We start from the raw sequence: 56,396 nt of genomic DNA, 5'->3' as shown, positions 1-56,396 counted from the left end.
ACCGACCACACGCACGATGCCCGCGGACTGCCGGCGCGATCGTCGGTCGTTCTCGGAGATGGCCGAGGAAGCGGCGATCTCGCGGCTGTACGGCGGCATCCACTACCGCGCCGCCATCGAGCTGGGGCCTCGAACACGGGCGCTGCATCGGCCGGTAAGGTGAACGGGCCAGTTCCGCGCGCCGTCGGCCTGAGCTGACAACCCTGCGGTATGCTAGAGGAGTCGCGCGACAGCAGCAGGACGCAGACCCATGACCACCGGAAGGCGCAGAGCTTCTACTTTTTTCGACTTTGACGACAACGTCATGTATCCGGATACGTCGATCCTCGTTCAGAACACGATGACCGGCGCAATCGAGAGCGTGAGCACCGGCCAATACGCCCAGATCGCGGCGCGGTTGGGCGTGCCGGGCGAGTGGCAGGACTTCGCCGTCTTCGAGGGGTCGTATCAGCACTTCCGCGATATCCCGGACGAGCAGCTCGAGTCGCCCGATCAACAACACTTCGTCGCGGACATCCGGCATGTGATCGAGACCAAATCGCCGGACGAGTGGCAGGCGCCGTCGTGGGAATTCTTCGAGCACGCCTGCGCCAAGGGCCGGCCGCTGTCGATCATCACCGCGGGCCACCACCCGAACGTGATCCGGGGGATCTGGGTGTTGAAGAGGCCGGGTTCATCGCCGCGGAGCCGAACTACCTGACCATCTATCCGGTGAGCCATATCCCGGCGCGGCTCGAACTGGGCGACGAGAACCTGCACTACACCATCCCGGCGCTCAAGAAGCTGGCGATCATCCGGTCGGTGGAGGTCGGGCTGGGGACGCACGGCCCGAGCCTGCCGCACCAGTTCGGCATGAGCGACGACGACCCGAAGAACCTGCAGCTCATCATTGAGGCGATGAACGAGTGCAAGCGCCTGCACCCGGACAAGCGCTTCTTCGTGTTCCACATGTTCGCCGACAAGAGCGTGAAGCTGGAAGTGCTTCCGCTCGACCCGCCGTGAGGGCCTCTGCGGGGTGCGCGGTTCGTGCCGTGCCGTCAGGTCGCCCGTGGGTTAGTAAAACTGACTATAAGGAGCCTTAAACCGAGGGCGTCAAATCGCGTATTGCCGTCTTGAGTTCAAGAACCTCTATTGGACTATCTTCACCCCAATCGTCAAACCAACAGACTATCAGATCGCACTTGGAAGGATCGTGTCCATGTGATAGGAAGTTCTTGCTTCTGAACTCAAATTCTATGCTTATTCGCTCCCAGCGGTCTCTAGCTATTCGTCGTTTAGCCTCACAATCGGGATATCCTGAGGCAACGCTTTCAACTACAAAGCCAAGCTCAAAAGCAACGATTCCAAATAGGAATACCACACCTTGCTCATTTATGGGAGCGTGTTGGAGACCCCGGAAGTTGAGAAATTGCCCGTACTGACGGTTCTGACTTCCTGTCCAGAATCTGGATTGCGCTGAGTCTGAATTGGCAGCAGCGACATCATCTGTTGAGGCTAGACCCGAATGGAAAACGGGAAGCGCCGCCGAGTACGGAAAGGTCAGTCCCTCTTTATCAATCCAGTCTCGAAAATGTGATAGCACATTGTCCCACCGTCCCCATCTCTTGGTGTAGACGTAATCACTATACTCACATAGTTTCCTGAATTTTGTGCGAGTCGGAATGCCTTGGTACTTCATGAATACATCGTACATTGAACGGAACAGTTCATCGTCATCGATTCGGGTAACGACAGTCGGTTTTAGACCGGCACTCTCTACTAGATCGTTCCATGACTCGAAATGCTGAGGATATGCCACTCCGAAATACCGCTTTCTCGCAAAAACTCTGAACGCGAGACTCTGTCGTGTTGTAGGCGTCGAGCTACATCCTGAACCTGATCGATCAAGTCTTGCCGTGAGAATTGAGCATCAGCCATAACGACTTCTCCCGAAAAGACCTCAAATTCGTACGTATATTGTAACAGCAGGAGGTTTCTACGTCCGACACTAGGAACGAAATCTCGCAACCATTATAGAGCATGACTACGCTCCCGCCTCCCACATCACATTGCGTCCGCGAGCCGCGCAGCGTTCGGCCATCTTCATCGCCGGCAGGTGGGTGGTGCCGGCGGGGATGTTCGGCGTCTCTACGCCCCGGTCTCTTCGATCACGAACACCGGCACGACCGACCCGGTGCCGGCGGTGACGTTGAGCAGGGCGCTGCCGGACAGGCGCGTCAGACAGCCTTCGATGCGCTCGCCGTAGTAGGCGTACGGGTCGGCGTCCACGTACCGCTTGCTGATGTCGAGCCGGCCGTCGATCATCGCCGCGTAGTCGCGCTCGATGGTCTGCACGCGCTCCTGCACCACGTGCGGGGTGGTCATGGCGTGCCCGATCGCCGCGTTCCAGCGGTCGCTGTCGACCTCCCAGCCGATGATGACTCCGCTGCCGCCGTACTCGTCGTTGGGCTTGATCACCAGCTTGTGCCGGTTGTCGGCCACCCACTCCAGCAGGTCGATCTCCTGCCCCTCGTAGGTCGTTTTGCGATCCTGCACGCGGCGCGTCCACGGGATATGCGCGGCGACCGCCTCCAGCTCGCGCGGGGAGAACAGGTGCGCGTTGGTCTCGTCGCTCAACACCGCCAGCGACGCCTTCTTCGCCAGCAGCTTGGCGCTGAACGAGTTGGTGATGAACACCGCGCCGTCGCGCACCGCGCGCACCACGTCGTGCTGCATGCCGAGCTGGTGGATCAACTCGGTGCACAGCACGCGCTTGTAGATGATGTCGACCTTGAAGTCACCCTGATACAGCCCGCCGTCGCGGTATTCGAGCGCCTCCGGCTCGGTCACGATCGACGTATAGCCGTGCGACTCGAAGTACTCGGCGCTCATGTAGTGCTCGTTGCGGGTCGGCACGTTGGCCCAATCCAGCACGGCGATCTGCGGACGGTCATGGCCGCCCCACTCGCGGTAACCGCGCAGGATGCACTCTAGCAGGTGGCTCATGCCGCGCGTCGGCTGAACGCGGTAGCGCTGCTGGAAGCGGTGGAACACCGGCAGGTCTTCGAACACGCCGGTCAGCGTGTCGCCGTAGCCGATGCCGGCCGGAGTCTCGGCGTTGTACTCGACGAATTTGAGGTAGCCGGTCTCGGGCCGGAAGAACGAGTCGAGCCGCGAGGACGTCCACGGCGTGTCGATGCGCGCTTCCTTATCGAAGTGCAGCATCTCCTCCTCGTACGGCTCGAGGTCGAGCTGTTCGCGCAGCTTGGCGTCGTTCATGGCGGCGTCGTGCGCCTTGCGGAAGGCGCTCAGCACCAGCGCCGTGCGCTCGCGCAGGTACTCCCACGCCTCGACGTTGTAGAAGTGCGGGCGCAGCACGCGGCAGACCGGCACGGCGCCAAAATACAGGCGGCGCTCGCGCTGCCACTCCATGAGCTGTTGGTGCGTCTCTTCAGCAAGGCCGCCGACGAGCAGATCGTGGTAGTGCTGGATGGCCTGCTGAATCATGGCTATTTGCTCCGGGCGTTATTCGCCTTTTCGTACCACACGTAGCGCGATCCGGTCGACGCGTCCGACTTGGCCAGCCGAATGCACATATCGGCCATGTGCGTCACCATCCACTCGAAGTGCTTCTTGCCGAGCGAGTTGATGTCCATGTCCGGCGCCGGGTTCATGAAGTCAATGGCGTAAGGGATGCCGTCGCGAATGGCGAACTCGACCGTGTTCATGTCGTAGCCGAGCGCCTCGACCAGCGCGATGCTGTCGCGCACGATGCGGTCGTACAGCTCGCGCGAGAAGTCGTGCTCTTCGAAGTAGCGGCCCGCGCCGTGGCGGCCGGGCTTGTACTTCATCACGTAGATGTCATTTTGGCCGAGGCACATCACGCGCGCGTAGTTGTCCCACGTGATGTACTCCTGCAAGACCATCGTCAGCAGGCCGGACTGGTTGTAGTAGTGCCACAGCTCTTCCATGCTGTGCGCCACGTACACGTCCTGCCAGCCGCCGCCGTGGGCATCCTTGAGGATCACCGGGAAGCCGCCGACGTACTCGACCAGCGTATACCAGTCGAGCGGGTAGGTCAGGTTGCGCAGGCTCTCGTTGGGCACGATGCCGGGGACGTAGCTGTGGTTGGGCAGCACGACCGTCTTCGGATGCGCCACGCCCAACTGGTCGGCGAGGCTGGCGTCGAAGAACTTGTCGTCGGACGACCACATGAATGGGTCGTTGACGACCTTCACCCCTTGCAGCGCCGCGTTCTTGAGGAACGACCGGTAATACGGCACTTCGTGGCTGATGCGGTCGATGATGACGCGGTACGGCACCGCTTCGTTCATGCGCGTCCCGCCGATGTTCATGAACTCGGCGACCACGCCCTCGTTCCGCTTGTTGACCTCTTCGATGAACGCGGGCGGAAACGACCACTCGCGCCCGACAAACAATCCAATCTTCAACGGTTCTGCCATAGTTCACGCTCCCGGCTCGATGCGAGCCTTCTCTTCGTTTAGCAAGGCCGCTCACACAGCGTGCGGCAGCCCGGGTTGCGTCTAGTCGTGTCCGCCGATGTACGCGCGGATCATCTGCTCCCAGTAGCCCCAGTCGTGATTCCAGCCGTTCCACTCGCGCAGGGCGTTGCCGATGCCCTTCGACCACAGCACGCGGCTCATCGTCCGGGAACGATCGAGCAGCGGGTCGTCGCTGCCGGCTACCATGATGATGTCGAGCTGCTGCAGCATGGCGATCCGGCGCGGGTCGTTCTCGCCGGGGATGTACCACGTCGGGTTGTTGAGGTAGACGTGCTCGCCATTCCAGCCGTCCGTCCAGTAGCTGATGTCGTAAATCCCGCTCAGGCCGAGGATACGCCCGACCGCGTCCGGGTGCTTGAGGCCGAAGTTCATCGCGTGGTACGCGCCGAAGCTCGCCCCCAGCGTGATCATGAACGGATTCGGGTTCTTGCTGCGCGACAGCGGCACGACCTCGTTATACAGGTAGTTGTCATACTGCGTCTGCCGCCACGCGCGCTGGCCCGGATGCGCATGACGGTTGTACCAACTTTCGCCGTCGACGCTGTCGACGCAGTAGAACTGCAAGTGTCCATTGTCGATGAACCACGACAGCTTGTTCCACATGCCGCGGTCTTCCCACTCGTAATACTTGCCGCGGCTGGTGGGAAATACGAGTACCCGCGCGCCGGCATGTCCGAAAATGAGCAGTTCCATGTCCCGCTGAAGCGACGGACTGTACCAGCGGTGGTATTCGCGATTCATAGTGATCGTTTCCCCTAGAAGCCGCCAGCGCGCACCATGCGCACTGCAGCGGCGGCATCGAGCACCCCGGCCCCCTGCCGGGTTGACGGCGCGTCCTCCAGCACCTGAGCTGTCCGCTTGAGCACGGCTTTGACCTGCGCCGGCGTCAGTTCCGCATTGACTTCGAGCATCTGCGCGATCACCGACGTCACAATCGGCGTGGCGACCGATGTGCCGTCGACGTGCTGGTGGTACGCGTCGATGAGTTTATGTTCGTAAGCGCGCGCCTGCAACGTGCTCAGCAAGTTGGGGCTGTATGGTTGGCCGAACAGCTTGGTCAGGCCCCTGTCGGCGCTTCCAGACTCCATGAGCTGGCGGATCGGATGTTTCGCTGAATTCTCCAGCAGCGGACCAATCCAGAACGCCTCCCACGCGACCGGCGTGCTTGGCATGATCGGCGATGCGATCCAACGCGCCGGCGCGACCAGATCCGGCTTGTCCGAGCCGTCGTAGGCCAGCCCGCTGTTGTGCCCGTAGAGGCGCCATTCGCTGCGGTCGTCGGTGTTGTTGTCGTCCAGCCCGCCTACGGTAATGGCTTCGGCCGACGAGGCGGGCGGCAGCAGGTGATTCACCGGGCGGTTGCCGGCGGCCGCGACCACGATCACGCCTTCTTGCGTCAGCGTGCGGATCACCAGATGCAGCGGATGTTGGCCGTCGTAGCTGACGAAGTCGCCGCCGACCGACAGGTTCACGACCCGGATGTGGTAGCGGCGGTGATTGGCCAGCACCCACTCCAGCCCGCGCTGTATGTCGACCTCTTTGACCTCGTTCTTGGGACTGCTGATCTTGACCAGCACAAGCTCGGCGCCGCTGGCGATGCCGCGGTACTTCCCGCCGCTGCGCCATCCGTCCCCGGCGCAAATCACGCTGGTCATCATGCCGTGCCAGCTATATGCCGGCGACTTGGACACACTCTGCGACTCGACGATGTCGTCGGTCGTGGCGTCGACGTGGACGCGGATGCGCCCGCGCAGGTCGGGATGCGCATAGAAGCCGCTGTCGATCACCGCGATGGTTACGCCCGTGCCGGTAAAGTCGCTCAGTGCGCCGACCCGCTCCGGCGTCGGTCGCAGCGAGGGCGTGCCGGGTTGGGCGGCGGGATAGTTCGACGTCAGGACAGGCATTAGCGGGGGCTGTCCGGCAGGCAGCGCGTGATCCACGGGCGGGCGTTCGAATCAGGTCGGCAATACACAGGCATGCTAGGCGTCGAGATGGCTTTCGCGCGCCGGTGCGACGGCGAGGAAATCCCGAACGAAACGCTCGCCGTACTCGGCGCGCAGGGCGTCGATCGTGTCGCGTTCTTCACCGGCGATGATCAACCCCGCGTGGTGCGACTTGTGGATGCGCCAGACCACTTCCGGCGCGTTATAGGTGTTGAGGTCCGGCCATTCCTGCTTGGCGAGGCAAACCAAAAGCGTGCCGTGCAGGTTCTTGAGCGGGGGAAGGCTGTACGGTTCGCCGCGCGCGGTGGCGATTTCCAGCTTGGCCCACTCTGCCCACAGGTTTACGCCGGTCGTCGCGGCGACGAGGTCGGCAATGTGCGCGCCGCCGACACGGGCGGCGATCTCCAAGAAATAGAACTCGCCGTCGGCGTGACCCTTGATGAACTCGGCATGGGTCGGGCCATGGCTATGCCCTAACGCCTCGATCACCTGACGATTCATGCGGATGATGGCTTCGGCGTCCGGGTCGCTGGCCGGCAGCGTGTAGGTCGTGAATACGCCGCCGTCATGGCTGACGTTGAGCGGCGGCCTGCCGTAGCGCGACACGTTGACGAAGATCGTTTCGCCGTTCACCGTGAGCGCGTCGGCGTGATACACGTCGCCCGGGACGTACTGCTCCAGCACGCGGAACGAGGCTTGATCGCCCAATTCGTTGATGAACCACCACAGTTCGTCCTTGTTCGCCACGCGCTTGATGCCCATCGCGCCGGCTTCCAGCCGCGGCTTGAGCACCCACGGCGGCGAGACATGGTCGGTATACGCGTGGATGTCCTCGTGGTTGATGACGCCGACGAAGGCCGGCACGCGCAGCCCGGCGCGCGACGTGACTTCTCGCATCGCCAGCTTGTCGCGAAAGTTCTTGGTCTGGGTCATGCCCATGCCGCGCAAACGTAGATGTTCGCGCAGGATCGCCGCCATTTCGACGTCGTACTCGTCCAGCGGGATGATTGCGTCGATCTTCTGAGTCCGCGCCAGATACGATACCGCGTAGAGAACGTCCGGGAGCTTGCTGAGATTGGGCATCTGGAACATCTCGTCGACAGCGTCCCGCGGCCACTCGTCCTTGAGCTTCTCCTCGGTCAAGAGCAGCGTACGCGCCCCTTGTCGTTTGGATTCGTACAAGAGGTCCTCGCCCTTGAGATAACTCGAGATGGCCAAGATAGTTGTCATGGCGTGAGCTTTCGTTCCTACCCCCGAATGGGCGGAATTTTAGCGTGACGTTGTCAACACTTCAACAAGGCGTTAAGGCAAGTCCGCTTCAACGGTTGTCAGTCGGCCAGCGCCGTCCGCAAGTCGTCGATCAGGTCGTCGACGTTCTCGATGCCGACGCTCAGGCGCACCAACTGCGGGGGCACGGCGATGTCGCTGTCGGCGGTGCTGGCGTGAGTCATGCTGTACGGGTGCTCGATCAAGCTCTCCACGCCGCCCAGCGACTCGGCGAGTGCGAACAGCTTCGTCCGCGTGACGAGGCGATGCGCCTGTTCGGCGGTGTCGAGGATCACCGAGATCATGCCGCCGGGGAGGCGCATTTGGCGCTGTGCCAGTGCGTACTGGGGGTGGCTGTCGAGGCCGGGGTAGATGACCTGCCGGACGGCAGGGTGGTCTTCGAGCATGCGCGCGACGGCGGTGGCGTTGCTGCTGTGCCGTTCGATGCGCACGCCGAGGGTCTTGATGCCGCGCAGGGTGAGGAAGCAGTCCAGCGGCCCCGGCACCGCGCCGATGGCGTTCTGCAGAAACTTCAGTTGGGCGTAAATCTCCGGGTCGTTGAGCGCGATCACGCCGCCAACCACGTCGGAGTGGCCCCCAAGATACTTCGTGCTGCTGTGCATCACGATGTCCGCACCCAGCAGCAGGGGCTGTTGGATAGCGGGGCTGCAAAACGTGTTGTCGACGGCCACCAGCACGCGCTCGGGGGCAAGCGCGGCCAGCGCGGCGATATCGGCAAGGCGCAGCATCGGATTGGTCGGCGTCTCCAGCCACAGCAGGCGGGTCGCCGGGGTAAACGCCGCTTTCACCGCATCCAGATCGGTCAGGTCGACCCAGCTGAACGTCAGGCCGTAACGCGCGAGGACTCTCTCGAACAAGCGAAACGTGCCGCCGTACACGTCATCCCCGACGATGATGTGATCGCCGGGGTTGAACAGGCGCATGATCGTGTCGATGGCGGCCAGCCCGCTGGCGAACGCCAGCCCGAACTTACCGCCCTCGATGGCCGCGACGCACTCTTGCAGTGCCGAGCGGGTCGGGTTGTCGGTGCGGCTGTATTCGTAGCCTTTGTGCTCGGCCGGTGCGGCCTGCACGTAGGTCGATGTCTGATAGATCGGCGTCATAATCGCGCCGGTCGTCGGATCGGGCTCCTGACCGGCGTGAATCGCCAGCGTATCGAGATGGTAGGGCATCAGTCCTCTGCGTTAGCTGTCGGCCGTGCCGTTCGTCGGGGTCGGGGTGGGAGCGGTGCGCTGCACTGACTGCCACGTCCCGTTGATCTCGTTGAACCGGAACCACTGACCGTACTGGTTTTGCAGGTAATGATAGCCCGGGCCCTGTTGGAATACACCATCCACCACGTCGCCACCCGGTTCATACTCGTAGTTGGTGACGAAGCCGACCTCGATATCGGCACCCCAGCCCAACCCTTCGCGCACTTCTTCGTTGCCGCGCCAGATCAACCCGAAGCCGCGCACGGGCTGCAGCAAACCTTCGGGCGCGGTCAGCGTCGGGTCGAATTCCATATCGCCTTCTTGGAACAGGTCTTCGTAGACCTGCCACAGGCCGACACCCGGCTCGGTCTCGATCATCACCCAGATCTGGCCGGTCGGCTCAAGCCAGAACATGCGCCCGCGCTCGAACGGCTGCTCGGCAACGTAGATCTGGCGTACGGTGTTGGTCGGCGCAGCTTCGACGCGTGGTTGTGAGTTCGGCTCGTCGGCCGTCGCGGTGGTCATCTCGCTGGGCGAGGTCGTGGCAACCGCCACCGTCGGGGCTTGAGTCGGTTCGGCGGATACGCTCGGAGTCGCGCCTTCGGGTGTCGCCGTCACCACGATGTAGACGATCATCGGCGATTGCGCACACGCCGCGGCCACCATGCTCACGGTGACGATCAGCGCGGCGATCAGAATTAACTTCTTGGCCATGCAGGTACTCCCTTGTGCTCAACGCGATTGTAGCAGAGCCGGCCCGGCGCACAAGCGGCCAGCGGGGAACTGCGGCGTTGGCGTAGTCCAATCGCCTGAAAGCCGCGGTTGTCACCGGCATGGCGCGGTGCTAATCTGCTCGCGTGCGGTTTCCGCACGGAGGAATGTACTGTATGTTCGAAGAACCCCCGGTCCGGCCGGACGATACCCGTCCAACCACCACCGTACCGATGTTGAATGCGCCGCCGCCCCGCCGCCGTGGGCCCGGTTTGTTCGGGCTGATCAGCCTCGGCGGAACGCTCTTGTTCGTCATTGGCGCGCTGATCGTGCTGCTGGTCGACCCGCAGACCGGGCCGCCGAGCGAGCAGGTCATGATTGCCAACACGGATTCACCCGCTGCGACCGCTACCTTGCCACAGCCGACCTCAGCCCCACAGGACGCGGCGACTGCGACCACAGCCCCCGAAGTTGTCGTGCCGGAGGCGCTGCCGACGGTCGATGGCGGGTTGATCGCGCAGCTTTTGGAACGACCGGTGCAGGCGGTCGGCGGTCCTAACCCGTTCGTGATTTCGCGTGACGGCCTCGACCCGTTCACGATCATCCCGGATCGGCCGCGCAACACCGTCATCGAGTACGTCATCCAGCGCGGCGACACAGTGTCGGACATCGCGCAGCGCTTCGGCCTCGAGCAGAACAGCATCGCGTGGAGCAACGACCGCCGCCAGCTCTGGACGCTGATCCCCGGCGACATCCTGTACATTCCGCCGGTCGACGGTGTGGCGCATATCGCCGTGGGCGATGCGACCATCCGCGACATCTCCGAGTACTATAAGGTTGACGATCCGTACGTGGTCATCGACAGCGAGTACAACCAGCTCAAGGGGTACACGCCGGATATGGTCCCGCCGGTCGGAATGCGTGTGTTCATCCCCGGCGGCACGGGCGAAAATATCAACTGGTCGCCGCCGATCGTGCAGGGCACGTCGAGCGGGAGCGGAACCGGATCGTCCGCGCCGCCCAACACCGTGTCGTTCAATGCCGGGCCGGGAAGCTGCGGCGCGCAAGAGATCGGCCCATCAGTCGGCTGGCAGCGCCCGTTAAACGGCTATACGATCACTCGCGGATACGCGGAATGGCATCCGGGGATCGACCTCGCCGCGAGTGTCGGCGCGCCGGTCATGGCGGCCAACAGCGGGCGAGTGATCTTTGCCGGGTGGAGCGACTGGGGCTACGGCTATGCCGTCGTGCTGTCGTCAGGGCCGTTCCAAACGCTCTACGGCCACATGAGCGCGGTCAACGTGCGCTGCGGGCAGGTCGTCAGCATCGGCCAAGTGATCGGTGCGGTCGGATCGACCGGCAACTCGTCCGGTCCGCACCTGCACTTCGAGCTGATGTATAACGGCATACGAGGCAACCCGGCGGCGACGATCCCGTTCTGAGGCTCCACATCACGTGCCGATGTGATCAGCGCGGCACAACGCCCCGGTTTTTGCCGGGGCGTTTGATTCTTTGCGACGACGGTCAGACGGCCGGCCCGGTGCCGATCGCGCGGACGACCACGCCGGCCAGCAGCACGAACGCCCAGATGTAGCTACCCATCGCCGGACGTTTCTTTGCGGTCGTCTCGACGAAGATGAAGAACGGCAGGCAAGCCGCGGTCGCGATTCCGTACACGATGTGTTCGGGTTGGCCGGGCTGCACACCGAACACCAGCAGCAGCACGAAGCCGAGGATCGCTTGCAGCAGCATGGACCCGAACACGACGTACGCCCCACGCCGGAACCACGGCGTTACGTCGTCTTTTCGCACGACGCCGAGTACGAACGCCACAATGCCCATGACCGCCGCTGCGATCAGTCCGTATCGGCTGAGCTGGTAATGCACCGCGCGGGTGACCAGATACGCGTTCAGCTCGCCGAAGCGCGAGACAGCGTCGATGATGGCGACGACGATGAACGCCACTGTGGCAGCCAGCAGCAAACCATCGAACAGCGTGACGCGCAGCTCGAACGGTTTTTCGGGCACACCCTGAACATAGACCCGCTTCTTGCGCTCCGATTGAGGGGCTGTTTCCGCCATGCCAGTTAGTCCCCGACCGCCTGCGCGGGCCGCTGCTTGCGCGCCTCGGCCGCGTCGCGCACGTCGTCGACGGCACGCGATGCCAGCATGAAGCCGATGAAGATCAGGATCGCGCCGGCCATTTCGCCGAAGTATTTGTAGGACGGGTCGCCAAGCCGGATCAGTGCGCCGGCGAATGCCGGGAACAGCCCGCCTGCCGCGATCAGCAAGTTGCCGATCATCCGGTCGCGCATGATCTGCTTGCGGCGGAACAGGAACGCCGAGTAGATCGCGCCGCCGACCAGCGCGATCGTCCCCCATACGTTCATGATCGGGCTGAAGAAGCGCACCGTCCCGCGCGACTCGGCCGGGAAGATACCGGCGCGCACGACATTGCCTTGGGCGTCGGTCACGTCGCGGTAGACCTCGGTCATGTCTTCGCCAGCTTCCCAGTTTTCGGCACGGTACTGCGTCATGAAGGTCATCGGCAGGGTCATCAGGCTGACGAGGATCAGCACCATCATCAGGTTGCGGGCGAGATTGCCTTTGCGCGCCAATAGGTACACCGTGCCCTGCCCGAGCCACGCGGCGACCATCAGCGCACCCGACCAGTACCACAAGCTGAAGAAGAACGGCGACCACGCGAAATATAGTACGACCTGCGACAGGACGCCGAGGAAGTACATCAACAGGCCGATGCTCCACGCTAGAAGGTGCGGCGCAGGACGTCCCTCGCGGCGCTTGGCGAGCCAACGCCGGAACACAAGTGCGGTGAACACACCGGTCACAAAGGTACCGATAACGGAGACGATGAGGCCGAGCGTGACGTCGCCCATGAGAAGCCCTCCCTAACCCCAAACCTGCAAAAATCTACGAAATTGTACTCTTGTTTCGCGTACACGCGACAGCGAGTTTGGCGCAGCTACACACCCAGACCCCGCACATGTGTTGCGCAATATGGCGATTCGTAATTCAATTCATGTAGTTGCAGGGAATGCCCCTGCATCATTGCAGAACCGGAGTGGGCTATGAAGCGTCTTCTATCTCTCATCGTCGCTGTCGTCATCATCATGTCCGTTGCGGTGGCGGAGCCTGCCGCCGCGCAGGACGAACGCGCGACCGGAAGCCAAATGACTATTCTGGGGGTGAATTTTACCAGCAGCTGCAATCAGCTCGTCCCTCTAATCTACGGGCGAACGTCTGAGCCTATGTATCTCGCTGCAACGGCCATCTACGAGGGCCAGATTGTCGCTGATGCCTTCGTTTCGGCCAATTATCCGACTGGCATAGTGGGGACTGCCACACTGGGTTACAACAACCACCGAGGCCGGGCGCCCGTCAACGTCTGGCCACTCACGCCCGGTAAGAAGGTCGAGTATTTCCTGACGCTGTTCACACTCGATCTTCAGCCCGTCTATGAGGCGCGGGCAGTGTTCGCCAGCTGCGACGCGACGACCTTAAAGTCGTCTACTCATGGTCCAGCACACAACCTGCTGGAGAATCACAGCTTCGAGGCGTTAGGCGTTTCCGCAGGGGCGCTCGATCCGAATCTGGCCGCGTTCTGGCAGGGCAGCAATACGTTCAACGATACGCGTGTCTGTGATCCACCGCGTGCGGGGTCGTCCACCTACGAAGGCGACTGTGGCTTCCTGTTCATCGCCGAGCCGAGCGCCAAGTCCAAGATCAAGCAGACATATACCGGCAACATCGGGCAGAAGAAGGACATCGCTTACCTTCACGGGTTCGCGCAGTCGTTCATCGGTTACAGCGGCGGGGCGAAGGTGAAGGCTAAGCTGTTGTTCGCCGACGGCACGTCGAACACACTGGCCGTCACCTTGCCATCCGGGGAAGACCTGTACGGCACGTACCCGAATGGAACGCCGTTCGAGGCGTTCATGAAGCTTCAGAAGCCGATCGTCTCGGCGACGGTGATCATTCAGCAGAAGTTCGGGTCAGGCAACATCGCGTTCGATGCCGTGACGCTGTCAGTGTTTACCAACTCGAACACGTCGGTGCGCGCGCTGCCGGTGCCGGAGGCTGGCGCGACGCCGGTCGATCTGCTCGGCGGCTAGTCGCTCCCGGAACCGACATACCGAAGAGTCATCAGCGCCCCGGCCAATCGGTCGGGGCGCTCTACTACTAGTAGACTCAACGCTCCATCCACAAAGCCTTACGGAAAACCAACGTTCGCATTGAGGCCCGCCGTGTCAAGTGTTGAGGCCGGTTGCCGCGCGCCCCGTAAAGATTTTCAATGGGAACGGGGACAATACGGTCCTAGATCAACTATCGAGAACTCAAGGAGGTTCGAGATGAAACATCTCTCGCGCTTCGGTCTCGTAGCGATCTGCGTAGTGCTTGCGCTAGTCAGTGTGGGTGTTACTTCAGCAGAGGAGTTGCGTTCGACCGAATTTTACATTGTGACCGGCGTAGAACTGGGTGGAGACTGCAGCAGTTTCAGCATATCGACACACCGCTTTGTCGGCACAGACCGTCGCCTGACGATGCTTGTGATCCAGAACGGCGTCATCGTACAGGACTTTGCCGGAACCTTCAGCGGCCTCAACGGTGTCAGTGGTCTCGGTGTCTTCCACCAGAACAGCCGCGGGCTGGCGCCCGTCAATGTGTTTCCTCTCGCGGCCGGGGTCAAGATCGAAATCATCATCGGCCTATGGACGAACGAGTGGGAGCCACTCTACGAGTGGCGCGGGCGGGTCAAAGACTGCTCCGACCTGACGATCCCACTGAAGAAAGTCCAGTACGGGCCGGCCCACATGCTCACACAGAATCATAGTTTCGAGGCGGTCGGCCTCGACGCAGGCGGAGTGACAGATAACAATCTGGCGGCCTACTGGAAGCCGAAGAACGCGGCGAACGATACGCGTCAGTGCGGCGGTTCTGATGCCTATGTCGGGAACTGCGGCCTCGATCTTGTCGCGGACCTGCTTGTGGCGTCGAAGTTTAAGAACATCTACAACGGAACCGTCGGCGCCGATGGCGACAACCTGCTGCTGAACTTCTACGCCAATCCGAGCCCCGGCTATGCGGGCGCGGGCAAAGTCAAAGCCAAGGCTGTGCTCGCAGACGGCAGTGTTATCAAGTTTTCTATCCCCATCCCGACTTCGCCGGCCGGCTATACCGGAATGCCGTACTTTGCGTGGGAGAAGTTGAGCGCACCGATCGTTTCGGCGAAGGTCGTCATCAAGCAGGGCATCGGCAGTGGCTCGGTGTCGCTCGATTCCGTGTCGCTGTCCGTGTTCACCAATGCGCATGGAACACGTGCGCTACCGGTACCCGCGGCGCGTGATTCGAGCAGTGGCCACGACAATCAGTAGTACGATTTACTGCGCCTTTGGTCAAAAAGACGCCCCGGCCAATCGGTCGGGGTGTCTTCTTGCCGTGGGCCGATTCTCGGCCGAGTTGCGCAATATTGCTTTTCGTCATTTAATGCAGGTATTCGCACAGAACATTCCGTGCAACAGGCAGCGATTGGAGCGCGCAATGAAACGTGTTGTGACTTTGATCTTGGGTCTCGTCCTTGTCATGTCCCTTGCCGTGGCGGGTCCTGCCGCCGCGCAGGACGAACGTGTCACCGGCAGCGAAATCGTCATTCTGAACGTTCGCGGCACGAGTAACTGCTCGGACTTCGGCATGGATGGCTATTTTCGAACGACGGGACTGGTTTACTTTGCCGCTACCACCCTCTATGACGGCCAAATTGTTCAGGACTTCTTCGCGCCGTTCAACAACACGTTCCCTGACGGGGCGTCCGTCTTCCTTGAGGAAGGTTTCCTAAACACCCGAGGCCGAGCTGTGGATGTGTGGCCGCTGACACCCGGAAAGAAGGTTGAAGTGTTCTGGACGCTGTATTCGCCGGACCTGCAGCCCTTCTATGAAGCGCGCGCGGTCGTCACAAGCTGCGATTCGACCACGCTCAAATCGTCGGCACACGGTCCGGCGCATCAGCTCATGGAGAATCACAGCTTCGAGACGCAGTCCCCGTTTGACGCGGATGCCGCGGTATTCTGGCAAGGGAATAACACGTTTAACGACAGCCGCGTGTGCGATCCGCCCGGGCCAGCATCTCCGACCTACCACGGCAATTGCGGGTTCCTGTTCATCGCCGAGTCGATTGCCAAGTCGAAGATCAAGCAAACCTATACCGGGACCATCGGGCAGAAGAAGGACATCGTCTACCTGCACGGGTTTGCCCAGTCGTTTGTTGGATACACGGGCGGCGCGAAGGTCAAGGCCAAGCTGTTCTTCGCCGACGGCACGTCGAACACGCTGGCCGTGACGCTGCCTGCGGGAGAGCATCTGTACGGCGCGTTCCCGAATGCCACGCCGTTCGAAGCGTTCATGAAGCTTCAGAAACCGATCGTCTCGGCGTCTGTGATCATTCAGCAGAAGTTCGGGTCAGGCAACATCGCGTTCGACGCGGTAACGCTTTCGGTGTTCACCAACTCGAATACACCGCTGCGCGCGCTGCCGGTGCCGCAGGCCGGCGCGACGCCGGTCAATCTGCTTGGCGGCTAGGTGCTGGCGGCAGAAGCATTAAGTAGATAACTGCGCCGGTGATACATGGCACACGCTAAGGGTGACTGATGTTTCGACCAATAACCGAAATGCCAATAGGAGAGAGCCCGATGAAATCCAACCTGACTTTGACGCTCGTGGTGGTTGTGCTTCTGGCCGTCCTGATGTCCAGCACGGTCACCGCACAGGAAGAACGCTCGGCCTCGGACTATCTGGTAGTCCTCGGCGTCAATCCGGGGAGCACTTGCAGCAACAATTCACTCAACCTGTTGCGACAGCGCTCGACGAACGTCCTGATTTCGACGCTTGCGTTCTACGATGGGGTCATCGTGTCGGACTACATATCAGAATACGTGCCGGCAGATGGCGTGGCCAGTTGGGCTACCGCATATGGCAACGCACGCGGGCTGGCGCCGGTCAACCTGTGGCCCCTCACACCCGGCAAAGAGTTGACGTTGATCATTACGATATGGTCACTTGATCACGAACCTATCTACGAGTCACGTGTAACGCTGGCAAGCTGCGACTCGCTGGTGCTGTCCAGCAACGAACACGGACCTGCCCACTCATTGACCCGTAACCATAGTTTCGAGGGGGTTGGAGTAGACGGCGGAGGTTTGCCCGATCCGACAGTGGCTGCTTTCTGGAAGGGCAAGAACGCCGGCAACGATTTGCGGACCTGCGACACAACGGCCAATTTCGTCGGACTGTGCGGTCTGAAGCTCACCGCCGATCCGGCCACCAAGTCGAAGTTCACCAACAAGTACAACGGTCGAATCGGACAGGTGGGCGACATCGTGCTGCTGCAAGCCTACGCCAATGCTTTGCCCGGCTACACCGGCGGCGGAAAGGTGATCGGCAAGCTCACGCTCGCGAATGGCCAGATATTGAAGCTGAGCGTCGACGTCCCGGCTTTGGCATCGTGGACGCCAACTGATACACCGCTGTTCGTTTACGCGGACCTTCCTGCAGCGGTTACCGCTGCCAAGACGATGATCAAACAGAACACGGGTCTCGGCTCCGTGGCGCTGGACGTTGTGATGCTCAGCGTGTTGACCAACGCCGGCGACGCGCCACGCTCGGTCCTACCGGTGCCATCGTTCGGTGCATTGGGGCTGCAGGAGGCCCCGCTTCACTAACGCGCTCCGCTGCATCAGACGCATAGCAGACTCACCAGCGCCCCGGCCAATCGGTCGGGGCGTTTTGGGGCGGCGTGTCATAATACTGCGAAACCACTTGCGCGTTTTCACAGATTCCAAGATGATTGTCCTGCTCACTGGGGAGCATGTCCCTTATCGCACATTGGAGGAGTTATGTCTGTTCGCGTTCTCAATCGTTTCGTCGTTGTCCTGTCGTTGATTATGCTGCTGCTCGTCACGAGTGTTAGCGTTCTTGCGCAGGATGCCCGTGGCGACGTGTTCGTTCAGTTCACCGGTGTCGATGCTGGAAGCAATTGCAATGACATAGGCATGGACTATATTCGCAGCCGCACCGACGGCCTCATCTTCGTCGGCCAAGGCTTCATCAACGGCGTGAAGTTCCACGACGATGTCTTGCAATTGGCGGGGAGTGCTTATGGCCCGAGCGGCTGGGGTTTCTTCTTCGTCAACGATCGCGGCGATGCCACCAATCTTTACCCCCTCACGCCCGGCCTGCCGATCGACCTCGTCGTGACCATCTTTACCGCGGACTGGCAGCCGATCTACGAGGCCCGCGCGCGTCTGAGCAGTTGTGACTCAACCACCATGAAGAGCTCGTCTTCGGGGCCGGCGACGCAATTGCTGATGAACCACAACTTCGAGCTGGGCGGCTTTGACGGCGTAAGTGTCATTCCGTCAACTGCCGCGTTCTGGAAGGGCAAGAACACGACCAACGACTTCCGTACCTGTGACGGTCCTCCGGGGCCGGCGTCGGCGGTGTTCAACGGCGCGTGCGGGTTCAAGTTCGTGTCGGACCTCGCGGTCAAGTCGAAGATCCAGCAGAAGTACACCGGCAACATCGGCGTGGCAGGGGACCTTGTGTACTTTTTGGTTCATGCGCAGGGCTTTGCGGGGTACGGTGGTGCCGCCAAGCTGCAAGCCAAGCTGACGCTGGCCAACGGCGCGGTCGTCAAGCTCGTCCCTGAGGCGATTAGCGCCGGCACTAGCACGTATGGCTATGCGTACGACGCTTCAGTCAAGCTGACGTCGCCGGTCGTCTCAGCGAAGGTCAAGCTTCAGCAGGGTTTCGGAAGCGGCAGCATCGCGTTCGATGCCGTGACGCTGTCCGTACTCAGCAGCACACCGACTGAACTACGTACGCTTCCGGTGCCCAGCGGCACCCGGACATGGGAGAACGGCTAGACTAGCCGGCCCGCAGACAGCCTGAGAATCACCAGCGCCCCGGCCAATCGGTCGGGGCGTTTTAGCTGCTGGTTACGGTGCCCCAAACCTCCGCCCGAGTTGCGCAAACCCGCGAAGCGCCATTAAATGGGGATTAGGTGGACATCCCATCGACCGCAAATAAAGAGTGGAGGAATGATGTTCAGGCTAATCGTCTTACGGTCAATCCCGATTGCAGTCGCCTTGATCCTTGCCGTGGTAGTCGCCGTTGCTGGTGTATCGGCCCAAGACGACCGTTCCGCACAAGACTTCGTCGTGTTTCTTGGCGCGAGTTCTGGGAACTGCAATGGTCCTGTCGCACAAATCCTTCGCCATCGGTCAACGAACGTCTACATGACCGGGACCGTCGTCTATAACGGCTCGATCGTGAGCGACTCAGCATGGGAGTACGCACCAGATACGGGTCAGACAGGCCTGTTTTTCGGCTACTACAACATGCGTGGACTGGCTCCCGTCGACCTTTATCCGCTCGCTTCAGGAACGCCGCTCTACATAACCGCAACCGTATGGTCACTGGACTGGGAGCCGCTCTACGAGACCCGCGGCATGCTGTAAAGCTGCGACTCCACGCAGGTCACCAATATCGAACACGGTCCAGTACACGTGTTGACACGCAATCACAGCTTTGAGGCCATTGGCCTGAATGCGCTCGGCAATCCAGTATCCACCGTCGCGGCATTCTGGAAAGGCAAGAATGCCACCAACGATATCCGCTTGTGCGACACGACCTCGAACTTGCTTGGTACCTGCGGGCTGAAGCTGGTCGGCGACGCGTTCGTTAAATCCAAGTTCGTCAACAAGTACAGCGGGACAATCGGCGCGGCTGGGGATACCGCGTTCCTCTACTTCTACGCAGATGCCTTCCCGGGTTACACAGGCGAAGGCAAGGTCATCGGTAAGTTGACGCTGGCCAATGGACAGAAGGTGAAGATCAGCCTTGACCTGAACGCTTCGGCATCGTGGGATCACGTTCCCGAAGCAACGCCGAAGTTCGTCTCCGCCACGCTCACGGCGCCGGTCGTCTCCGCGAAGACGATGGTCAAACAGGGCTACGCCACGGGATCGATCGCGGTGGATGCCGTCACGCTCAGTGTCGTGACAAACACGGACGATGCGCCGCGCGCGGCGCTGCCCGTGCCGGCGTTTGGCGCGTCGCAATCGTCCGGCGCAGAGCTTCAGTAGAGCGAACCCCACCCCAACAACCAAAATGAATCACCAGCGCCCCGGCCAATCGGTCGGGGCGCTGCAGTTCAATACTCGGGCTTTCCGTGCGGGCTACTCGTCGCCGGTGCGGCGGTCGAGCGGATGCACCGGGCCGGACGGCTTGCCCGGCTTGGTGTCCGGGAACTTCGAGTCGTCGACCGACTCGGTCTGGCGCGCGTCGATCATGTCATCCGCGCCCGGATCGACCTTCGACACGTCGTCGTCCTCCAGCAGATCGAGCGACAAGTCCGTCGGCTTGTCCTGATCCTTCGGCGCGTCTTTCTCCTCAGCCGTCGGCTCGTCCTTGTGCGGCGCGCTGCCGTTGGACTTGACCGGTTCCTTGGAGGTCGGCTCTTTGAAGACGTTCTCGGCCAGCTCAGCCAGCTTGTCTTCCATGCCGATGATCTTGTACATCTCCTCCTGCCCGATCACCTCGCTGGTGAGCAGGGCCTGCGCCAGCGCCTCCAGCTTGTCCTTGTGCTGGGTCAGGAGCTGGAGAGTCTGGGCGTAGGCTTCCTCCACCAAGCGGCGCACCTCGGCGTCGATCTTGGCGGCGGTCTCCTCGCTGTAGTTGCGGCCCTGCGACAGCGCGTAGCCGAGGAACGGCTGGCGCTCGTCGTCGCCGAAGTTCAGCGGGCCGACAGAATCGCTCATGCCCAACTGCGACACCATCGCGCGGGCGATGCTCGTCACCTGCCGCAGGTCGGAGATGGCGCCTGATGTCACCTCGTGGAAGATGATCTGTTCGGCTGCGCGGCCACCCATGCCAGTCACCATGCGCGCACGCAAGTAGGATTCGGACTGATAGCCCCGGTCCTCCGGCATGAAGACGGTCACGCCGCCAGCCATACCGCGCGGCACGATCGTCACCTTCAGCACCGGGTCAGCGCCCGGGGTCAGCGCGGCGGCAAGCGCGTGGCCGGCTTCGTGATACGCCGTGATCATGCGTTCGCGTTCGTTGGAAAGCGGCGGGCGTTCGTTGCCCAACACGATGCGGTCGAAAGCATCGAGGAAGTCACGCATCATGATCCGCTTGCGGTTGCGGCGGGCCGCGCCCAACGCCGCCTCATTGGCGAGGTTGGCGAGATCGGCGCCGCTGAAGCCGATCGTGCTCTTGGCGATGTCGCCCAGCTTGACGTCTTTGTCGAGCGGCTTGTCGCGCGTGTGAATCTTGAGGATCGCCTCACGGCCGGACTTGTCGGGCAATCCAACGGTCACCTGACGATCAAAGCGGCCCGGACGCAGCAGTGCGGGATCGAGCACGTCGGGCCGGTTGGTGGCCGCCATGACGATCACGCTCTCGGTGCGGTCGAAGCCGTCCATCTCGGCCAGCATCTGGTTCAAGGTCTGTTCGCGCTCGTCGTGACCGCCGCCGAGTCCTGCGCCGCGCTGGCGGCCGACTGCGTCGATCTCGTCCACAAACACGATGCTCGGGGCGTTCTCTTTGGCGCGACGGAACAGGTCACGCACGCGCGAGGCGCCGACACCGACGAACATCTCGACAAACTCCGATGCCGCGATGCTGAAGAACGACACGTTCGCCTCGCCGGCGACGGCGCGCGCCAGCAGCGTCTTGCCGGTGCCCGGCGGGCCGACCAGCAGCACGCCGCGCGGGATTTTCGCGCCAAGCGCGATGTACTTGTCCGGTTCTTTGAGGAAGTCGACTACCTCGACGAGTTCGGCCTTGGCGCTGTCTTGCCCGGCGACGTCGGCGAACTTGACCTGCGGACGCTCGACGGTGTACTCACGCGCTTGCGTGCGGCCAAAGTTAAATGCGCCGCCCATCTGGCGCTGCGCGCGCCGCGCCGACCACACGAAGAAGCCGATGATGAGGATCAACGGGCCGAAATTGATCAGGAACAACAGGATCGGGTTGACTTCCGTCTGCTGAAAGACGATCTCGGTGCCGTTCTCGCGGGCGAGCGTGTAATACTGCTCATTGCCGTCGGTGGGAAGCGTGACCGAGAAGCGCGTGCCGCCCGGATAGTCGCGCACCTGGCCGGTCGCGTCCTGAATACGCACGGAATTGCGGAACGCACCGGTTGCGGTTGCGTCGCGGACGACGAGCTGCGAGACGTTGCCCGCCTCGGTCTGCGCGAAAAGTTCGCTGTAGCTGATGAGCACTTGGCTGCCGCTCGAGCGGCCGCCCAACAGGTCGGGCAGGGTCAGCAGTGTCCAGACCAGGAACAGCACGAGGAGCGCGGGCCACACCCACCGGCGCCAGTCTTGTTGAGGCGGCTGAGGGGGTTGGCCATCGGGCCCGCGCGGTGGCTGGTTGCCCTGATTATTGTTGTTATTCCCGAATTGCATTGACGAGGCCTTTCATGCCGATAGTCGTGGCGGAGTATAAACCCGCAACATAAGAAATTCGGTAAAATCGCGGGGTATCGGTCAGACGCCCCCGTAAGCCCTCAACGTTTGGGGGCCGGCGGGAAGACGCATACACAGTCAGCCGTGTCGAAACTCGGCGCGAGAACGGCGCTTCAACCCCTCCATCATAGCGGCGAATCGCACCACGTGAAGACCACGGTTGACGTTAACCGCCACGGGGACTCCGTAAGTGAACTCAGCGGTTCCCTCGTGTCCGCGGACGCCCGCCTCACCGCCCTGACGACAAGCTCCTGATCTCTGATCTTTACCGCCTAGTTCACGGTCGCATTGCGAAAGAACTTCGCCAACGTGTCGCCGAAGGTGTTATCGCGCAGATAGGCGAGGTTCTTGCCGCTAAAGGGGATCGGGTCCATCTTGAAATGGTTGACTAGCGCGTTGTCCTCAATGGTGTTTGGCACGGCCAGCAGGTCGAGCAGGCTGGTCGTGACCGGCGAGCCGGGCAGCACGCGCTCCATCACCCATACGGCCGGGCGCAGCAGCCCAACCGGCGCCGGCACCATGATCCGCCGTGCACCGACCGCTTGCATCACGCGTTTCTCGATCTCACCGAGGGTCAGCACTTCCGGCCCGCCCAGCGCCAATTCCTTGCCGATGGTACTGTCGTCGGACACGCTGCGCACCGTGGCCTCGACGACATCATCGACGGACACGGGCTGGAACAGCGCTTTGCCGCCGCCGACCAGCGGGAACACGATCGGCGTGACTTTGAGCAGGCGGGCGAAGGTGTTGAAGAACTCGTCTTGCGGGCCGAAGATCGCCGATGGACGCAGGGCCGTCCATGCCGGGGCATGTTCGGCGACGTACGCCTGCGCGCGCCCCTTGCTGCGCAAGAAGCGGTAGGGCGAGTCGGGCGTTGCGCCGTTCTGGCTCATGTTGATGAACCGTTGAACGCCTGCCGCCACCGCCGCGTCTACGACGTTGATCGTGCCTTGGTAGTTGACGTCTTCGTAGGTCGTGCCGCCTTTCTCGATGGCGATGGCGACGAGGTGAATGACCGTGCTGACGTCCTCGAACAACGGCTTGATTTTCTCGCGTTCACGCACGTCACCATTGACGATCTCGATCTTCGAGGCCACGTCGCCAAGCCGTTTGGCGGTCTTATCAGTGTCGCGCACCATGGCACGCACGTTTTTGCCCTGTGCGACGAGTTGTTTCACGATGTTGTTGCCGAGATAGCCGTTGGCTCCGGTGACGAGAATGGTCATGGGTCTGTTCCCCTGTCGCACACGCTGATGTCGGCAAGCAGGAGCAGGTCGCCGTCTGGGTTGACGGGGAGTCGCTCGCCGGGATACTCTGGATTGTAGAAGCCGATCATAAGCCGATACTGAGCCGGCGTTAAATCGTTCGGAATCAACAGCGCGTGGCGGTCGACGATGATCTCGCCGGGCGTCCATGTGGTCGTCGGGCGCTGATATGCGACCGGCTCGGCGTCGCGCTGCGCCACCAATACCCCGCTGGCATCGAGTAGCTGTACGGTGATCTTGTAGTTGGCTGGCGGGACCGCGTCGGCGCTAAATTCGAGCATGAGGTTGAGCACGTCTCCGGGTTCGACGTCGGTCGCGCTGATCGCTGCCGACGCCAGCGCGATCTGCCCGCCGGGGAACGCGAACACGCCGTCGACGTCGAGCGCTTGGCCCGTCTGCTGCGGCGTGACGTAACGGGCGAGCCGCACGCTGCCGAACCAGCGCTCGTCGATCGGGAAGGCTTCGGTATTCAGCATGGTCTCGACCACGGCCTGCGGGTCGCGCTCGTCGGTACCCCACAATACGGCATAGATGCGGTCGTGGCGTGCGATCAGGTCGCGCACGGCGTCCTGTGTCGCCTGCACATCGACCGTCAGGCCAATCGGCAGCGGCACCAGCTCCCACCCCGGGCCGAAACGTGCCGCGTAGTAGCCGAACACTTCGATCTGGCCCGGCGCGTTGAGGATGACGGCGGCGTTCGGCTGACCGTCTGCCGCGATGGTCTGCGCGATCCCGCGGTAGTCGTCACGCTGAAACTGCGGGTCGGTGTGCAGCGCGCCGATGCCACCGCGCGCGCCCCACACGATAGCGAAGACGGTCAGGACGGCGACGCCGCGCGTGAGCCGTTGGATGCGCGGGTCGTCACGGGTAGCCGGAAAGTGCCACAATACCCACGCGCCGCGCCCCATCCACAGCGCCATCGCGATCTGTGCTGGCAGCAGAAACTTGAGGTTGGCAGGCCGGAACAGGTCAAGCGCCAGAAAGCCGGCGACTGTCAGCACGACCCACAGCGGTGGCAGTGCCAGTTTCAGGGCGCGCGGGATCGGCGGAGGCGAGTCGGACGCGGGCGACCGCACGTGATACAGGCCGAGCGCCATCAGCAGTACTACGCCGACCGACACGCCGACCGTCGCATACGTCGGCCCGACTGTCAGCCACCCGAAGGCGACCGGCAGCGCTTCGCTGAGCGGCACCGGATCGCCCGTGCTGCCCCAGTTGGCGATCTGGGTCATGGCGATGCGCAGCCACGGCAGGTACAACAGGATTGCGACTCCGTAGCCGACAGCGACACGCGAGACGACCCGGCCGGTCCGGTGTCCGTGCCACAGCGCCCACGCCAGCCACAGCAGGCCGAAGACAGCGTGAGTCGCCAGTACGCCGGCAAAGGCATAGTTGGTGTACAGACCGCCAGCGGTCGTCAGGGCCAGCGCGACCGCGCCACGCCAGCGCGGCGCGGTAAGGACGTCGATCAGCGCCCATGTCGACGCGGCGGCAAACAGCGCGAGCAGCGCGTACATGCGCGCTTCCTGGGCATACGTGATGCTAAACGTGTTCACCGCGACGACAGCCAGCGCGGCAAGGCCGGCGGTGTCGCCGTACAGCCGCTTGCCGAGCGCGTATGCCATCACCGTGCTCAACACGCTCGCCAGCGCCGAGAGCGACCGCAGCGCGAACTCGCTGTCACCAGTTAGCACGCGCCATCCGGCCAACAGCCAATAGTAGCCGGGGGGATGGATATCGGCAGCCGCGTTGATCGCGATGTCGGCAGGCGAACGCAGCGATTGACCGTAACTGTTGCCTTCGTCGTTCCACAGCGACTGCGCGCCGAGCTCGCTGAAGCGGACGCCTGCCGCGAGCAGAATCAGCCCGACGGCAATCACGAGGACGAGGCGTTGGTGGAGGGTCATGGTCGTACCTCGAACGTCCCGATCACGGCGAGGTTGTCGCGCACAGAGTCGGCGGTAGCCGGCAGTCGCGCGAGGTCGCCGCGCGTGTACCACCCGACCGCCACCGTGTACTGCCCCGGCGGCAGGTCGGCAGGCAGTGCGACGGTGCGCGCGTCGTAGACGATCGAGCCGGGGATCCACACACGCGCCGGATATCCGTCGATCTCGCCGTCGGCATTGGTGAGGAATACACCGTCCGCGTCGAAGATCTGGACTGTTGCGGTCAAGTCCGGCGGCGGGGCGGACTCGATGCGCCACACAAGCGAGACGTCCAGCGTGTCGTCCGTCCGGTGCAGTAGCGCCCCGTCGAGCGACACGACACCGCCGAAATCGGCCGGTGCCGGGACGGTCGCAGGCAGCGGCGCCGTGCTGACGTGTACCCCGGCGTCGATCAATAGCGGACGCGCCGTGCCGGTGGCATCGACCGTCGGAAGTGTCGTCAGGCCGTCGGTCTGCCATTTCAGTTCAAGCCGAAGCAAGCCCGTGCCGATGTCACACCCTGCACAGTCCGAAAGCAGCGGCGCGGTCGGTACGTCGGCGCGATAGATCACGCCGTCTACGAGCGCATCGGTCGGCGCCATGCCGGGATACACGGTGATCTGGCCGAGGTTCTGCGCCCCGCGCGGGCTGAGCCACGCGACGGTCAATGCCGGGTTGCGCGCGTCGCTGCCGGTCAGGTACAGCGTCAGCGACGGAGCGTCGTCGCGCGCGATGGTGCGCGGCAGCGGATCGTAGCCGAGCAGGGTCAGGTTGCCGCCTTCGACCGTTATGCCCAACGGAACGGCGCTGGCAGGCACAGCATCGACGGATTCGATTCGAGGGTAAGCCGTACGGATCACGGTATATGGCATCAGCGCGGTCATCGCCAGCAGAGGCAGCGTCAGCAGCACCGCGTAACGGCCGAAGATCCCGCGCCAGCCCAATGCCAGCAGCGGGATCATACCGACCAAGCCGGGGAACAACAGCCGGCCATACGAGATGTCGACCGAGCCGGTGCCGACCACCAGCATCGCCATCGGCAGCACCGCCGCGAGCAGCAGGACGGGCAGTACCGGAGGCGAGGTCCAATCGCGGACAAGTGCTCGCAGTGCATCGGATGGCTCGGCAATCCGCGTATAGGAAAGGAGGTGGGTGATCCAACCCAGGAATGCGAGGCCCATCAGCCCAAACACCGTGAGGTACAGCCATGTCGGCCCGTAGACCGGCTGATGCAGATGCCCGATCATCAGCCAGAACGACTGCCAGATGCGCGGCGTCTCCGCGATCAGCCCGCCCGACTCCCTCTCGACCGCGAACGCGCGGCCCCACAGCGCCGCCGTGGCGTCCAGCGCCAGCGGATCACCGTACAGCTCGAGGTTGCGCAGGTACCACCACCCGGCGTTGAGCGCCAGCGCCCCGCCGATGGCCGCGACCACGATTACGGCCTGCACGCGTGTGATCGTGCCGCGTCGCAGCGTAAATGCTAGCCCCGCGACTACGACCACGCCGACTGCCAGGCCCGTGAACTTGGTCAGCGCAATGGCCGACATGAGCAGCGCGATCACCGCCCAATCGTAGCGGCGTAGGCCGAAGCGCAGCATGCGCAGCGTCCACCACACCGCCGCCGCGCTCAAAAGCGTGACGAGGTTGTCGTTGTTGACGCTGGCGCTGATAGCGGCGAAGGTCGGGATGCTGGCGGTCGTCAGCATCGACGCAAGAGCGACTGCCGACGAACCTGTAGCAAGGTGCGCCGTGCGATAGATGCACCACAGCGTTCCGCAAGCGAGCGCGAGGCTGAACAACCGCGCGATCCACACCGCACGGACGGTCTTGTCGGGCGTGATACCCGGTGCGTGCAGCCACTGGTTGTGGTTTTCGGCCCGCAGCCCCCACGTAAACACGAGATCGTTGGAGCGCAGCAGGCTGGCGATGTCCGAGCGATCGGTGGCGGCGATTAGCACGGCGGCAAGTGTGTAGTACAGCGGCGGCTGATGCGACTCGACCGACCACTGCGAGACGACGTCCCCGGCGGCCGCCGCGGCATTGAGGTCGTCGCGCGAGGGGATGATCGGCAGCGCGCCGGTCTCGGCAAGCGCGTGGACATACAGGAAGTGCGCGGCCTCGTCGGACGCTTCGAATAGCGGAACCGCCACCGCGCTGCTCAGCGCAAGCAAAACGAACAGCGCGAGGATCGTAACCGCTACAACTTTCGCCGCAAGCGGCTGTTCAAAGCGTGCAAACGCCCCCTCGGCAGTCCGCAGTGAGGGGGCGTTGAGGCGCGATGCGCTCATTTAGGCCAGCGTGTGACTCTCGCCCGGCTTGAGGACAATTGGCGTCGCGTCAGTGTTTGCCCTGATCTCAGCCGCCCACGCATCGCCGTCCTGCGCGATGGTGGGGAAGGTGTTGTAGTGCATCGGCACGACGAACTTGGGCGCGAGCAGCTTGGTGGCCCGTACCGAGTCACGAACACCCATCGTATAGTGGTCGCCGATACACAGGAAAGCCGCGGCGAGGCCGTCTTCGCCGAACAGCGCCATATCGCCGAACAGCGCGGTGTCGCCGGAGTAGTACAGGCGGCGTCCATCGGGCGCGGTCAACACAAAACCCTGCGGGTTTCCGCCGTAGCTCCCATCGGGCATGCTGGATGAGTGAAACGCCTGCACGAAGGTCACCTTGACGAATCCGGCGTCGAACGTGCCACCGGTGTTCATGCCGACCGAATGCCCTTTGTTCAGCCCATGCTTGTCGAACCACCCGCCAACCTCGACGTTGCTGAGGACTTTGGCCCCGGTACGATTGGCGATCGAGACGACATCGGTCACGTGATCGCCGTGGCCGTGACTGACGACGATCAGGTCGGCTGGTAGCTCGGATGCTGATGTCGGGGCTGCAGGATTGCCAGTCAAAAACGGGTCGACGAGTAGTTTGTGGCCATCGAAATCAAAGAGAAACGTGGAGTGGCCCAGCCACGTGAACGAAATGGCAGTCATTTTGTCTTGCTCCTGCTAACTGATCTACTGGTTCTTCGCCATGTAGGTGAGCGCCTTGCCCTGCGTCCGGTTAGCGGCGAGGAGTTCGAGCATCACCTGATAGAACTGGCCCATCGCCGCCAACACCAAGCCACCGACCAGACCCCCAATGATGACAAGCGCGCCGGTCAGCGTGTAGGTATTACGCAGGGATGCGTCTGCCAGATCGCCTAGGAGCAGGCTGGGCCGAATGATCAGCACCGATCCGAAGAAGATGCCGGCCAGAGCCGCCACGATTCCGAGGATAATCAGCAGCAGTGCCACGAGGCGTAGAAAAATGTAGCGGCGTTCTCTTTTTCTCATGTCCACATCCCCCTAGGTAAGCGCATGCCCGTTACGGTTTGATGATGACTTTACCTATGTTTTTGCGGTTCTGCATGTGATTGAACGCATCGACGGCGTTTTCAAGCGGAAAAGGCGTGTCGATGACCGGTTTGACCGCACCCGAGAGCACCATCTCAAGCACGCGCATTGTATCTTGTACTACCCGGTCGCGCGCCTTTTCGAAGTACTCGCTCAGGAAGTAGCCCACGATCGTTTTATTCCGGCGCAGGATTTCACTGGTGCGGATTTCGTTGACCTCGGTACTCGCGATACCAAGGACGACGATTCGCCCGGCAAATGCCAACAGGTCACGATAGCTTCGCCAAAACACGTCGCCGCCGACCGACTCAAGAATCAAGTCCGCGCCTCGGCCGTCGGTGAGCCGAAGGACATCCTCGACCCAATTGTCGGCGCCGTAGTTTACGGCGTCCGCGCCGAGGCCGATGATCGTGTCGCACTTGGTATCGTTGGATGCGGTGCCGATAATCTTGCCCGCGCCCAAGTGCCGCGCCATTTGGATTGCCAGTGTGCCTACACCGCCCGCCGCCGCGTGGATCAGCACCGTTTCGCCGGGTTTCAGGCCGCCGTGTGTGTCCAGACAGTGCAACGCCGTCAGACCTTGAACGATCAACGCCACGGCGAGGTCGGACGTCATGGCGTCCGGCAGCGGGGACACAGCGCCCTGATGCGCGATGCAGTACTCCGCCAGCGCGCCGGCACCGATCGTCGCGTAGACGCGCTGGCCGGGCTGCACGCGCGTGACCTCCGGCCCAACGGCGTCGACTACGCCTGCCAGCTCACGGCCGAGCACCTGCGGAAGCTCAGTGCGTTGCAGGTAGCGGCCTTCGCGAATCATGATGTCAGAGTAGTTGAGGCCGACCGACTCAACCTTGATGCGTACCTCTTTGCGGCCGGGGTCGGGGATCGGCATGTCGATGACCTGCATGACCTGCGGGCCGCCCAACGACTCAATCCAGATTGCTTTCAAGACCCACTCCAATCATCAATGACCAATATCGTTCGGGGCGCTGCACCAAGACCTGCAAACAGGTTTTCGCCCTCTGGATTCCAACATCACCTCCCGGCCCCCTCTCCAACTTGGAGAGGGGGTGTCGAGCAAAGGAAGGCGGGGGTGCGGTTCGGCTGGAGGTGCGGAGGCGCCGCCTCTGCCACGTTAGCGGCGGCGCTCCTCGAGCAGATCGAGCGCATGGTTCAGGACATCGAAGCCTTCGGCCCCGCGACTGCCGAGGTGCAGGCGAATTGCGCGGCACTTATGGGCATCGAGGGCCTCGAAGTCGCCGCTGGCCTGCGCCATATTGAGCGTCGAGAAGCTGAACGGCATGTCCGGGATCTCCAGATCGCGCTCGTAGTCGGCGGTCAGCAGCACAAACACGCCGTTGTTCGGGCCGCCCTTGTGAAGCTGTCCGGTGCTGTGCAGGTAGCGCGGCCCGTAACCGCCCGTCACCGCGCGCTTGGTGATGTGTCGCAGGCGCCGACGCACGTCCGCCATGGCCTTGTCGGTTTCCGGCGTGGTCGGCAGGTAGGCGAGCAAGGCGAAGTAATCGCCGGCCATCGTGCCTGCGAAGTGCGCCGCGATCAGTTGTACCATATCGGTACGATCGAAATTGTGCTGGCTGCTCAGCTCGCGGATGATGCCGATCGAATGGTGATCGGCATACAGATGGACACCGTGCTTCTCGGCAATCGGTACGGGCGACGGGAGTGTGCCGTAGTCCTTGAAATGTTCGAGCAGCCGTGCCGTATTCTGCTTGCTTTCAGTGACGTTCGGTTCGTCGAACGGGTTGACTGCGAGAATCTTCCCGGCTACGGCGGTCGCGTATTCCCAACGGAAGAATTCGCCCCCGAGCGCATAGCAATCCTTGACGACCAGCGTCAGGCGCGGGTGACCCGCTTCGCGTAGTGCACGGATCTGGGCGTCCATCACAGCATTAGCCGGGTCGTCTTTCACCTTGATGTAGATGAACAGTCGATCGCTAGCGTAATCGTGCGGCATACCGACGGTCGAGCCGACCACCGGAACGATACCCTTGCCTTCCTTGCCGGTGCTTTCGGCGATGAGCTGCTCGGCCCAACTGCCAAACGCGGCGATGCTCGGGCTGGTGAAGATGGCGACCTTATCGCGGCCTTTCGTCGCAAGAATGCCCATCAGCGCACCGAGATAGGCCGCCGGGTTCTGATTAATGATGATGCCCGGACCGCACGCCCGCATCATTTCGGTGGCGCTGCCCCACAGCCGATCGAGATCGAGGCCGATGACCGCTGCTGGCACCAGTCCGAAGTAGCTGAGCGCACTGTAGCGCCCGCCGATGTCGGCCGGATTTTCGAACACGTCGAGGAAGCCTTTGGCACGCGCTTCCTCGGCCAGCGTGGTGTCCGGGTCGGTGATCGCGACAAACTGCTTACCGTTCTGCCCGGTGCGGTAGTAGAAGTAGTTGAAGAATGCCTGCGTCTCGATGGTCGTGCCGGACTTGCTGCTCACGATAAACAGCGTCGTGGGCATGTCCAGCTTGGCTTCCAGCGCGGCGATCTGGTCGGGATTGGTGCTGTCTAGCACGTAGAGTTTGGGGAACCCGGTCGAACTCCCGAACGTGGTAGCCAGTACTTCAGGCGCGAGGCTGCTGCCTCCCATGCCGAGCACGACGGCGCCGGTGTACTTGTCCTTGACGCTGCTTTGGAACGACTTGAGGCGGCCGAGGTCGATTGTCTTGTCGACGTCGAGCCAACCGAGCCGATTCTCGATCTTGGTGATCGTCGGGGCGTGGTTCTTCCAGACACTGCCGTCCTTGTTCCAAATGCGGCCGGCGATAAACTCGTGATCGAGTTGCTTGACGATCGCGCGGAAGTCTTCGGCATACATGCCCAGCGCTACGTTTTGGCTGCCGATGACGCCGCTGATCAACACTGCGCGTTTGGCGTCGAGCTGCTGGATCAACGCCTCGAACGACTCGGCGAACGAGTCGACACCATCTTCGAGCAGCTGATGGGTGATCTGGTTGAAGTCGATCCCGGCCTCTTTGAGCTGGTTCAGCGTGTCGTGCGCGCTGTCGAGGTCTTGGGTCAGCGTCTCACTGGCGGTACCGTGGTCGGCGAACGCCGCCAAGGTATCGGGCGGCAGTGTGTTGACCGTATGCGGGCCGATCAGCGCGTCGACGTACATCGTGTCGGGGTAGGCCGGGTTCTTGGTGCTGGTCGAGGCCCACAAGGGGCGCTGAACCCACGCGCCGGCCTCGCGCAGCGGCTTGAAGCGGTCGCCTTCAAACAGGCGGCGGAACTCCATGTAGGCGGCCTTGGCGTTGGCGATGGCCGTTTTGCCGAGCAGTTTGCTGTTGAGCGTCACGCGGTCCAGGTCGCGGGCCTGGGCGGCGCGCACGTTGCCGTCGAGCATCTTGTCGACCATTGTGTCGATACGGCTGACGAAGAAGCTGGCGACCGAGGCGATACCGCTGACCGGTAGACCTTCGGCCAAACGCCGTTCCAGCCCGCGTATGTAGGCCTCGGCGGCGCGCACGTACGCCGATACGGCGAACAGCAGTGTGACGTTGATGTTGATTCCGGCGTAGATCGCCTCTTCGATAGCCGGGATGCCGGCGGGCGTGGCCGGAATCTTGATCATCACGTTGGGCCGGTTGACCTCCGCGAACAGACGTTTGGCGTCGGCCAGCGTGCCGACGGTGTCGTTCGCGAGGTGCGGCGAAACCTCGAGGCTAACGTAGCCGTCGCGGCCTTCGGTGCGGTCGAACACCGGCTTGAACAGATCGGCTGCGGTGCGGATATCGTCAATCGCCAGCTTCTCATATAACTCGACAATCTCGAGTTCAGGATTGGCGGCGATGTCAGCGTCGTAGTCGTCGCTGCCGCCGATCGCCTTCTGGAAGATAGTCGGGTTAGACGTCACGCCGACGACGCCCATCTGGTCAATGTACGACTGATAGGTGCCGTCGTGCAGCAATTTACGGCGAATGTTGTCCACCCAAATGCTTTGACCAAGTGCCTGAACATCTACCGGTGGGTTGCTCATGATGTCTCCTCTAAGTAGTGCAGGATTATTGAGTGTTGAGGTGGCCGCGTTCGATGGCCTGCAGCTTTTCGAAACGACGTTCATACCGCGAGTCCGGGTTGGGCTGCGCCCGTACGAAGGCTTCGATGAGTTGTTCGGCCAACGCCGGGCCGACAATGCGACCGCCCAAGCACAGCACGTTCATCCGGTCGTGCTCAACGCCTTGTGCGGCGCTGTACGTGTCATGGGCGATGGACGCGTAGATCCCGTTGAACTTATTGGCCGCTATGCACGCCCCTACACCGCTTCCGCATACCACGATGCCGCGTTCGGCGAAGCCGTCGAGGACGGCATGCGCGACAGCGGCGGCGGTATCGGGGTAGTCGGCGCGCACGGCGTCGGTCTGCACGCCGAGGTCGATCACGTGATGACCATTGGCGGCCAGATAGGCGACGATGTGTGCTTTGAGGGCGTATCCAGCGTGGTCGCTGGCAATGGCGAGCTTCATTCGGCGGCCTTTCCTTGACCTGCCTACTCCGGCAGGCGCGTTTCCCTTTGCCTCTATTGTGTCATTTTATGGGAACCGTCGCAATCGGCTAACGAACAAGACGCGCCGGTGGATAGAGCCAATCCGTCTGCTGAGAAGCGTTGTTTTGCCATTTTGCCGCCTATCAACTATGCTACGAAGCAACGGTGTCAACGGAGTAAGACACATGCCTGATCGAACTGCGCGTGAGCGCGCAAACCGCGCAAACGCGCCCAAAATCAGCATTAAGAACGGTCTCTCACGGTTCGACGCCGGGGTGACGCCTCAGATTGGCCTCCAGTTGCAGGGGCGCGAGGTGGTTCAGCTTCAACGGCTGATCGGCAATCGGGCCACCGCGCGCATAGTCGCCACACAGCGCATACAGCCCGCGCCGACGAAGGCGCTTCAGCGCAAGGGCAAAGACTTCAGCGATCTGGACTCCACCCAGTTCCGCGTATCGGGCGGCAAGACCGACCGCAAGATCGAGGTTGTCGAGCGCACGCAAAAACCGAACGGCCAAGTCGTGTACTTCGCGACCGGCGAAGTCACCGGTTTCAACGGCAAGCGCCCGATCATCAGGCAGTACGATGTGCCCGTCTCGCTGGGCAACTGGTATCCGTCGGTGACCCATATCAATGGGATGGCGGTTGCGCCTCAGTCTGGCCTCAACAGCGCGGTTGCGCTGCTCGATGCCGTGAACGATGCGATGGGCAGCGCGACCGATTCCGCTTTCGATCAGAGCGCCATTGATGTGCTGTACACCTACAGCGCACAGCGCGGCGGCCTCGTCAGCGACTTGTGGGACTGCATCAAGGGAAAGGTGCGCGTCAACGATCGGGCGACCGGCAAGCAGGTCGAGATCATGCTGGACGCGATCACCCGCAAGAAACGCACCACCGTGTCCGCCCACAGCCGCGGCACGATCAAGACCGACAACGCGGTTCGCAAAGTGCACAAGAAGACGACGCGAGACCTCTTGCCGTCGCTGCGCAAGCAGCACTACAACGCGCTGGTCAAGAAGTGGGAGGGCGCCGATACCGGCATCGGCATCGGGCCTAAGGAAATGGCTGAGATGGAGCTGTACCGGATGGCCGAACAAGAGGCCAAGCAGGTCATGGATCGGTATATCCAGCTCATTTATGCCGGCAACGCCGTGCAGTACCCCTCGTCTGCACTCAAGCCGACGCTGTTTGTCGGCGGCTTGGACTTCGTGAGCATGACGGTCGGCTCGTACACCAAGCTGATCAGCGGCGCAAAGAGCGTCGGCAAGCTCGCCGGTCACGGATTTAGCAAGAACTACTCGAAAGCCGTCGGCACGGCGATCGCCCAAGACATCAGGAATAGATAGTGATGCGCGTGTATCTGCAACAATCGCGCCGGAGGGCGAGCCGTTATGGCCTTACGTGAGGACTTGAACGCTGTTCTTGCCGGGTTCGGGCCGGAAATCCGATATGAGATCCCGCCGGTCAACGACGAAGGCATGTCGCGTTTCGTCGTCAAGGTGCCGCCGGAACTCACCGTCCTGCACGATCACCAGCTTGTGGTCGATGTCCGACTCGCCGAGACGGAGGATGCGTTCACACTGTCGTCGCCTGTCGCTGCGCTCGAACAGACTCCGGACGCCGGTTTCTTCGAGGCGCTAATGCGCTTGCAGGCCGAAGACTCAACGATGGGGCGCATTGGCTTGGCGCTGTACGATACAGGCGACTACGACGTGATTCAGGCACAGGTCCACTGGGTGCTAGAGACGATCGACGGCGATCAATTCCGCGCGTTGTATCGCGCCTTCTTCATGGGCCTCGTCAACCTGATCGACGAGGTCGCCGACATGGCGCGTCAAACACGCCGCGTTGTGCCGATCCATCCGGGGCGCGGCGACTGAGAGCAAGGCGATGTGGAACCCGTTTGCGTGGATCATCCGGCTGCTGCGCGGTCCTTCCCGCCGTGCTGAACCCCTCGAAGCGGTGTACGGCGAAGACGTCGTCTACGAAGATGTTCCCTATGTAGACGAGCCGTATGTGGACGTTGATGAATCCGAGATCGCTGCCGACGCGCCGCCCCTAGACGATGAAGAAGGGGATGTCCGGCCCTCGATCTGGGTCAACATCAAGCTCGGTGACGACGGGCTTGTCACTGACGCCGATCACGAGCTGCGATACGAGATCGAGAACGCCATCGAAGAACGCGGCATCGGCGACTGGTACGGCAGCGGTTCCGGCGAGGGCTGGATGGATGTCGCGTTCATCGTGAGGGAGGGCGACTCGGTTCGTTCCGCCGTGTCCGCCGTGCGTACGATCCTGCGCGAGCTTCATGTGCCCGAAGACCGTGTGCGCATCGACGTCTTTAACGATTAGCGCCAATTCTGGCACTTCGCGCCGGCTCCGGTTCTAATGTTGCTGTTCCGATCGTGTGCAGAGGCTTTGCCTAGGCGCCCCAACGATCGAATGGCCTTTGCGACGTCGCATCCGGAGGGACGGACCATGCCGCATCCACTCGTCGTACAGCTTCGATTCACGCGGTCGGAGCTTCAGCGTGCGCTCAAAGGGGTCAGCGCGGAAGACGCGATTAAGCGCATGGGCCCGATGAACTGCATCAGTTGGATCATCGGGCATCTCGCGTGGCAGGAGCAGCTCTACTGGCTGACCCACGCCAACGGCGAGACGCCGGTGCCGGAGGTCAAGGCGTGCGGCTATGGCGAGCCGGCCTCGACGCCCGACATCGACGCGATGTGGGACGCGTGGAAGCGCGTCACTGACGCGACCGACCCGTGGCTCGATACGCTCGACAGCGCGGCGTTGGAGAGCCACACGCTGCGGCGTGTCGCGCCATATGCGCCGTACAAAGAGAGCGTCGGCACGCGCATGCGCCGCGTCACCTACCACTACTGGTTTCACATTGGGGAAGCACTGGCGATCCGGCAGATGCTCGGCCACACCGGGCTGGGCGATTTTGTCGGCGCCATTGGCGAGAAGGCTCCATACGTGCCGGAGTGATCGAGGACTACTTCGACTCGCTGCGCCACTGCTTGCGGATCGGCCCGTCGTCGCTGTAGGTGGTGCCGAGCGCGCGCTCGATCCGCAGTTCGAACAGGATGTACCGTTCTCGCGGCGTGTATGACGCCAGCGAGTCGCATTCGGCGCGCACGTGCGGGTCGGTGATCAGCTCGGCCCGCCCATGGACGATAAACTCGCCCGCACCGCCGTCGTTGTCCTCGACGCCGCCGTGCAGCGCAAAACGCGGATCGCGGTGCAGGTCATGGCCCTTCGGGGATGTCGGCTCCATGTAGACGTACAGCCGTCCGCCGCCGACCTGCGGCGTGACCGGATGGACACGCGGCCCGCCATCCGCGCGCACCGTCGCCAGATAGCTTACGCGCCCGGCAAGCCGGCCCCGGCCAAACGCGGCCAGTTCCGGTGCCGCGCCTTCGAATTCCGCCCAATTCACTGTCATGCCTGATTCTCACCCCTTCACATACGAGAATTTCTCTGCGACCTTGCCGTCTCGCACGCGCATCACGTCGACGCCGCGCACGTGCCCGCCGCCCCACGTATAACGCCAGCGGATCACGCCGCGGTCGCCGCCGGCGAACATCTCCTCGACCTCGAAGTGCGCGTTGGGCGAGGCGGCGAACAGCCGTTCCCACATCCCGCGCACGTCTGCCTGACCAGCGTACCGTTCTCCGTCCGGCGCGGGGCTGGTGTTCTCGAAGACGCAGTCGTCGGTCATCAGCGCCATGATCGCGTCGACGTCGTGCGCGTTGAACGCGTCGTGAAAGCGGGAGATGACGCTGAGAGGGTCGGTATTCTCCATGCTGAATCGCTCCTAAGGCGCATATAGTTGCAGTATAAAGCCAATTGTAGGGGATGGTGGCCGATGAACACGATGTTCGTGATTGCGGGGCTGCTGGTGTTGGGCGCAGGGCTGATCCTGTTCTACGGCGCGGTGATGAACAGCGATTGGCTGTTTGCCATGCGCCGTTCGCGCTTGTGGGTTGCGCTGCTGGGCCGCACAGGAGCACAGATCGTCTTTGGCGTGATCGGCTTCGCGGCGCTGTTCGGCGGCGGGTTTCTGGCGGTGATCGGTGTGATGAACGTCGACACCAGCGGCCTGCTCGGGACGTCGTATCAGCCGCGGTTCTTCGACGGTGTCGTGCAGTATCGGACGTTTACCGTGTATCTGATGCCGCCCCCACCGAACTACACGCCTCGCGGGGCACAGGGCTTCGAGCGGTTAATCACGCGCGAGCAGTTCGCCAACCATCGTTACGGGGTAAATTGGGGCAACTACGAAAACACAGGCGGAACAATGCCGACCAACGACGACATCCTCGCGCTGATCTCCCGTGAGCCAGACTTTTCAACAGGGTGGGTGGTCGCTACCGGGCGGCCAAATGGTGAAGTCTATGTCTATTTCGAATTCGTCGAGGTCAACTCGCCCACCGATTGGAAGTTCGGGCATATCACCAACGGTGTACGAATTCAGTGATCGAGCTTCTTCGCCTTACCACGACACTGGTGGCGAAGACCGGCTAAGTGCCCGACCCAAGAGGAGGATCACGCTGTGAACGGGCAGTACATAGTTGTTGGTCTCATTCTGCTCTTGCCGGGGCTGGCGCTGTTCTATGGGGCGGTGATGAACAGCGACTGGCTGTTTGCCATGCGCCGCTCGCAGCTGTGGGTGCGTTTGCTGGGCCGGACCGGGGCACAAATCGCCTTTGGCGTAATCGGCTTTGCCACGCTGTTCGGCGGCGGATTTCTGTCGGTGGCCGGACTGCTGGACGCGCCCCTTGAGATTGTCCCGCAGGCCACCGTTGCTGCCGGGGTAGGGCGCTTAGCGGAGAACTACGCTCCCCCAACACCGTCCGCGCTCGGCTTCTTCGATGGCGGCATTCGCTATGCCCGCCGCGTCATGTATCTCTCGCCACCTCCGCCGGGATACGTGTCGCAGGCGCCGGACAGGCTGCGCGATGTCATGACCTACGAGCAGTTCGCCGCGCATCAGGGGGGTATGAACTGGGGCGATTATGCAACAGGTTCAATGCAGACCAACGATGACATCTTGACGCTTGTCGCTCAGGCACAGGGCTTTTCGTCGGGCTGGGTCATCATCGTTGCACCCCCGTTTAGCTACCGCTATGTCGAACACGAATTCTTCGACGTTGTATCGCCGACCGATTGGAAGATCGGGCGGGTGACCGAACGGGTGCGCGCCGACCCGGACTAGTCTGCCGTTCAATCGCGCTTTGCAATCCACTCGTCGCGCAAAATGCCGTAGTTCAGGATGTCCCAGCGCTTGCCTTCGCGCCAGACGGACTGGCGGACCGTGCCTTCCAGCTTGAACCCGACCTTTTCGTAAGCACGGATACCCGCGGCGTTGTAACTCATTACGCGCAGGCCGACGCGGTATAGACCTAGTTCGTCGAAGGCGTAATCGAGCAGCAGGCCGATGGCTTCCGGACCGTAGCCCTTGCCGCGGTAGTCCGGGTCGCCGATGCCGATGGCGAACATCGCGGCGGCGTTCGGGTACTTGATGTCGAACAGCGCCACAAAGCCGATGCGCTTGTTCTCCGGCAGCGCGACGAGCATGAACGACTGCGATTCGGCGAACTGCTGTGTCGGCTGACCGACCCAGCCCTCGTTTGCGGCCGGGTTGATCGGCCGGATCGGGTCGTCGTCGAGGTTGCGCAGGTAGTCGCTGTCGTGCGACCACGCGGCGAAAAGCTCGCGGTCTTCGGGCACTTGCGCCACCAGCGCGATGCGGGCGCTCTTGAACAGCGGTCGAAACGTCATGCATCACTCCTAAAGGGCCGTGTCAAACAAAATGGGGGCGTGCACGACGCCCCCAAAACCATACAAGACGCGGATGCCGAACGGACACCCACTATTCGGGTGTCGTGAAGGCCTCGACGCTGAAGCTGCCTCCCCAAGAACCGTAGTCCTCGGTGGTGACGCCGTTGCGCTCGCTGCCGGTGTAGCTCTCCTGACCCTCCAGCATGTTGACGCGGATCGTGCCGCCGTCGGTCGTGAGGACGCCGGCGTGAACCGCCGCCACACAAACCGAGGAGTCGTCGGTATAGATGTCGGTGCCCCAAACCAAGCCGGCGGTCAGGTCGGCGCCTTCGGCCGGGCAGTTCACGATGTACGATTCCTGACCCGAGAACGAGAACCCGTACGTGCTGTCCGTCCAGCCTGAGTCGTAGACGAAGACTGCCTCGCCGTCCAGAACGACGAACGCCGGCGTGCCGGTGTAGGAGTCGTTAAGCGTAACGGAGCGCAGAATCGTGTCGATTGCCACATCGACGTCTTCGCTCACAGAGCTGGGCACCCACGTGAACGTGATGGTGACGAACAGGTCGCGGTTGAGCGTGACGATGCCGACCGCCTGAGCGACTTCGCCTTCTTCAAGCTCGACGTATTGCGTCGGGTCGTAGAGCTGGATGGTCAGCGTGCTCTCGTCCACCAGCGTAGCGGCATGCTCGGCCGGGTCGTATTCCGCGTGTCCGGCTGATTCAGCGATGTACGAGACGACATCTGTGAAGTACAGCTCGGGGTTGTAGTACTCGCCGACATCGTTCACGCTGATCGACGCGCTGATCGAGAAATCTTCGGTCTGGATGCCGACGAAGGTGTCGACGGTTTCACTGCCGAAGCCCGCCGACCAGCCGTCCGGCAGCGAGACCTCAACGCCGCCGCAGAACTGCACGACGCCTTCCGGCATATCCGCGACGGCGACAGCGCATTCGTCGACGACCAGTTCGTCGGTGTCGACATCCGGCAAGTCGAAGTCGATCTCGGTAATCGAGGCACTGCCGATAACCGCCAAGCCGAGATCACGCACCGTATCGTTCACCGTACCGACCTCGGCCGCGATGATCCCGAACACCGGCCCGACCGCGGTGTCGACAATCACGAGATACCCTTCACCGATGCCCTCAAGGTTGACCAACGTTGACGTACCGCTGCCATTCGCCAGCGTGATCGGCTCGTCATCGCCAACCCGTTCGACATTGATGTCGAAGGTCGCCAACACCGCAATCGGGTCGCTTTCGCCAGTCAGGTCGAAACTGCCGAGGAGGAGGCCGTTGAAGATGAAAAACGCGAACGTCTCGTCCTGATCGGCCACGGCCGCTATGCCCGGTCCAAATTCTTGCACCTGCGCGTCCGATGGGTAGCCGATTGTCAGCGACCCGTCCGAGGTACTAAACGTCTCGGTCAGGTCTTGCGCCGATATCGTCATACCCACTAGTACGAGCACCAGCAGGACTGCGATTCGCTTGAACGTCATTTGTGGGTCTCCTTAAGGAAGTGAAGATGGTGGTTAGCATCGTTTCGCAGGATATGACAGTTTACGAGCGCTGGCAAGCTGAACTCTGCCAATGTACCGCAGTTTACGAGATGCTATACTTCGCCCCATGAGTCGACTGCCCCCTGAACCTCCATTGACCGAACGGATTCCGCCCGATCACCTCGGCATGCTGGTGACGGCGCTCATCCTCGGGCTGCTGGCGTGGGCGGGTCTAGCGGCGTTGATCATGACTCAGCCGCCGCGCATCGGCGGACAGCTGTGGCTGTTTTTCGCGCTGCTCAGCGTCGCCGTGAGCTGTACGGTGCTGCCGTTTGTCCGGTACGTCAACGTGCGCTTCACGCCGATGACGCGCGACCTGCCGCCAAGCGGCGTCATCCTTCGGCAGAGCGTGTGGTTCGGCGTGTACGTCACGATCTGCGCATGGCTTCAAATTCCGCGCGTGCTCAATATGTCGATTGTCATCCTGCTCGCGCTGGCGTTCATCGGCGTCGAGATCTTCCTGCGCATCCGCGAGCTGCCGCATGAGCGGCGATGATCTTGAACACGTGAAACGAAAAGGGACACGCGTGGTGTCCCTTTTGCATGAAACGTCCCAACCGGCGCTAGCCGCGGATGATGCGTACGTGCCGGTTCGGCTCTTCGCCGAAGCTGCGTGATTCCAACTCGGCCTTGCGAGCCAGTTGGTGTTGATGCCGGCGGACCACAGCGCCCTGCGGAGAGAGATCGACGAACGGCGCACCGGCGCGCACCTGAAAGATCGCCGACTCAGCCTCCTGCAGGGCCTTCCCAAAAGGGTCGGCAGCGGACACCTCAAGCCCGAACATGTCGATCAGCGTGTCCTCGATCTGGCTGACGGTGTTGGCCCTCAGCACGTAGATCGGCATACCACGCCGCTCGGCATCGACGATCAGCTTGGGCCGTCGCCGGTAGAGCGTTTTCAGCGTCATGACGGCGTCGGCACGGCCGACATCGTCGGTTACTTCCAGCGAGACGTGCAGACGCTTGGCGGCTTGTACAAGCCGATTGCGCGCCACGCCGTACGCGTGGATCTTCATCGCCTTCAGCTCGCCGCGCCCGCCGCCGCTGATCGGCCTTTGCAGCGTGGGCGGCACGTCAAGCACGGGTGCCGGGCGCTGGCGTTCGACAGAGGTCGGGCGGGTGCCCCGCCGCGGGGCCGGGGCCGCTTCGACGTCCGGTCCATGCCGGCCGTTGCTGCGCCCGAAGCCCTGCGCCTGATTCCGTTCGTCCATCGGCATTTGCTTGACGGCGATGTCCATCGTGCCGTCTGCGAGGCGCGTGCGCACTTGAATCTGCGGTGCGCGCCCGCGCAGGATGGTGTCGACGGCAGTAGCGACGTCCTCGTGCACGACCAGTTCGTCGCGGGTCTTGATCTCGACGAGCACCTCGAACGTGGGCGGGGCGCGGCGTTCCAGCACGGTCTTCTGCGTGCCGCGGCGGCGCGCCTCGTCGTCGGACAAGGTGACCGATTCGATACCGCCGACAAGGTCGGACAGCGTCGGGTTGAGCATCAGGTTGTCGAGCGCGTTGCCGTGCGCCGTGCCGATCAACTGCACGCCGCGCTCGGCGATCGTGCGCGCGGCCATAGCCTCCAACTCGCGGCCGATCTCGTCAATGACGATCACTTCCGGGTTGTGGTTTTCGACGGCTTCGATCATGACCTCGTGCTGGCGCTCCGGGCGGCTGACCTGCATACGGCGCGCACGTCCCACGGCCGGGTGCGGCACGTCGCCGTCGCCGCCGATCTCGTTGGAGGTATCGACGATGACGACGCGCTTGGTATCGGCCAGCACGCGGGCCGCTTCGCGCAGCAGGGTCGTCTTGCCGACGCCCGGCGGGCCAAGCAGCAGAATGCTTTTGCCGGTCACGATCAGGTCGTGCACGATGTCGATGGTACCGTACACCGCACGCCCGACGCGGCACGTCAGGCCGACGACCTGCCCCTTGCGGTTGCGGATCGCAGAGATGCGGTGCAGCGTGCGTTCCATACCGGCGCGGTTATCCGCGTCGAACTGCCCGATGTTCTGTACGATCGAGTCGAGTTCGTCGTGGGTGATCTCTTCTTCTGAGAGGACAACTTCGCGATCGGTGAACCGTGCTGTAGGAGCACGACCGAGGTCGAGGACAACCTCGAGGAGGCTGTCAGTGTTGCCTAAGTTGTCGAGAGCAGTATTGATCCGGTCGGGGAGGACACGCTTGAGTTCTTCGATATTGTCGGTTATCCGTTTTTCCATGTAGGGTTCTGCACTCCGGGATATGAGCCCACCCGTTTTTGGCCCAGTGCGATGCACCGCTGGTCCAGCAGCAGCGCAACCCAGCATTATCAGTATAGCAGTGTTATTTCGCTAACTAGAGTCTAGCGTGGTATTGGTTTACGTCAACCATTGGGGAAATGTCACCCGGAAGCCGTAGGGTGTCACCGCCGGGCATGGTGGCTGTGATTAGGCCGCGCCATCACCCGGTCCAGCTTCTCCACCAGCGCCTCGAACGGGGCGGTACGCACACCGGCCGTGATGTGCTTGACCATCAGCGCCTGCTGCACGCCCGGCACGCAGCCCAGCCGTTCCATCGCGCTGCCCATCCAGTCCTGATAGCGTCGCACGCAGAACGTGATCGGCGTCTTGGCCGCCGGGCTGATCATTTGCAGCGCGGCGTCGAGGATGTGGGCGGCGTCCGGCAGCGTGTCGGGATGCAGGTAGCTCAAGACGTAAATTCCGCGCTTGCCGGTGGAATACGCCACATACCCCTCGACACACCCGTTGCGGTGATAGACCAGCCGGGGCATGTCGCTGGGCGGTACGGCAATCGGCTGAAGCAGAGGCGGCACACACTGCGCAATCAGACCTTGCACGCCGATAATGTCGTTCTGCGTCTCTTCGGTCAGTTGGAAGCGGCTCGGCATTGGCGCGTACATGCCTCGCCGGTGCCACAACTGCTGACGGGTGTAGACGGCGAAACCTGCCGTGCGCAGCACCTCGAACATCGCGCTGTCTTCGGCAACTTCCGCCACCAGCGTATGCGCGCGCATTTTACCGGCCTCGCGGGTCATGGCATCGAGCACGTGTAGCCACGCCGTGTCGTCGGCCGCGGGCGCAGGCTCGGGCGCGATATAGACGACGTGTGCGTTCGGCTCGTCGTCGCGCACTTTGATCTGGCCGATGACCGGGGCCTGCGGACCGCGAGCGATCAACGTCGAAACGCCGCGCGACGGCAGCAGAATACCTGTCAGGCTGCTGCCGACATCGGTCGTGAAGTGGGCCTCGTTGTCCAAACACACACACGACTCGATCAACCGCCGTACGACAGGTAGATCGATCAGTCCGACTGCATGGGTTTCGATTTCGCGTTGACTCATAAGAGTATGATCAGTATTTCAACCACCCACCCATTATAACCCGCCCAATCGGCGTTAGACGCGCATAAAACGCAGCTTTGGATTGACCGGGTCGACTACTTTTATCGTACAGTACGTTTGGAACCGCTTACAACAGAACGACCCCGGGGAGGTTTTATGCGTCGACTGATTGCATCACTCGTACTGATTGCGCTGCTCGTCGCTCCTGCTGCGGCGCAGGAACAGACGATCGCGGCCGTCGCCGGCAACACAGGCGACTTCTCGACCTTGTTCACGCTTCTTAGCACCGCCGATCTGGTCGGCCTGCTGGACGACCCCGACGCCGAGTACACGGTTTTCGCTCCGACCAATGCGGCCTTCGAGGCGCTTCCCGCCGATGTCGTCACAGCCCTCACCACTGACGTGTCGCTCCTCACACGCGTCCTGACCTATCACGTCCTTGAGGGCGCTTACGACGCCGAAGCATTGGCCGTCTTGCCCTTGGCCGCAACGATGGAGATGAGCGCCCTCGACGGCGAGGCGATAGGTTCGTCGCTGGTCTTTACGTCGATTGACGGTGCATTGAGCGTTAACGGCGCACCAGTCGTAACGGCCGACGTGGCGGCGTCGAACGGCATGATCCACATCGTCGAGCGCGTACTCATCCCGCCCGATGTCGCGGTCGAGCTGGGCCTGCGCCCCGACACGACCGACGAGACTGAATATGTCTTGTTCGGGTCTCTCAATCCCGGCGGCTTGGACGGCGATCGCGTGTTCAAGGCGCCCGCGGTCGATCCACAGACGATCGAAGAGGTCACCGGCTTGGCCGACGTTGCCAGCGTGGAGAGCATCGCGTTCGACTCGGCCGGGAATGCGTGGGTGACCGTCGACCTCACGGTGGTAGACGGCACGATCACGAATGGCGGGCTGTTGGTATACACCGACTTCGGTTCCGGCACGTTGGACACGCCGCGTGTGATTGCAGGTGAGAACACGGGGCTGGTTGCCCCTAAAGGGCTGCAGGTGCTTGAGACGATCGACGTCGTCGCCGTGGCAGACAGCGGAGCACGCAACATCAAGTTGTTTGGACTTGACGCGGAGGGCGACGTTGAACCCGCAGCCGTCGTGACCATCGGCGAGAACGGGTCGGTGTGGGATGTTTGGTACGACCTGTTCAACGACACGCTGTACGCCGCCAAGACCAACGGCGAGATCGCCGCGTATGACGGGTTTAGCGCGACTCTGGGCGCGGAAGGCCCGACCCGCCTCATCGTTCCGACGGATGCCGACGGCAGCAAGATTTCGGTCAACCTGCACGGCATCGACATCGACTACGACAGCAACACGGTCATCCTCACCGATGTCGGCGATCCGGCTGTAAACACGGACGGACAGGTGTTCGTCATCAGCGTGATCAGCATTTCGGACGGGCCGACGCCAGTCGACGTGCGTATCGCGGGCGATCAGACGGGCATGGGCAATCCGGTCGACGTGATCTTCGATGGAACGGGAATCTTCATCGCCGAGAAGGCCAACGATACGCTGCTCTATTACGCCGACATTCTGCAGCGCACCGGCGATCTGAACGTCGCGCCGGAGATTGTGCTGCCGGCCCTCAAGGCCGAAAGCGTGGCGCTGTATCCGACGCGCGAAAGCAAGGTGATCGTTGACATGGGGCTGATGCCGTAGCGCCTCGCCTCGCCGAGAATCCAAAACGCCCCGGGACGACCGGGGCGTTTTGCGTCTGACGTGTGACGGTCGCTAATCGCCGGTACTTGCTGCTGGGTCGGGCGTTGGTGATGCCTGCGAAGCGACCTGCGTGGACGTCGCTTCCATGTCGGCATACTGGTCGGTGATGACCGAGTCGCCGAGGAACCGCACGACGCTCACCCATGTGCGCCCCGGCTTGAGCATAATCGGCGTGTTGTTGCCATAGATCAACTGAAGCGCGCTGCCCGGTTCGCGGTCGCGCCGGCGCCAGAAGCCCTGAAAATACTGCCCATCGCGGATGACGAAGGCGCGGCCCTGATCCCACAGCGCGATCTCCATCGACTCGTAGTTCGAGCCTTCGGGGAACAGGTCGGGGCGGCGGTTGTGCGGCACCTCGATGACGACGAGATTGTCCGCCCATAGCTGTTCGCCAGTGGCGGCGTCGGTGTGCGGCACGCCATCGGTGAAGCGCAGATAGCGCCCCGTCGCCGGGTCGAACTGCCAGCGTGCGTCGATCTGGCCGTACCAGTCGACTTCGATGTCGAGCGCAGGCTGCCCGCCCGGGTCGATGATGTCGCTGAACGCGAAGCCGAACGCCCGGTATGGCGTGTTGACGCCGCGCGCGGTCGCTTTTTCCATCAGCTTGTCCGGCTCAAGAAACAGCGTATGCTCGAACGCCTTGTCTTCCTGCGGGATGCGGATGAACCCGGCGTCTTCGTTGTCGCCCTTGAGCGGCGAGAACGTCTGATACACATACGGCGACGACATGATCAGCCGCTGGATCGGCTCAGAGGTGCCGGAGTACGCCAGCAGCGCCTGATACATGGGTAACAGCTCGAGGTCGAGCAGGCGCGCCGAGCGCACCGACCCGACCAGATCGGGCATCTGGCTGCGGAAGATCGCCGCAAAGCGCGTCACGCCGCCTTCGGCCTCGACTTCAAATACCACGTCGGCCATGTTGACGTTGGTCTGTGGGCGCACGATCGGCGGGAAGTTGCTGATCTTGACGATCAGGTTGCGCCTGTTGCGCGCCTCTTCGTTCGGGTACATCTGCCCGGTCAGCGGGTTGATACCCTCGGGGTAGAAGAACGGGCCGATCGGTGTCGGTGTCGGCGTCGGGGTGTTGGTTGGGGTGAACGTCGCCGTTGGGGTGTTGGTCGGCGTGAACGTCGCTGTCGGCGACGGAGTCGGTGTACGCGTCGGCCCCGGTGGCGTATTCGTGATGAACAGGATCGGTTCCGGCTCCGGCGTGTTGGTGTTGAACAACTGCGCATCCGTCGGCGCGCTCATCAGCAGGCTGATGGCGATGCCGGCCAGTACGAGCGGCACGATGCGGGCAAAACGGGTCATAAGCGAGGACGTCCCTACTGTGGTCAGGCCGCAGGACAGTATACGGGCGGGCCGAAGACCGGACTAGGGCGCGGTCGGTTGCCGTAGAGCAAACGGCGGACGGATTGATGACGCGTGAGCCTTCCGAGAACGTTCAATTAACCGGACGCCCGTCCGGAACATTGGCGGTCTACAATGCGACGTGTCCGAAGGGAAGATACTACAGGTGAACCTAATGCGTTCTGACAAGCAAGCTGGACTATCCCGTCGTTCGTTCTTGAAGAGTATGGGCATGGGCGCCGCTGGGGCGACGCTCGCATCGACCGGGCTGGGCGTCTTCGCGCTGCCCGTCAGCGCACAGGGGAGCGCACCCGCTTTCGGCTCGTTCTATCGCACCAATGTCGGCGAGTTTGGATTGACGGTCATTCAGGATCGCGTCGGCACGATTCCCTCCAACGTGCTGGCCGCAAACGCCGACCCGGCCGAACTCAACGCCTTGCTGGAAGCCAACAATCTGCCGCTGGAGCAGCAGAAGTCGACGTTCAACGTCATCGTGCTCGATGCCGGCGACCGGCGCGTCCTCTTCGACACCGGCAACGGCGCAGGCGCGGGCCTGCTGGTCGAGACGCTCGGCATTCTCGGCCTGCCAGCGGATACGATCACCGACGTGCTGATCTCACATATCCACCCCGATCATGTCGGTGGCGCGAGCAGCGACGCGGGGGTGAGCTTTCCCAATGCGACGTATCACATCGGCGAGACGGAGAAGGGCTTCCTCGACAGCGGCGCGCTCGCCAACGCGACGGCAAAGCTCCAGCCCGTGATCGACGCGGGTCAGCTCAACGTGATGCCGGACAGCGGCGAATGGCTGCCGGGCATCACCGCCATGCCGTCGTTCGGGCACACGCCGGGGCACCTCGCGTTCATGATCGCAAACGGTGATGACGCGCTGCTATCAGTCGTCGATGCCGCCAACAACTCGATCGTGTCGGTGGCTCGCCCTGACTGGGCGCTTGGCTTCGACGCCGATCCTGCTGCCGCCGCGACAGCCCGCCGCGCGCTGTTCGAACAGGCCGCGGTCGATGGACTGAAAGTATTCGGCTATCACTTTGCCTTCCCGGGCATGGGCTACATCGTGACCGAAGGCGACGGTTTCCGCTTCGTGCAGGTCAACGGCTAAACACGTTAGGGCGCCGCCCCACGCCATCACACAAGGACGTGCGACCTCTAGGCTCCCATCTCCGCGATTTCGCGGAGATGGGACTGTCAGATGTACGCGAATGCAGGGATGCAAATCCCTGCCGGGGTATGGGGCAGCGCCCAATAGACTACGGCACGATCTGGCGGCGGAACGACGTCAGTTGTTCGGCCCCGGTCTCGGTGATGACGACGTTGTCTTCGATGCGCACGCCGCCCAATCCCGGCACGTAAATCCCCGGCTCGACCGTGAACACGCTGCCGACCGTCAGCGGAGCATCGACGCCGGATGCGATCTGCGGCAGTTCATGGACTTCCAGCCCGAGCCCGTGCCCCGTGCGGTGGATGAAGTATTCGCCGTAGCCCGCCGCTTCGATCACGTCGCGCGCGGCCTTGTCGACGTCGCCGCAGCGCGCGCCCGGCTTACACGCCGCGACGCCAGCACGGTTGGCGGCCACGACCGTCTCATGAATCTTCTGCATCTCGGCGTTCGGCGTGCCATACACGACCGTGCGCGTCAGGTCGGCCGGATACCCTTGATAGCGACCGCCCCAGTCGACGAGTAAGAATTCGCCGGCCTGTAAGGCGCGATCGGTCACGCCGCCGTGCGGCAGCGCCGAGTTGGGGCCGGTCTGCACCAGCGACTCGAAGCTCAAGCCCTGACATCCGTGCTCGATCAGCAGCGAGTCCAGTTTGAGGCCGATCTCGCGTTCGGTCATGCCCGGCTTGACCCACGCAAGCAGCGCGTCGAACGCGGACTCGCTGCGCTTGCACGCCGCGCGCAATGCGGCCAGTTCGCCAGCGTCCTTCTGCTGGCGCAGCAGCAGCAGGTCGGTGCCGATGGGGTGGCGGCGGATAGTCGACTCCGCCGCCTCGAATCCCATCCATTCGAACAGGCGCATCGACATGTCGTCAATCGCAATCGTGCCATCGGCAAGACCAAGCGCCTTGACCGCGGCTTCGAACGCGCCGTGATAGCCCTCTGTATCCGTCCACACGAACAACTGCGCTTCGAGGTCGGGGCGCACATTCACCTGCGGCACCTCTAACGCGGGGATGATAATCGACAGGTGCTCGCCTTGTACCAGCGCGATGATCGGCCGTTCGCTGGTGTGAAAGTTTAGGCCCGTGAAGTACTTGAGGTTGGCCCCCGGCACGAGGGCGATCGCGTCGGCGTTCTGCACCGACTGTGAGAGTTTGGCGCGGCGAGCGGCGTAGTCCATACGAGGTTCCTTTGAGGATCAGGCTGTCCGTAGGCGGATTATACCAGCGCCCCTATAATGCCCGATACGAATCCGCGGTATGAAAAACAGGCTGTATGACGTTGCGGCGAATAGTGATCGTTGGCGTAATTCTCGCGGCCCTGACCGTCGGCCTGCTGCTCGATCTGCGTGCACACGGCTTGGTGTGGCAGGTCTTCTGGTCGCAGACCGGCGAAGAGGAGCCGCTGGCGCAGGTGCGCGGCATGGTCGAGTGGGTGGGAAACCTCATCCGAGCCCAGCCTCGCAACGATCCGCTTGTGCCCGTCCAGCACGCCGGCGAAAACCCGTTCGGCATGAACACGTTCCTGCAGTTGGAACCCGACCCCGCCAAAGTCGAACAGCAGCTCGCGCAGATCAGCGCGGCGGGCTTCGCGTGGATTAGGCAGGAATTCACGTGGGAGGACATCGAGATCCACGGCCGCGGCGACTTTGCGGACCGCCGCAACGTGGACGCGATCGGCGTGGTTGACGCGTGGGCGAAGTACGACCGTATCGTGGATCTCGCAGAGCAGTACGGCCTGCAGATTCAGGCGCGCATCAGCAACCCGCCACAGTGGGCGCAGTCCTCGCCCGAGGCCGGCGACATGGCCCCACCGGTGCTGATCGAGGACTACGTCAACTTCGCGCGCACGTTGGCCGAACGCTATCGGGGCCGCATCCGCTTCTATCAGGTGTGGAACGAGCCGAACATCTACCCGGAGTGGGGCGAGTCGGACGTCGACCCCGAGGCCTACACCGACCTGCTGTGCGCGGCGCATGAGGCGCTCAAAGCGGTCGACCCGGAGATCGTCGTCATCAGCGGGGCGCTGGCGCCGACGATCGAACTCAGCGGGCGCAACCTGAACGATTTCGTGTTCTTCGAGCGCATGTATGCCGCCGGCGCGGGCGCGTGCTTCGACGTGCTCTCGATGCAGGGCTACGGGCTCAACAGCGGGCCGACCGACCGCCGAATGCGCCCGGTCACGGTCAACGTCGGGCGGAGCCAGTACATCCGTGAACTGATGATCGCGCATGGCGACGCGTACAAGCCGATCTGGCTGAGCGAAGCGGCGTGGAACGCCGTACCGGGCGAAGAGGCCGACCCGCGCCCGATCGACGCGCGCTACAACTTCGGGCAGGTCACGCTGGAACAGCAGGCACGCTACATGCCGCTGTTCTACGAGCGCATCCAGTCCGAGTGGCCGTGGGTGGGCGTGGTCAACTACTGGTTCTTTACCCTGCCCGACGACCGTCGCAGCAACGAGAGCTTTTACTATTTCCGTATGGCCGAACCCGATTACAGCGCCGAGAAGCCGTCGTATTCTACGCTGCCCGTATACGACGCCATGCGCGAGTACATCACCGCCGTTGACCATCCGCTGCGGATCGGTGTGCATCAGGCGGGTGAACACTGGCTGATCGAGACGGACGGCGGCGTGATCGATGCCGACGGCACGCAGTTCGGGACGGCGACTTCCGGCGGACATACTACGTTTGTCGCCGAAGGTACCGGCGTGGCGCTGCGCTGGCGGGGCGAGTCGCTGACCGTAACCGTCGACGGGACGACCACGACCTACACAGGCAATGGCTCGACATGGATCGAAACGCCGGTCGCATCTGACCTGTTCGGTGGCCGGTTCGACGTCGTGGTCGAGGGCGGTGCGGCGCTCCTCGACGCGGTCATCGTGCGCGACGATCGTAATGTCGCGGTCGGCGCCATCATTACCGTTGTGCTCGCGATTGCCTGCGCCATTGGGGTGCTTGCGGTCACATTGCGCCGGAAAACCCAATCCGTTCCCAACAATTTAACCATTTGAATTCATTGAAACGACATCGTTGTGCGGTATCCTTGAGGTGAATCATCACTGCACAGGAGGCCGTCAATGAACGTGCTCCGCATCGAAACGAGACTCCCTGCGTCGCGCCATGCGGTCTACACGTGCTGGACATTCGCCAACATGCTTTCGCATTGGCTGTGCGAGCGTGCCACGGTCGACCTGCGCCCCGGCGGCGTGCTCAGCCTGTCGTGGTATCGCGGGCATTGGGCCGCCGGCATCTACAGTGCCGTTGAGCCTGAACAGCGCCTCGCTTTCTCGTGGCTGGAGCACAATGCGCCGGGAGCGACGCAGATCGAGGTCACGTTCGCGGACGCCGGAAGCGACACGAGCATCACCCTCACGCAAAGCGGGTTTGGCAGCGGAGACGCGTGGGAGGCGTATCGTTCTGCGCAAGAATCGGAGTGGGCGCAGCGGCTCGCCGATCTGCACGTCCTACTGGAGACGGCCAATGACGCACGCTATCTGCGCCGCCCGGTGCTGGGGGTGAGCATCGAGCCGTTGTCGCAAAGCCGCGCTGCCGCGCTCGGCCTTCGCGAGGGCCACGGCGTGCAGTTGACCGCTGCGCCCGAAGACGGGCCGGCGGGTCAAGCCGGCTTGCAGCCCGGCGATGCGATCGCTTCAATCGGCGGCGTGCCGATGCACGGGTTCAGCGACATCAGCGTCATTACAAGTCGGTTTGCCGCCGGCGACGTCGTCGAGGTCGCGTATGCCCGCGCTGGCCGTATGCACACGACCGTGATGACGCTAGGCAAGCGCGAACCAGCGCATTACCCGCATGACCGTGAATCGCTGTATACGCTCGTCCGCGAACGCATCGAGCAGGTCGAGACCGATCTCACTGCACTGTTCGATGGCGTGGCGGAGGAGCATTTGCAGGCCCGGCCCGCCGAAGGCGAGTGGAGCGCCAACGACGTTCTCGCGCATCTGATCTGGACCGAGCGCTGGACCCAGCAGGCGTTGTGGCTGATGCACACCGCCGGTGTCGAGATGCGCTGGGGCGAGAACAACCCGTTCGAGATCGACGGGATCCGCGAGCAGTATCCGACCTCGGCCGAGCTGCTGCCGCTGCTCAGGCGCACGCTGCGCGAAGAACTGCGCATGATCGCCTCGATCGACGATCGTACCGCCAGCATTAAGCCGCTGTTCGCACTGATGTCCGGGTGGCTTACCTTCATCGATGCGCACCTGCGCGAGCATTTCGAGCAAATCAGCGCTGCCATTGCCGCGGCGCGCCAGCGTCAGCCTGCTTAGGGATTAGGAGAATAAACGATGTCGATCATTTCCATAGAAACCGTGCTGCCTGCGCCGTCGCGCGCCGTATACGACTGCTTCGCCAATTCCGGATTGATGCGAGTCTGGTTTTCCGATGGCGCGCACACCGACCCGCGCGTGGGCGGGCACTGGCACGCATACTGGAACAACGGCAGCTGGGTGAGTGGAATCTATTCGGTCGTCGAGGAGGGCCACGCGCTGTCGTTCACATGGTGCGGCTCGGGCGACCTCGCGCCAACGCAAGTCGAGCTGAACTTCACCGAAGACGATGGCGGCACACTGCTGCGCATCGTCCATCATCAAGGGGCCGGTGAAGGCTGGATGGAGGCCGCCGCCGGTCGTGAGCGCGCCTGGGAAGCCGCTTTGGTGAACCTGCGCTACCTGTTGCAGACGGGCATTGACCGCCGCTTCGCGCTACGCCCGATGTTCGGCTTCTTCGTCGGCGACAACGACAAAGAGCGTGCCGAAAAGCTCGGCGTGCCGATACATCATGGCGTCGTAGTCGATGGCTTGCCGGAAGGCAGTCCCATGGCGCGTGCCGGCTTCCAGGTCGGCGACGTCATCGTGCAAATCGGCTCCATCGAGGTCAAAGACTACTATGCCATCGGCCGCATTGCCGACACGCATCAAGCCGGTGACACCGTGCCGGTATCGTTCTATCGCGGCCCGGACCACAAGATGGTCGAACTCACACTGGCCCAGCGCCCCCTGCCCCCGCTGCCCGACTCGGTCGGCGGAGTGGTCGCGCAGCTCCAGCGCACAGCGTCGGAACTCGGCGGCGAACTGGATGAGATGATCGGCCAACTGCCGGAAACCGTACTGGCCCACCGGCCCGGCGAGAAGGAGTGGAGCATCACGGATCAGCTCGCGCACCTGATCATGTCCGACCGGTCGCTGGGCTGGCAGATGTGGGCGCTGTGCGGCGGTGACGGCAACGGGACGTGGGGCGGCAACAACGAGATGCACCTCGCCGGTCTCAAGCGCGTATACCCGACCGGCGCCGAAATGCTCGCGGCGCTCAAGCGCACGTTCCAAGAGCTGATCGGCACGGTCGAGGCGATGCCGCAGGACGCGCAGAATAATCCGGCACTGTTCAAGAATGCGGCCTACATCCTGTCGTACTTCGGGCAGCACACGCGGTCCCACTACGACCAGATGCGCGCCTGCATCGAGAGCGCCCACGCGATGCACGTCGCGTAACGCGCACGATCTTCGCAATTCACCGGCCATCCTGTACACTCACGGCTTGCGTACAGGGTGGCCGGATTGTTTTGTCTCGCATGAAAAAGGCGCTGCTGCTGATCGGCTTCTGGGTCGTCGTGACCCCGCTGCTGCTCGAACTCGTCGTTCGGGTGGCGACGCCGATCCTTCCCCCGACGCTGCAGCTCGCCGCGCGGCGCGTCATCGAAGGGGAGTCGACCGACATTAACCGGCTCGGCCTGATGACCATGGACATCGACCACGGCTTCATGATGAAGACGGGTGTCAAGAACGCGCTCTACGGCCCCGGCGAGGGCGTCGCCTTTCACGTCGACACGGTACAAATCCAGAATTCACGCATGGGCTTTCGTTCCGAGCCGTTCGCGCTGGGCGACCGTGTTGATGTAGCCGTCGTCGGCGACAGTTTCAGCTTCTGTTTCACCGAATATGCCGACTGCTGGGTGACGCAGTTCACGCGGTCCACCGGCCTCCACGTCATGAACCTCGCGCAGGGATCGACTGGCAGCGTGAGTCACTGGCGATTCATCGACACTTTCGGGCGCACGTTTGAGCCGCCGCTGGTGATCTGGCAGTTCTTCGTCAACGATTTCAACGAGGACTATCAGCTTGCCTTGCTGCGCGGCGAGATCGACAAGCTGGGCGATACGGTCGTGCCGGAGTACCCTGACGAAGGTGGTCCGATCCTAGGCTGGCTGAGGCGCAACAGCGCGGCGTGGGTGGTCGCGGAGACGGCGCTGGTCGGCGAAGGCGCGTACATCAGCGACTTCGAACGTTACCACTTCAGCAGGCCTTTCACGGTCGAGTACAACGGCCACCGGCTCAACTTCGGCCAACGCTACGAGCAGATCGCGTCGAATCTCGACGATCCGCGCGTGGCCGCCGGCGTGCCGATGACCCGCGATGCGTTGGAACAGGCCCGCGACGCCGTCACAGAGTGGGGCGGTACATTAGCCGTCTTCCTCATCCCGACCCGCGAAGAAGTCTACAGCGACCTGACCGAACCAATCATCGGCGCCGAAGTGATCGACTTGCTGGGCGGGCCGCGTCGCGAAATGCTCGAGTTGTGCGATGAACTCGGCCTGACCTGTCTCGATCTGCTGCCGATCCTGCAAGGTTACGCCCGCGACGGCGAGCACCTGTACTACACCGACGACATGCACTTCAACCCGCGCGGCAACGCCGTCGTCGCTGCCGAGATTGAGACGTGGTTGACCGAGCTCTCTCTACTGCCCGACGGGGACGCCCCCGCACCTACCGACGGAAACTGACGATGCCCAAGACACTCTTTGAACTGCTCGAAGCCCTGCCCGATGAGGACGTGATCGCCGTAACCGCCGACGCTCTCATCCACGCGCCGGTGGTCGAGTCGACCGACGAGGTGCAGCCTCACGGCGTGTTTGTCGCACGCAAGGGCCGCACCGTCGACGGCCACCAGTTCATCGCGAAGGCTGTCGAACGCGGCGCGGCGGCGATTGTCGGTGAACAGCCGATCGAGGGCTTGCCTGTCCCGTACGTGCAAGTGCGCAGTTCAAAAGCAGCGCTCGGCCTGCTGGCGGCGGCGTACTACGACTTTCCATCGCGGCAGTTGGTCGTCGTTGGCGTGACCGGCACCGACGGCAAGACGACCACCAGCACCATGATCCACAGCATCCTCAAGCTCGCGACCGGCGGCACGACCGGCTACATCAGCACGATTGCTGCAGACATCGGCGGGCGCGAGCTGGACACCGGCTTTCACGTCACCACGCCCAGCGCGCCGGACGTGCAGCGCTATCTGGCGCAGATGGTCGAGAACGGCCTGACTCACTGCGTGCTCGAGATGACCTCGCACGGGTTGGCCGAGGGGCGGCTCGTCGGTGTGGACATCGACGCCGCGGTCGTCACCAACATCACCCACGAGCATCTCGACTACCACGGCAGTTGGGACGCCTATCGCGACGCCAAGGCTACCATGTTCCACATGCTGTCGACATCGGCGCGCAAGGCCGGCGTACGCGTCCACCGTGCGTTGGAGGCCCGCGTCTCCGAGCAGACCGTGCCGAAGATCGCCGTCATCAATGTGGACGACAAAGGCGCGAGCACCCTGCTCGACATTCCCACCGACGTGCGCGTGATCTACGGCATCGACAACGACGCGGACTGCCGCGCGGAGGACGTGGTTCTGGGGCCGGGCGGGGCCGAGTTCGAAGTCGGCGCTGCGAAGTTCAAGCTGCCGCTGTTTGGAGCGTTCAACGTGTACAACGCGCTCGCCGCGATTGGCGTGACGCGCGCGCTGGGCGCCAATTACCAGAGCATCTACGACGGATTGGCGGCGGTGACCGCTGTCTCGGGCCGTATGCAATTGATTGACGAGGGTCAGCCGTTTACGGCGATGGTCGATTTCGCCCACACGCCCAACGCGCTCGAAAAGGCGCTGCAAGCGGGTCGCACGGTGATCGGCGACGGCGGGCGGCTGATCGCCGTGTTCGGCAGTGCCGGCCTGCGCGATGTGCAGAAGCGGCGCATGATGGCCGAGACCGCCGCGCGGATGGCCGACATCACCGTGCTGACCGCCGAAGACCCACGCACCGATTCGCTGGATGCGATCCTCGAGATGATGGCCGAAGGCTGCCGGTCTCAAGGCGGCGTGGAGGGCGAGACGTTCTTCCGCGTACCCGACC

Annotated in this window: 51 protein-coding genes (1 of these 51 only partly in view); 25 read left to right on the top strand and 26 right to left on the bottom strand. The window is 62.7% G+C overall.

Annotation, left to right across the window (positions count from 1 at the left end; all coding sequences use genetic code 11):
- From IPM16_19115 to IPM16_19105, 3 genes are all read left to right on the top strand, one after another.
- Positions 1 to 163: hypothetical protein (locus IPM16_19115; GenBank protein ID MBK9125215.1), on the top strand; the 163-nt coding region annotated here is incomplete at its 5' end.
- Positions 164 to 250: 87 nt separating this feature from the next.
- Entirely contained in the window at positions 251 to 700 is a 450-nt protein-coding gene (locus IPM16_19110) for a hypothetical protein (protein ID MBK9125214.1), read from the top strand.
- 11 nt (positions 701 to 711) lie between these two features.
- The gene (locus IPM16_19105; protein ID MBK9125213.1) at positions 712 to 1,002 is read left to right on the top strand and encodes a hypothetical protein; all 291 of its coding nucleotides are present in this window, start codon (positions 712 to 714) and stop codon (positions 1,000 to 1,002) included.
- Between the two features lie 1,125 nt (positions 1,003 to 2,127).
- On the opposite strand, the gene IPM16_19100 is transcribed toward IPM16_19105, so the two are convergent.
- The 7 genes from IPM16_19100 to IPM16_19070 form a co-directional block, all read right to left on the bottom strand.
- The gene (locus tag IPM16_19100) at positions 2,128 to 3,486 is read right to left on the bottom strand and encodes a circularly permuted type 2 ATP-grasp protein (GenBank protein MBK9125212.1); all 1,359 of its coding nucleotides are present in this window, start codon (positions 3,484 to 3,486) and stop codon (positions 2,128 to 2,130) included.
- Between the two features lie 2 nt (positions 3,487 to 3,488).
- Positions 3,489 to 4,442 (bottom strand): hypothetical protein, encoded by a 954-nt coding sequence (locus IPM16_19095; protein MBK9125211.1) that lies wholly within the window; start codon positions 4,440 to 4,442, stop codon positions 3,489 to 3,491.
- 81 nt (positions 4,443 to 4,523) lie between these two features.
- Positions 4,524 to 5,243: an esterase family protein gene (locus IPM16_19090; protein MBK9125210.1), complete on the bottom strand. Its 720-nt coding sequence runs from the start codon at positions 5,241 to 5,243 to the stop codon at positions 4,524 to 4,526.
- Positions 5,244 to 5,257: 14 nt separating this feature from the next.
- Positions 5,258 to 6,406, bottom strand: a complete 1,149-nt coding sequence (locus IPM16_19085) for a S8 family serine peptidase (GenBank protein MBK9125209.1) — start codon at positions 6,404 to 6,406, stop codon at positions 5,258 to 5,260.
- Between the two features lie 75 nt (positions 6,407 to 6,481).
- On the bottom strand, positions 6,482 to 7,675 hold the full coding sequence (locus tag IPM16_19080) for an ATP-grasp domain-containing protein (GenBank protein ID MBK9125208.1): 1,194 nt from the start codon (positions 7,673 to 7,675) through the stop codon (positions 6,482 to 6,484).
- A 98-nt stretch (positions 7,676 to 7,773) separates the two neighbouring features.
- Positions 7,774 to 8,904 carry a cystathionine gamma-synthase gene (locus IPM16_19075; protein ID MBK9125207.1) on the bottom strand — a complete coding sequence of 377 codons (1,131 nt, stop codon included), beginning with the start codon at positions 8,902 to 8,904 and terminating at the stop codon, positions 7,774 to 7,776.
- A 12-nt stretch (positions 8,905 to 8,916) separates the two neighbouring features.
- Positions 8,917 to 9,639: a hypothetical protein gene (locus tag IPM16_19070; protein MBK9125206.1), complete on the bottom strand. Its 723-nt coding sequence runs from the start codon at positions 9,637 to 9,639 to the stop codon at positions 8,917 to 8,919.
- A 173-nt stretch (positions 9,640 to 9,812) separates the two neighbouring features.
- On the opposite strand from IPM16_19070, the gene IPM16_19065 reads away from it, so the two are divergent.
- Positions 9,813 to 11,078, top strand: a complete 1,266-nt coding sequence (locus IPM16_19065) for a M23 family metallopeptidase (GenBank protein MBK9125205.1) — start codon at positions 9,813 to 9,815, stop codon at positions 11,076 to 11,078.
- Between the two features lie 82 nt (positions 11,079 to 11,160).
- Here IPM16_19065 and IPM16_19060 read toward each other — a convergent pair whose 3' ends face one another.
- The gene (locus IPM16_19060; GenBank protein ID MBK9125204.1) at positions 11,161 to 11,718 is read right to left on the bottom strand and encodes a hypothetical protein; all 558 of its coding nucleotides are present in this window, start codon (positions 11,716 to 11,718) and stop codon (positions 11,161 to 11,163) included.
- A gap of 5 nt (positions 11,719 to 11,723) precedes the next feature.
- Positions 11,724 to 12,533, bottom strand: coding sequence for a hypothetical protein (locus IPM16_19055; protein MBK9125203.1), 810 nt, complete (start codon positions 12,531 to 12,533; stop codon positions 11,724 to 11,726).
- Between the two features lie 192 nt (positions 12,534 to 12,725).
- On the opposite strand from IPM16_19055, the gene IPM16_19050 reads away from it, so the two are divergent.
- The 7 genes from IPM16_19050 to IPM16_19020 all read left to right on the top strand — a co-directional run bounded on the left by IPM16_19050 (position 12,726) and on the right by IPM16_19020 (position 19,793).
- A complete protein-coding gene (locus IPM16_19050) occupies positions 12,726 to 13,769 on the top strand; it encodes a hypothetical protein (GenBank protein ID MBK9125202.1) in 1,044 nt (347 codons plus the stop codon).
- Positions 13,770 to 14,006: 237 nt separating this feature from the next.
- Complete coding sequence (locus IPM16_19045) at positions 14,007 to 15,029, top strand: hypothetical protein (GenBank protein ID MBK9125201.1); 1,023 nt, start codon at positions 14,007 to 14,009, stop codon at positions 15,027 to 15,029.
- 166 nt (positions 15,030 to 15,195) lie between these two features.
- On the top strand, positions 15,196 to 16,230 hold the full coding sequence (locus tag IPM16_19040) for a hypothetical protein (GenBank protein MBK9125200.1): 1,035 nt from the start codon (positions 15,196 to 15,198) through the stop codon (positions 16,228 to 16,230).
- Between the two features lie 110 nt (positions 16,231 to 16,340).
- Positions 16,341 to 17,369, top strand: coding sequence for a hypothetical protein (locus IPM16_19035; protein MBK9125199.1), 1,029 nt, complete (start codon positions 16,341 to 16,343; stop codon positions 17,367 to 17,369).
- Between the two features lie 174 nt (positions 17,370 to 17,543).
- Entirely contained in the window at positions 17,544 to 18,572 is a 1,029-nt protein-coding gene (locus IPM16_19030) for a hypothetical protein (GenBank protein MBK9125198.1), read from the top strand.
- A gap of 174 nt (positions 18,573 to 18,746) precedes the next feature.
- Complete coding sequence (locus tag IPM16_19025; protein MBK9125197.1) at positions 18,747 to 19,166, top strand: hypothetical protein; 420 nt, start codon at positions 18,747 to 18,749, stop codon at positions 19,164 to 19,166.
- 48 nt (positions 19,167 to 19,214) lie between these two features.
- Entirely contained in the window at positions 19,215 to 19,793 is a 579-nt protein-coding gene (locus IPM16_19020; protein MBK9125196.1) for a hypothetical protein, read from the top strand.
- Between the two features lie 93 nt (positions 19,794 to 19,886).
- On the opposite strand, the gene ftsH is transcribed toward IPM16_19020, so the two are convergent.
- From ftsH to IPM16_18975, 9 genes are all read right to left on the bottom strand, one after another.
- Positions 19,887 to 22,124: an ATP-dependent zinc metalloprotease FtsH gene (ftsH, locus tag IPM16_19015; GenBank protein MBK9125195.1), complete on the bottom strand. Its 2,238-nt coding sequence runs from the start codon at positions 22,122 to 22,124 to the stop codon at positions 19,887 to 19,889.
- A gap of 332 nt (positions 22,125 to 22,456) precedes the next feature.
- Positions 22,457 to 23,410 carry a complex I NDUFA9 subunit family protein gene (locus IPM16_19010; protein MBK9125194.1) on the bottom strand — a complete coding sequence of 318 codons (954 nt, stop codon included), beginning with the start codon at positions 23,408 to 23,410 and terminating at the stop codon, positions 22,457 to 22,459.
- Complete coding sequence (locus IPM16_19005; protein MBK9125193.1) at positions 23,407 to 25,356, bottom strand: glycosyltransferase family 39 protein; 1,950 nt, start codon at positions 25,354 to 25,356, stop codon at positions 23,407 to 23,409. Before IPM16_19005 ends, IPM16_19010 begins: the two co-directional genes overlap by 4 nt.
- Positions 25,353 to 27,665 (bottom strand): glycosyltransferase family 39 protein, encoded by a 2,313-nt coding sequence (locus tag IPM16_19000; protein ID MBK9125192.1) that lies wholly within the window; start codon positions 27,663 to 27,665, stop codon positions 25,353 to 25,355. Before IPM16_19000 ends, IPM16_19005 begins: the two co-directional genes overlap by 4 nt.
- Complete coding sequence (locus tag IPM16_18995) at positions 27,666 to 28,364, bottom strand: metal-dependent hydrolase (GenBank protein MBK9125191.1); 699 nt, start codon at positions 28,362 to 28,364, stop codon at positions 27,666 to 27,668.
- Positions 28,365 to 28,388: 24 nt separating this feature from the next.
- Positions 28,389 to 28,706, bottom strand: a complete 318-nt coding sequence (locus IPM16_18990; protein MBK9125190.1) for a hypothetical protein — start codon at positions 28,704 to 28,706, stop codon at positions 28,389 to 28,391.
- Positions 28,707 to 28,737: 31 nt separating this feature from the next.
- A complete protein-coding gene (locus IPM16_18985; protein ID MBK9125189.1) occupies positions 28,738 to 29,715 on the bottom strand; it encodes an NADPH:quinone oxidoreductase family protein in 978 nt (325 codons plus the stop codon).
- Positions 29,716 to 29,901: 186 nt separating this feature from the next.
- On the bottom strand, positions 29,902 to 32,766 hold the full coding sequence (locus tag IPM16_18980; protein ID MBK9125188.1) for a bifunctional transaldolase/phosoglucose isomerase: 2,865 nt from the start codon (positions 32,764 to 32,766) through the stop codon (positions 29,902 to 29,904).
- A gap of 25 nt (positions 32,767 to 32,791) precedes the next feature.
- Positions 32,792 to 33,253: an RpiB/LacA/LacB family sugar-phosphate isomerase gene (locus IPM16_18975; protein ID MBK9125187.1), complete on the bottom strand. Its 462-nt coding sequence runs from the start codon at positions 33,251 to 33,253 to the stop codon at positions 32,792 to 32,794.
- Positions 33,254 to 33,458: 205 nt separating this feature from the next.
- Here IPM16_18975 and IPM16_18970 point away from each other — a divergent pair, with 205 nt between their 5' ends.
- The 4 genes from IPM16_18970 to IPM16_18955 all read left to right on the top strand — a co-directional run bounded on the left by IPM16_18970 (position 33,459) and on the right by IPM16_18955 (position 36,264).
- Positions 33,459 to 34,619 carry a hypothetical protein gene (locus IPM16_18970; protein ID MBK9125186.1) on the top strand — a complete coding sequence of 387 codons (1,161 nt, stop codon included), beginning with the start codon at positions 33,459 to 33,461 and terminating at the stop codon, positions 34,617 to 34,619.
- A 45-nt stretch (positions 34,620 to 34,664) separates the two neighbouring features.
- Positions 34,665 to 35,153 (top strand): type III secretion system chaperone, encoded by a 489-nt coding sequence (locus IPM16_18965; GenBank protein MBK9125185.1) that lies wholly within the window; start codon positions 34,665 to 34,667, stop codon positions 35,151 to 35,153.
- Between the two features lie 10 nt (positions 35,154 to 35,163).
- Positions 35,164 to 35,625, top strand: a complete 462-nt coding sequence (locus tag IPM16_18960; GenBank protein ID MBK9125184.1) for a hypothetical protein — start codon at positions 35,164 to 35,166, stop codon at positions 35,623 to 35,625.
- A 126-nt stretch (positions 35,626 to 35,751) separates the two neighbouring features.
- Positions 35,752 to 36,264, top strand: coding sequence for a DinB family protein (locus IPM16_18955; protein ID MBK9125183.1), 513 nt, complete (start codon positions 35,752 to 35,754; stop codon positions 36,262 to 36,264).
- Between the two features lie 7 nt (positions 36,265 to 36,271).
- Here the strand turns inward: IPM16_18955 and IPM16_18950 are convergent, their stop codons facing one another.
- Both IPM16_18950 and IPM16_18945 read right to left on the bottom strand, forming a co-directional pair.
- Positions 36,272 to 36,721, bottom strand: a complete 450-nt coding sequence (locus IPM16_18950) for a pyridoxamine 5'-phosphate oxidase family protein (protein ID MBK9125182.1) — start codon at positions 36,719 to 36,721, stop codon at positions 36,272 to 36,274.
- A gap of 9 nt (positions 36,722 to 36,730) precedes the next feature.
- Positions 36,731 to 37,081, bottom strand: a complete 351-nt coding sequence (locus IPM16_18945) for a nuclear transport factor 2 family protein (GenBank protein ID MBK9125181.1) — start codon at positions 37,079 to 37,081, stop codon at positions 36,731 to 36,733.
- 63 nt (positions 37,082 to 37,144) lie between these two features.
- Between IPM16_18945 and IPM16_18940 the strand changes: the two genes are divergently transcribed.
- Together IPM16_18940 and IPM16_18935 are read left to right on the top strand one after the other, a co-directional pair.
- Entirely contained in the window at positions 37,145 to 37,756 is a 612-nt protein-coding gene (locus IPM16_18940; protein MBK9125180.1) for an immunity 17 family protein, read from the top strand.
- A 75-nt stretch (positions 37,757 to 37,831) separates the two neighbouring features.
- Positions 37,832 to 38,494 carry an immunity 17 family protein gene (locus IPM16_18935; protein MBK9125179.1) on the top strand — a complete coding sequence of 221 codons (663 nt, stop codon included), beginning with the start codon at positions 37,832 to 37,834 and terminating at the stop codon, positions 38,492 to 38,494.
- An 8-nt stretch (positions 38,495 to 38,502) separates the two neighbouring features.
- Here IPM16_18935 and IPM16_18930 read toward each other — a convergent pair whose 3' ends face one another.
- Both IPM16_18930 and IPM16_18925 read right to left on the bottom strand, forming a co-directional pair.
- Positions 38,503 to 39,060: a GNAT family N-acetyltransferase gene (locus IPM16_18930; protein MBK9125178.1), complete on the bottom strand. Its 558-nt coding sequence runs from the start codon at positions 39,058 to 39,060 to the stop codon at positions 38,503 to 38,505.
- A gap of 91 nt (positions 39,061 to 39,151) precedes the next feature.
- On the bottom strand, positions 39,152 to 40,555 hold the full coding sequence (locus IPM16_18925) for a hypothetical protein (GenBank protein MBK9125177.1): 1,404 nt from the start codon (positions 40,553 to 40,555) through the stop codon (positions 39,152 to 39,154).
- Positions 40,556 to 40,682: 127 nt separating this feature from the next.
- Here IPM16_18925 and IPM16_18920 point away from each other — a divergent pair, with 127 nt between their 5' ends.
- Positions 40,683 to 41,111: a hypothetical protein gene (locus IPM16_18920; protein MBK9125176.1), complete on the top strand. Its 429-nt coding sequence runs from the start codon at positions 40,683 to 40,685 to the stop codon at positions 41,109 to 41,111.
- A gap of 67 nt (positions 41,112 to 41,178) precedes the next feature.
- On the opposite strand, the gene IPM16_18915 is transcribed toward IPM16_18920, so the two are convergent.
- Together IPM16_18915 and IPM16_18910 are read right to left on the bottom strand one after the other, a co-directional pair.
- Positions 41,179 to 42,828, bottom strand: a complete 1,650-nt coding sequence (locus tag IPM16_18915) for an AAA family ATPase (protein ID MBK9125175.1) — start codon at positions 42,826 to 42,828, stop codon at positions 41,179 to 41,181.
- A gap of 182 nt (positions 42,829 to 43,010) precedes the next feature.
- A complete protein-coding gene (locus IPM16_18910; protein MBK9125174.1) occupies positions 43,011 to 43,949 on the bottom strand; it encodes a hypothetical protein in 939 nt (312 codons plus the stop codon).
- Between the two features lie 156 nt (positions 43,950 to 44,105).
- Here IPM16_18910 and IPM16_18905 point away from each other — a divergent pair, with 156 nt between their 5' ends.
- Positions 44,106 to 45,617, top strand: coding sequence for a fasciclin domain-containing protein (locus tag IPM16_18905; GenBank protein MBK9125173.1), 1,512 nt, complete (start codon positions 44,106 to 44,108; stop codon positions 45,615 to 45,617).
- 72 nt (positions 45,618 to 45,689) lie between these two features.
- Here the strand turns inward: IPM16_18905 and IPM16_18900 are convergent, their stop codons facing one another.
- On the bottom strand, positions 45,690 to 46,988 hold the full coding sequence (locus IPM16_18900; GenBank protein MBK9125172.1) for a DUF3048 domain-containing protein: 1,299 nt from the start codon (positions 46,986 to 46,988) through the stop codon (positions 45,690 to 45,692).
- A gap of 214 nt (positions 46,989 to 47,202) precedes the next feature.
- Between IPM16_18900 and IPM16_18895 the strand changes: the two genes are divergently transcribed.
- Complete coding sequence (locus IPM16_18895; protein ID MBK9125171.1) at positions 47,203 to 48,147, top strand: MBL fold metallo-hydrolase; 945 nt, start codon at positions 47,203 to 47,205, stop codon at positions 48,145 to 48,147.
- A gap of 148 nt (positions 48,148 to 48,295) precedes the next feature.
- Here IPM16_18895 and IPM16_18890 read toward each other — a convergent pair whose 3' ends face one another.
- Positions 48,296 to 49,387, bottom strand: a complete 1,092-nt coding sequence (locus tag IPM16_18890; protein MBK9125170.1) for an aminopeptidase P family protein — start codon at positions 49,385 to 49,387, stop codon at positions 48,296 to 48,298.
- Between the two features lie 95 nt (positions 49,388 to 49,482).
- Here IPM16_18890 and IPM16_18885 point away from each other — a divergent pair, with 95 nt between their 5' ends.
- The 5 genes from IPM16_18885 to IPM16_18865 form a co-directional block, all read left to right on the top strand.
- Entirely contained in the window at positions 49,483 to 51,222 is a 1,740-nt protein-coding gene (locus IPM16_18885) for a cellulase family glycosylhydrolase (GenBank protein ID MBK9125169.1), read from the top strand.
- Between the two features lie 66 nt (positions 51,223 to 51,288).
- Entirely contained in the window at positions 51,289 to 52,494 is a 1,206-nt protein-coding gene (locus tag IPM16_18880) for an SRPBCC domain-containing protein (GenBank protein ID MBK9125168.1), read from the top strand.
- A gap of 18 nt (positions 52,495 to 52,512) precedes the next feature.
- Positions 52,513 to 53,715, top strand: a complete 1,203-nt coding sequence (locus IPM16_18875; GenBank protein ID MBK9125167.1) for an SRPBCC domain-containing protein — start codon at positions 52,513 to 52,515, stop codon at positions 53,713 to 53,715.
- 71 nt (positions 53,716 to 53,786) lie between these two features.
- Positions 53,787 to 55,004: a hypothetical protein gene (locus IPM16_18870; GenBank protein ID MBK9125166.1), complete on the top strand. Its 1,218-nt coding sequence runs from the start codon at positions 53,787 to 53,789 to the stop codon at positions 55,002 to 55,004.
- Positions 55,005 to 55,006: 2 nt separating this feature from the next.
- Positions 55,007 to 56,396 carry the 5' portion of a UDP-N-acetylmuramoyl-L-alanyl-D-glutamate--2,6-diaminopimelate ligase gene (locus IPM16_18865; GenBank protein ID MBK9125165.1) on the top strand. Its footprint extends 185 nt past the window's final position, so the window shows 1,390 of its 1,575 coding nt (coding positions 1-1,390); it begins with the start codon at positions 55,007 to 55,009; the stop codon falls past the right edge of the window.

This window comes from Candidatus Flexicrinis affinis, from assembly GCA_016716525.1.
GTDB classification, from domain to species: domain Bacteria; phylum Chloroflexota; class Anaerolineae; order Aggregatilineales; family Phototrophicaceae; genus Flexicrinis; species Flexicrinis affinis.
This window is presented reverse-complemented; position numbering and strand designations above follow the sequence as displayed.

Coding starts and splice junctions, on each gene's coding strand:
- IPM16_19075 (MBK9125207.1), bottom strand. CDS start 8,904: ATGCCCTACCATCTCGATACGCTGGCGATTCACGCCGGTCAGGAGCCC.
- IPM16_18990 (MBK9125190.1), bottom strand. CDS start 28,706: ATGAGAAAAAGAGAACGCCGCTACATTTTTCTACGCCTCGTGGCACTG.
- IPM16_19070 (MBK9125206.1), bottom strand. CDS start 9,639: ATGGCCAAGAAGTTAATTCTGATCGCCGCGCTGATCGTCACCGTGAGC.
- IPM16_19040 (MBK9125200.1), top strand. CDS start 15,196: ATGAAACGTGTTGTGACTTTGATCTTGGGTCTCGTCCTTGTCATGTCC.
- IPM16_18900 (MBK9125172.1), bottom strand. CDS start 46,988: ATGACCCGTTTTGCCCGCATCGTGCCGCTCGTACTGGCCGGCATCGCC.
- IPM16_18895 (MBK9125171.1), top strand. CDS start 47,203: ATGCGTTCTGACAAGCAAGCTGGACTATCCCGTCGTTCGTTCTTGAAG.
- IPM16_18980 (MBK9125188.1), bottom strand. CDS start 32,766: ATGAGCAACCCACCGGTAGATGTTCAGGCACTTGGTCAAAGCATTTGG.
- IPM16_19025 (MBK9125197.1), top strand. CDS start 18,747: ATGATGTTCAGGCTAATCGTCTTACGGTCAATCCCGATTGCAGTCGCC.
- IPM16_19085 (MBK9125209.1), bottom strand. CDS start 6,406: ATGCCTGTCCTGACGTCGAACTATCCCGCCGCCCAACCCGGCACGCCC.
- IPM16_18915 (MBK9125175.1), bottom strand. CDS start 42,828: ATGGAAAAACGGATAACCGACAATATCGAAGAACTCAAGCGTGTCCTC.
- IPM16_19030 (MBK9125198.1), top strand. CDS start 17,544: ATGTCTGTTCGCGTTCTCAATCGTTTCGTCGTTGTCCTGTCGTTGATT.
- IPM16_18920 (MBK9125176.1), top strand. CDS start 40,683: ATGAGTCGACTGCCCCCTGAACCTCCATTGACCGAACGGATTCCGCCC.
- ftsH (MBK9125195.1), bottom strand. CDS start 22,124: ATGCAATTCGGGAATAACAACAATAATCAGGGCAACCAGCCACCGCGC.
- IPM16_19110 (MBK9125214.1), top strand. CDS start 251: ATGACCACCGGAAGGCGCAGAGCTTCTACTTTTTTCGACTTTGACGAC.
- IPM16_19060 (MBK9125204.1), bottom strand. CDS start 11,718: ATGGCGGAAACAGCCCCTCAATCGGAGCGCAAGAAGCGGGTCTATGTT.
- IPM16_19035 (MBK9125199.1), top strand. CDS start 16,341: ATGAAATCCAACCTGACTTTGACGCTCGTGGTGGTTGTGCTTCTGGCC.
- IPM16_19010 (MBK9125194.1), bottom strand. CDS start 23,410: ATGACCATTCTCGTCACCGGAGCCAACGGCTATCTCGGCAACAACATC.
- IPM16_19045 (MBK9125201.1), top strand. CDS start 14,007: ATGAAACATCTCTCGCGCTTCGGTCTCGTAGCGATCTGCGTAGTGCTT.
- IPM16_18890 (MBK9125170.1), bottom strand. CDS start 49,387: ATGGACTACGCCGCTCGCCGCGCCAAACTCTCACAGTCGGTGCAGAAC.
- IPM16_19095 (MBK9125211.1), bottom strand. CDS start 4,442: ATGGCAGAACCGTTGAAGATTGGATTGTTTGTCGGGCGCGAGTGGTCG.
- IPM16_19080 (MBK9125208.1), bottom strand. CDS start 7,675: ATGACAACTATCTTGGCCATCTCGAGTTATCTCAAGGGCGAGGACCTC.
- IPM16_19005 (MBK9125193.1), bottom strand. CDS start 25,356: ATGACCCTCCACCAACGCCTCGTCCTCGTGATTGCCGTCGGGCTGATT.
- IPM16_18910 (MBK9125174.1), bottom strand. CDS start 43,949: ATGAGTCAACGCGAAATCGAAACCCATGCAGTCGGACTGATCGATCTA.
- IPM16_19065 (MBK9125205.1), top strand. CDS start 9,813: ATGTTCGAAGAACCCCCGGTCCGGCCGGACGATACCCGTCCAACCACC.
- IPM16_18885 (MBK9125169.1), top strand. CDS start 49,483: ATGACGTTGCGGCGAATAGTGATCGTTGGCGTAATTCTCGCGGCCCTG.
- IPM16_18955 (MBK9125183.1), top strand. CDS start 35,752: ATGCCGCATCCACTCGTCGTACAGCTTCGATTCACGCGGTCGGAGCTT.
- IPM16_18960 (MBK9125184.1), top strand. CDS start 35,164: ATGTGGAACCCGTTTGCGTGGATCATCCGGCTGCTGCGCGGTCCTTCC.
- IPM16_18905 (MBK9125173.1), top strand. CDS start 44,106: ATGCGTCGACTGATTGCATCACTCGTACTGATTGCGCTGCTCGTCGCT.
- IPM16_18940 (MBK9125180.1), top strand. CDS start 37,145: ATGAACACGATGTTCGTGATTGCGGGGCTGCTGGTGTTGGGCGCAGGG.
- IPM16_18950 (MBK9125182.1), bottom strand. CDS start 36,721: ATGACAGTGAATTGGGCGGAATTCGAAGGCGCGGCACCGGAACTGGCC.
- IPM16_18995 (MBK9125191.1), bottom strand. CDS start 28,364: ATGACTGCCATTTCGTTCACGTGGCTGGGCCACTCCACGTTTCTCTTT.
- IPM16_18875 (MBK9125167.1), top strand. CDS start 52,513: ATGTCGATCATTTCCATAGAAACCGTGCTGCCTGCGCCGTCGCGCGCC.
- IPM16_19050 (MBK9125202.1), top strand. CDS start 12,726: ATGAAGCGTCTTCTATCTCTCATCGTCGCTGTCGTCATCATCATGTCC.
- IPM16_18945 (MBK9125181.1), bottom strand. CDS start 37,081: ATGGAGAATACCGACCCTCTCAGCGTCATCTCCCGCTTTCACGACGCG.
- IPM16_19100 (MBK9125212.1), bottom strand. CDS start 3,486: ATGATTCAGCAGGCCATCCAGCACTACCACGATCTGCTCGTCGGCGGC.
- IPM16_18925 (MBK9125177.1), bottom strand. CDS start 40,555: ATGACGTTCAAGCGAATCGCAGTCCTGCTGGTGCTCGTACTAGTGGGT.
- IPM16_19000 (MBK9125192.1), bottom strand. CDS start 27,665: ATGAGCGCATCGCGCCTCAACGCCCCCTCACTGCGGACTGCCGAGGGG.
- IPM16_18975 (MBK9125187.1), bottom strand. CDS start 33,253: ATGAAGCTCGCCATTGCCAGCGACCACGCTGGATACGCCCTCAAAGCA.
- IPM16_18970 (MBK9125186.1), top strand. CDS start 33,459: ATGCCTGATCGAACTGCGCGTGAGCGCGCAAACCGCGCAAACGCGCCC.
- IPM16_18880 (MBK9125168.1), top strand. CDS start 51,289: ATGAACGTGCTCCGCATCGAAACGAGACTCCCTGCGTCGCGCCATGCG.
- IPM16_18965 (MBK9125185.1), top strand. CDS start 34,665: ATGGCCTTACGTGAGGACTTGAACGCTGTTCTTGCCGGGTTCGGGCCG.
- IPM16_19090 (MBK9125210.1), bottom strand. CDS start 5,243: ATGAATCGCGAATACCACCGCTGGTACAGTCCGTCGCTTCAGCGGGAC.
- IPM16_18930 (MBK9125178.1), bottom strand. CDS start 39,060: ATGACGTTTCGACCGCTGTTCAAGAGCGCCCGCATCGCGCTGGTGGCG.
- IPM16_19055 (MBK9125203.1), bottom strand. CDS start 12,533: ATGGGCGACGTCACGCTCGGCCTCATCGTCTCCGTTATCGGTACCTTT.